Raw genomic sequence first — 57671 nt, 5'->3', positions numbered from 1 at the left:
CGGTGCCGGTGAAGGCTGGTTCGGCTACCTGGCCGGTCTGTGGCTTCAATCTACAGATTCTGGGAGAAAACGGGCAACCGCTCGGGCCGGATGAAGAAGGGTATGTGTGCCTTAAATTGCCGCTGCCGCCGGGCAGCCTGCCGACGCTCTGGAACGATACGCCGCGGTTCCGGCAATCCTACCTGAGCCGTTTTCCGGGGTATTACCTGACCGGTGACGGCGGTTATATCGACGACGACGGGTATGTGTACATCATGGGGCGCGTCGACGATGTGATCAATGTGGCCGGACACCGGCTGTCAACCGGCGAAATGGAAGAAATGGTCGGCAGTCATCCGGCTGTAGCAGAATGCGCGGTGATTGGTATTGCCGATGAACTGCGCGGGCAGCGGCCGGTTGGACTGGTGGTCCTGAAAGACGGGGTTGAGGTTGATGAGCCGCATCTGGAAGCAGAGCTGGTCGGCATCATCCGTGACCGGATCGGGGCGGTGGCCTATTTCCGGAACGCACTGGTGGTAAAACGGCTCCCGAAAACCCGTTCCGGAAAAATTTTGCGGAAAACCATCCGGCAGATAGCCGATGGCGAGCCTTATGCCGTACCATCTACAATTGATGATCCGGCTATTCTGGACGAAATCCGGGCCAGGCTGATGACGCAGAATATTGGCCATGCCTTCCGCTTCCAGGCGATATGATTGGACAATACTCTTACAGAATTGCCGAATACTATCATTTTGGTTATTCTATACTATTTTAGCAAAGTTTTAACGTAGAAACGTTCCATTTTTCAAAAGGAGGTTTCTACCTTTAACCCGACATTTGACAATTCCTTTAATTTTTTGACCTATGCGTATCCGAACCTTTGACGAATATCAGGCTGCATATAATCATAGCGTAGAAGACCCGGAAGGTTTCTGGGCAGAGATTGCTCAGGAATTCCAATGGCGGAAACCCTGGAAAAAAGTACTTCAGTGGAACTTCGAAAAAGCGGAAACCAAGTGGTTTCAGGGCGGTAAACTGAACATCACTGAAAACGCACTGGACCGTAACGTGCGGGAACGCCCGAACTATCCGGCGATCATCTGGGAGCCTAATGACCCGCATGAGCCAAGCGTTACGTTTACCTATAAAATGCTGCATGAATATGTCTGCCGCTTTGCTAATGTATTGAAACGCAATGGCGTGCAGAAAGGCGACCGCGTCTGTATCTACATGCCGATGGTACCTGAACTGGCCGTGGCCGTACTGGCCTGTGCCCGGATCGGTGCGATTCACTCAGTGGTATTCGGTGGTTTCTCGGCGCAGTCAATCGCTGACCGGATCAATGACTCGGCGTGTTCGGTCGTCATAACGTCGGACGGGGCGTCGCGCGGTAACAAGCAGATTCCGATGAAAGATACCGTGGATGATGCCCTGATCGGCTGCCCGACGGTGAAGAAAGTCATTGTGTTAACCCACACCCGTACGGCCGTGTCGATGCTGAAAGGCCGCGACGTATGGTGGGAGGCTGAAATGAAACAGGTGACTTCGGATTGCCCGGCCGAAGAAATGGACGCCGAAGATCCGCTCTTCATTCTCTATACTTCCGGATCAACCGGCAAGCCGAAAGGCGTCGTGCATACCTGCGGCGGCTATATGGTTTTTGCCGCCTATACTTTCCAGAATGTGTTTCAGTATGAGCCCGGCGACATCCATTTCTGTACCGCCGATATTGGCTGGATTACCGGTCACAGCTACATCGTCTATGGTCCGTTGCTGACGGGTGCTACTTCGCTGATGTTCGAAGGGGTACCGACCTATCCGGACGCCGGCCGTTTCTGGGATATTGTCGATAAGCATAAGGTTAATATTCTTTACACGGCACCAACGGCGATCCGGTCGCTGATGGGTTTCGGCCTGCAACCGCTCGAAGGCAAAGACCTGAGCAGTCTGCGCGTACTGGGTTCAGTCGGGGAGCCGATCAACGAAGAAGCATGGCACTGGTACGATGAGCATATCGGTAAAGGGAACTGCCCGATTGTCGATACGTGGTGGCAAACCGAAACCGGCGGTATCCTGATTTCCCCGCTGGCCGGCATCACCAAAACCAAACCAACGTACGCGACTCTGCCGCTGCCGGGCGTTCAGCCGATTCTGGTTGATGAAAACGGCAAGGAAATCGAAGGCAACGGCGTGAGCGGTAACCTGTGCATTAAATTCCCGTGGCCGGGCATTATCCGGACTACATGGGGCGACCACGAGCGCTGCCGGACCAACTATTTCGCAACCTATCCGGGCCTGTATTTCACCGGCGACGGTTGTCTGCGCGATGAAGACGGATATTACCGGATTACGGGCCGTGTCGATGACGTGCTGAACGTATCAGGCCACCGGATTGGTACTGCCGAGGTTGAAAACGCCATCAATATGCACACCGGCGTGGTAGAAAGTGCGGTGGTAGGCTACCCGCACGACATCAAAGGCCAGGGCATTTATGCCTATGTGATCACGGAGAGCGATCCGGACCACGAAGTAGACCTGATCCGCCGCGATATTCTGGCAACGGTAAGCCGGATTATCGGGCCGATTGCCAAGCCGGATAAAATTCAGTTTGTAAAAGGGCTGCCTAAAACCCGTTCAGGTAAAATCATGCGCCGTATTCTCCGCAAAATTGCCGAGGGCGACGTATCAAACCTGGGCGATACATCAACACTGCTTGATCCGTCGGTAGTCGATGACATCAAGACCGGTGCGTTAGTCGAAGTAAAAGCTTAATTAGTGTTTGTTTGATTCTCGCGGAACCCCGTCTGACGTTGCGTTGGGCGGGGTTTTTGTTTGTTGCCATGTAAACTCTTCGGGCGGCATGCCTGTTGAAGGATAAAACCAAAACGACGATTTATGAAAGCAGTTGTTCTGACAGACTGGGGAGGAGCGGAGAACTTTACAGTGCAGGAAGTTGCTAAACCCGCCATTAAGGCCGACGAAGTACTGATTCAGGTAAAAGCATTCGGTGTGAATCCCGCCGATTATAAGACACGGAGCGGCGTTGCGCCTTACGCAAAAGCCTATTCACATCCGATTATTCTGGGCTGGGACGCCGCCGGTGAAGTTGTGGAAACCGGTGAAAACGTTACCCGGTTCAGCGTTGGTGATGCGGTATATGGCATGATTAACTTTCCGTCGCCCGCACACGCCTATGCGGAATACATTGCTGCCCCCGAAGCGCATCTGGCCCTGAAGCCTGAGGGCCTTTCGTTCGAGGCAGCGGCGGCTGCACCGCTGGCCGCCCTGACCGCGTTTCAGGGGTTACTGGAACATGGCAGACTTCAGGCGGGGGAAACCGTACTGATTCAGGCGGCGTCGGGTGGCGTTGGTCACCTGGCCGTTCAGATTGCGAAAGCGTACGGTGCCCGCGTGATCGGGACCGCATCGGGCAAAAACGAAGCCTTTGTCAACTCGCTGGGCGCCGACGAATTCATTGACTATAAAACGACCAAAGTAGCCGACGCCGTCAGCAATGTTGATCTGGTATTTGACTGCTCGGGCGCCGATACCATTTTTGAGTCGGCAAAGGTGCTGAAGCCGGGCGGCCGGCTCATTTCAATTGCCTACGGAGCGATGGATAAAGTCCTGGCCGAACGCCCCGACATCCACGCCGAACGGATCCTGGTACATACGAGTGCTGCGGATATGGAAAGCATCAGTAACCTGATTGCCGATGGAAAACTGACCATTACCGTACAGGCAGTACTACCGGCAGACCACATGCCCGAAGCGCATCAGCAGCTGGAAAGCCGCCGTACTTCCGGTAAGATTGTGCTTCATTTTTAAGGGATTAAAAAAAATAAATAACCCGGAAAGGCTCTGATGAAACGTCAGAGCCTTTTTTTATGAACTGTAGTGCAGGATCGCAACGATATTCGGTAAATTGACGTATTAGACAAACAAATGTGGCGTCTTTAAGAACTATAGTGCCATAATGAGGTAGTAAGGCGAGTGTGTGTTAAGCAAGTATTTGGTTTGAGCGTCAACGTTTACTTAAAGTATTATGCGACTGCCGGTTTCACCAGTTATCCGCTGGGTTATTCTGATGTGTTTGGCAATACCTGCCCTGGCTACCCATCAGGTCGGCGGGCAGCTAGAAATGCAGGCGGTTGGGGATGTACCCGGACACTTTAAAGTTGTTGTTACGAATTATCTGGAAAACAATTCAAGCGGGAATGAAATTACAGGGGGGCGGGTTGGAATTTACCGGAAAAGAGATGATGTACAAATGCTGGTGTTTAATGTAAACATCATTGGTGGACGTACTCCTGTTGTTTATACTAATAGTTTATGTGCTAACCAACGATCAAAAGATATGATCGTTGCCGTTTATCAGGCAGAAATACAACTTGCTCCGAGTGAATATAATGATGAATTAGGTTATTATATGTCTTTTCAAACCCGGAACCGTAATAATGACATCAATAATATAATTGACCCAGGTAGAACTGGCTTTACATTCTATTTGGAGTTTCCGGCTTTGCAGCGTGCCGGGGGGTATTATAAAAATTCATCTCCTCACTTTCCGGCCATCAACGGAGAATATGTTTGTATCAACCAGCCATTCACATATGCATTTGGAGGGACTGATCCGGACGGGGATGAACTGCGTTATAGCATGATAACTCCGTTAAATCATAAAAGTACTAATGGTAATGGAAACAATAACGCGCTGTCGGCCGGTCCCTATCCGGATATAAATTGGGTATCCGGATATAGTGAAACAAATTCTATAACCGGGAATCCTACGTTAAATATAGACCCCCAAACCGGACAACTATCAGTTACCGCTGACAAGCTCGGGTTATACGTGTTCGCAGTTAAAGTAGAAGAATACCGCAACGGGGTTAAAATAGGGGAGGTCCGGCGTGATTTTCAGTTTCTGGTCATCGACTGCCCGCCCCCGGTGAAACTGGATCCGGTTGCGAATATTGTCAGCCAGCCAACGTCGATGACTTCGACAACCATCTGTCAGGGAGCAACCATTAGTTTACAGACGAACACCAATTCTATGTGGGTGTATCAATGGCGGCGGGATGGTACGAACCTGGCCAATGCCACCTCAACCACGCTGACTGTCAAAGATCCCGGCAAATATACCGTGCTGGCTTCACTGAGTACAACCTGTGGTATGTCGGTCGAATCCAACGCGATTCTGCTGACGGTGATTGATGTCAGTCCGGCGATTAAGGAAAGCGGACATTTGTGTGCAACCGATGGGTCGGTCAGTTTCTCCACGACCGCCATGGCCAATACCCGGTTTCAGTGGTATTACAATTATAGCCAGATGCCGGGGCAGACGCATGATTCGGTGCGGGTAAGCCAGCCGGGTGTGTATTTTGTGCAGGGAATTGATACAAAATACGGGTGTGTGGGGAACAGCCAATCGCTCACCATTACGCGGTCGGCGGCCGTATCGGCTACCATCAGCTCATTGGCGGGTCATAATAAGCTCTGTCCCAATGACTCACTGGCACTTGGGGCCGGCGGTGGTGTCAGCTACATCTGGCAGAAAGATAACGGCGTTTTACCAGGTGTCACAGGCACCAGCTATACCACAAAGGTGATCGGTGTATTCAGTCTGACCGCGATTGATACCTATGGATGTACCGGCGTATCTCCTTCATTTACGGTGGTTTCCGTGGCACCGGTTGTGGTAACCATGACGGCGGTGTCTGCGGTCTGCGGATCGGCTGCCGCTGCCTATTCGCTGAACGGGAGCCCGTCCGGCGGCGTGTTTTCGGGGAGTGGGGTAACCGGCAGCCAGTTCAGCCCGGCACTGGCTGGCGTGGGCGACCATGTGCTTACGTATAGCGTGCGGCCGGCGCCTGAATGTGCCCCGACGACGGCGACGCAGGTGGCCGTTGTATCGCCGGTGCCGACCATTCAGATGCCGGATACCATGACCACCTTCAAAGGCAATACCTTTACGCTGCAACCTGCCATGACCGGCAATCCGGACTGGTATAACTGGCAGCCGCCACTGTATTTGTCCGAAACCAGCGTCGCCGCCCCCACGGTTACGGATATTCAGAAAGATATTACCTATGCACTATGGGTGAAAAACCAGTATGGTTGCGAAGCCAAAGATTCCATTCTGATCATTGTAGTAGAACGGTTATGGGTACCGGATGCTTTCACGCCCAATCGTGATGGTGTCAATGATGTCTGGGTACTGCACGGGATTGAAGCCTTTCCGGATGCCGAAATCACGATATTTAACCGCTGGGGAGAGGTAATTTACTGGTCGCAGAAAGGCTATACAGAACCGTTTAACGGTATTTTCCAGGGCAACGAGCTGGCTACGGGCCCTTATCCGTACATTATCAAACCTGCGCCCCGGCATCCGGAACTACGCGGAACGGTTTCTATTCTCCGCTGACGGCCGGTTGCAAAACAGAGGGTTGTTCGCTAATTTGCCCGGATTGGCCGCATGGCCCGTCAACAACCTGCATTAGCTGATTACCCTCATGAAAAACAGCGCGCTCTCTGTTAGCCTGATACTTGCGCTTTTAACCGGCCCCGCAACCCTTCCGGGTGTTTCGCGGCCCCGTCCTAAACCAAAAGCCAGACCTGTGCGGCCAATCCTCGAAACCGGTGTGTCAAGTGCATTGGCCATGCATCGCAAAGAGACCATTACAGACCTCGGGTATACCTTAACGCTTGCCATTCCGGAAGCCAAAACTGCCCCGATTCCGGCCTCCGAAACGATTTCATTCGACTGGAAAAAAACGGATGTTCCGCTTCAGATCGATTTTAAGGAGCAGCGACAGGCCATTCAGCGGGTGGCCGTAAATGGTGTTGATATTCCGGTAGTCTTTGATAAAGAGCATATTATCGTTACGCCGGCACAACTGAAAGCCGGTAAGAATCAGATTGCCATTCAGTTTACAGCGGGTAATCTGTCACTGAACCGGAACGACGATTTTCTGTATACCCTGCTGGTGCCCGACCGTGCCAGAACTGTTTTTCCCTGTTTTGATCAGCCAAACCTGAAAGCCACCTTTCAGCTGACAATGACTGTACCGCAGGCCTGGAAGGCGATGACCAATGCCCCGCTGCTGGATTCGGCGGTAGCTGCCGGTAAAACAACCTACCGGTTTGCGCCGACGGCCCGCATCAGCCCGTATCTGTTTTCGTTTGTTGCCGGTAAGTTTAATGCGGTTGAGCAAAAACCAGCCGGTTGGCCGATGCGTTTTTTTCACCGCGAGACCGACACCACAAAAATCCGGCTGAGTATGGAGCCGGTATTCGGCATACATGCCGACGCGCTGACGTTTCTGGAAGACTATACGCAGCTTAAATACCCGTTTGACAAGTTTGATTTTGCGGCCATTCCTGATTTTCAGTATGGTGGCATGGAACACGTCGGTGCCATTCAGTACCGGTCATCGAGCCTGTTTCTGGACAACGGGGCTACCCGCGATCAGAAACTGAGCCGTGCAACCCTGATTGCGCACGAAACGGCCCATATGTGGTTCGGTGATCTGGTAACGATGCAGTGGTTTAACGATGTCTGGATGAAAGAGGTGTTTGCCAACTTCATCGCCGATAAAATTACGCAGGTCAGTATGCCGGGCGGCAATTATGATCTGGAGTTTCTGCTGGCCCATTTTCCAGCGGCCTATGATGTTGACCGGACCAAAGGAGCAAACCCGATAGAACAGCCGCTGGCCAATCTGCAGGAAGCCGGTACGCTCTACGGCGGGATTATCTACCACAAAGCCCCGATTATGATGCGGCAGCTGGAGCGATTGATGGGGAAGGATGCCCTGCGGGACGGTTTGCGGGAGTACCTCAAAAAATACGCCTTTGGCAATGCTACCTGGCCTGATCTGATTGCGATCCTGGATGCCCGGACACCGGTCGATCTACAGAAGTGGAACCGCGTCTGGGTCAACGAGACGGGCCGTCCGCAGTTCAGTTACCAGTTACTGTCGGCTGGCGGTAAGATTACCCGCCTGTCGGTCAGCCAGCGGGGCGAAGACGGACAGGCCCGTACCTGGCCACAGTTTTTTGAGGTAGCACTCGTGTATCCTGATCATGTTGAGGAGTTAACGGTCGATATGAAGCAGGCAGGATCCGTACTAACCGAGGCAACCGGCAAACCGACACCGTTGTTTGTCTTGTTTAACTCCTCGGGGCAGGGCTATGGGTTGTTTCCGGTCGATACCCGGATGCTGTCCGGCATGAGCAGGCTGACCAATCCGGTGATGCGGGCAAGTGCCTACATTAACCTCTACGAAAACATGCTCAGCGGCAAATGGGTTAGTCCGGCACAGATCGGCAAGCTCTATACCAGCTTGCTGGGCACGGAGAAAGAAGAACTGAACCTGCGGCTGCTGACTGGTCAGCTGTCGGATATTTTCTGGCGGTTTACAAAACCCGAAGACCGTACCGCTCTGGCGGCCGAACTGGAAACGACCATCTGGAATGTGATGCAGCAGCAGCCGGATGCGAATAAGAAAAAACTCCTGTTCCGCTGTTATCAGAGTATCGCCTCCGGTACCGAAGCTAAAGACCGGTTATATGCGATCTGGAAAGACCAGAAAGCACCGAACGGCGTCAAACTGACCGAAGACGATTACACTAGTCTGGCGCTTGCCCTGGCCGTACGGGATTATCCGGCCGAAGGTATTCTGACCCAACAGCTCAGCCGTATTCAAAACACGGATCGCCGCAAGCGGCTACAGTTTATGATGCCCGCCCTGTCGGCAAAGGCCGGGGAGCGGGATGCTTTTTTCGCCTCGCTGAAAGACCCTGCTAATCGCGAGCGGGAGGCGTGGGTAACGGGAGCACTGGGCTACCTGCACCACCCGCTACGGGCCGGTACATCCGCTGCATATGTGCAGGAAAGCCTGGAACTGCTGGAAGAAATTCAGCGGACAGGTGATATCTTTTTCCCGGAATCGTGGATGCGGGCAACGCTGGGCAGTTATCAGTCGCCGGCAGTGGCTAATACTGTGAAAACCTTTCTGGCAAAGCGTCCGCAGTACAATCCACGCCTGAAAGCGAAAGTATTACAGGCCGCTGACGGCGTATTCCGGTCAGCACACCTGCTTTATCCGAAGTCTTAGGCCCTTGATTCCGGGAAGGCCTGCCCAACCGTAGCGTGTATCCCGGCGCTGATATCGTCGAGCGGTAAGTCATTCGAATCGGTGCCGAAGGGGTCTTCGATCTCTTCGGCAATAACTTCCAGGCTGGCCAGTACGTAAAAGATAAAGATGACAAACGGAATAACCAGATAGTGCAGGCTGAACACATACCCCAGCGGCAGGGTTATGCAGTAAAAAATGATGAATTTCTTCAGGAAAGCGCTATACGAATAAGGGATCGGCGTTTTACGGATACGCTCACAGGCGCCGCATACATCCATCAGACTTTGCAGCTCAGGATTAAGAAACAGCAGGTGCTCCGGCAGCAGGATACCCCGCCGCTGGAGATCAACGGTCTGAGCCATAATGGCGCCGGCAATCTGATTCGGGATATGGTCATACTGACGAAGATCATATAGTTTAAATAAGCTGGTCTCCGTAAATTCAGCCGCCAGAAAATGGCTTCGTAAATGATTCTTCAGCGCAAAGGCAAAATTAGGAATCATGAACCGATAGAAATTCCGTTCATTGACATGTTTTTCCGGTATAAGTGTGTTGATTTTCAGCGCCAGATTTCTGCTGTTGTTGACGAGTGAGCCCCAAAGTCGGCGGCCTTCCCACCAGCGGTCATAGGCAGTATTGGTCCGGAACACGAGTAACATCGAGATCACAAAGCCAAGCAGCGAGTGCATCAGTGAGATATTCCGCAGATCGGAGGTATCCCTGAGCTCCCATATATCAATAATCAGGTAAGAGATGCCGAGTGAATAAATGCCCATCACGAACATATAGGGCATTAGTTTACGAACGGTATCCGCTTTCGGAAAATTGATGAAAAAGCGAAGCCATTCTTTTGAATCGTAGTTAACCATCAGCGTTGATCAGCGTTTAGAACCCAAAAATACAGCTGCGCTCAAAAAAGTTATCAAGATTAGATCAAAAGTCAATCTATAATAGCGAAAAGCATATAAAGAATAGTATATTTGAAGGCTATTGGTATATGATCACATAGCAGGAATATGTAATACCGATCCTAGTATAATATGCTTTATTTGTCTGATGATGAGGTGTTTGTGTGAGGTCGGGTGCTTATCGATTCAGTAAGCATGAAGTGCCAAAAAAAGCAGAAAGATGAATGAACTGAAACAGTCAACCGATTCAGCAAAGGCGCATGCTGCCTTAGGATCTGTTGATTCTTTAGCGTTATATAATCGCTTCGGGGCAATCGCTTATGGAATGATTCTGCAGATTGTGCCGCAGGAAGCCCTTGCCCAGCAGATTCTGGTAGATGTATTCTCGTCTGCGGAGCTGAAACACTGCTACACAAAAACGGGGAGTGCCCTTGCGTGTATCATAAAAATAACGCGGGAAAAGGCATTCGGCGCGAAGCAAATACTGGAAAAAGATGTGACGAATGGGTCAGGTAGCGTCTCAAAAAAAGAGGTGCTGACCCCTGAAGTATTATTTAATCTGTCGTATAAGCAAGGCGTACCGCTGGACACTATTGCCAGTCAGTATGGTATCGCCAAGCCTGACATTTTGAAGGCAATCCGGGAGTATGTAAAATCTTTTCGTAAACTGTAACTTATCTTAACAACGTGAATACCCGGGAATATATAAATAGTGGCATTCTGGAAGCCTATTTACTTGGAGTGATTTCGGAGGAAGAGGAGCGGGAAGTACAGGAGATGGCGTTTGCGTATCCGGAAATTAAGGAATCGCTGCTGCATCTGGAAGAAGAGATTGAGGTGCTTTGCCTGGAAAGTGCTGTCCCGCCACCTGCCCGGACATGGACAGAAATTCAGGCCCGGATTGGCCGGACTGAAATACAGAAGCACCAGCCCTACAAAGACCCGTTTTCAGAACAGGGAGCCAGAACACAGGAACCGCCAAAACCGGAGTATCTGGAGGTTGAGTTCAATGACACCCATTTACGGGTTCATAAATTATGGCGGCCCGCGTTTATCGCCGTCTTTATTCTGGGTAAAATCTTTCTGGCCTGTTTTCTGTACTATTACTTTAAATCAAACAGTCTTGAGCAGGAAGTTGAACGCCTGAAGGCTGAAACTAAAGAAGTCAGAGGGCGGTAAAGCGCTCACACGTTATAGATATTGACGCCTGCCTGCCGGTATAATGCCAGCAAGGCAGGCGTTATTTTTTGGTCAGTTATGATTGCATCAAACTGCGATAAAGGGGCAAACCGGAAGTACTTGTCTTTTTCCAGTTTACTGGAATCACACAGCAGTATAGCTCGCCGGGCATTGGCTGCCATTGCCACTGTCATTTCGGCTTCTGTTTCACTGTTGGCACTCAGCCCGTTGGCCAGCGAAATCCCGTCAACGCCCAGCAATGCCAGATCGGCCTTGTAGCGGTGAATGTGCTCCACTGCCATCAGTCCGTGGGCGGCCTGCCGCTTGCTGTCAATTTCTCCCCCGGCCATATTGACGGTTACGTCGCAGTCAAGTAGGGCATTTACAACCGGTAGCGAATTGGTAACAACCCGTATTGACAGGTGCCTGATCAGCGGGCAGAGCAGAAACGTTGTACTGCCGCAGTCCATAAAAATAGTATCCCCTTCGTTGATCTCCCGCAGAGCCAGCTGGCAGATGTACTCTTTCTGCGCCTGATTAACAGCGGCTTTGTTAATAAACGAAACCGGATCTTTTGCGAGCCCGGGCCGTACGGCACCCCCGTGTGTACGGACTAACAATCCTTTTTCAGCCAGTAGCGCTAAGTCCCGCCGTATCGTAATCTCTGACGTATGCAGCAGTCCGGCCAGCTCTTTAACGTCAGCACTGTCCTTTTGCTCAAGTGTTTGCAGAATTATCTGTTTGCGCATTTGAAAATTCATAGATATCCTTTTTATTTGTTCAAAAATAATCAAAAACGATCAAATACGAACAAAGTGAACAATCGAATCCGAATATCAGAAGAAAAAGTACTGTCAGATAACTGGTATGTCCTCAAAAAAATCACGTTTGACTATCAGCGTAAAAACGGAAGCTGGGAAACCCAGTCACGGGAGGCATATGACCGGGGCAACGGGGCAACGATTCTGTTGTACAATCGTGAACAGGAGACTGTAATTCTGACCCGGCAGTTTCGCTTACCGACCTATGTCAACGGTAATGCCACGGGTATGCTGATTGAAGCCTGTGCCGGTCTGCTTGATAATGATCAGCCGGATGTGGCGATTCGCCGCGAAGTGGAAGAAGAAACAGGGTATCGCCTGCATGCGGTAACGAAAGCGTTTGAGGCCTATATGAGCCCCGGCTCCGTAACGGAAAAGCTGTTTTTTTATGTCGCCGAGTACAGCAGCAACAGCCGTGTCGCCGATGGGGGTGGAGTGGAAGAAGAGGAAATTGATGTGCTGGAGCTGCCGTTCCGTGAAGCGGTCCGGATGGCAAGTGCCGGTGAGATTATGGATGGGAAGACCCTGCTGCTGATTCAGCATCTGCAGCTGAAAGGCATACTGCCGGTGAATTAAGAACCTTCCGGGAAGTTAAAAACTCCCCGGAAGGTCGGGATAATTAATTTTTCGATGAGCCAGCCTGCGCCGGTGCCGAGGTATTTTCCGTTGACGCAGTGGCCAGCGGCTTACCTTCTTTGTCTAATTCGACAATCTCATAGCCAAGGCGCGACAAGCCTGGTTTGATCAGCGCTTTGTCACCGACAACCGTAATGACCATGTTATTCACCGGCAGACGCTTCTGGGCAATGGCCTTGATTTCTTCCGGCGTGATTTTGTTCAGAATCTCACTTTGCTTCTGAACAAAATCATTCGGCAGGTTATAGTCGATGATCTGGCTCAGGAAGATGGCTTTCTGCAGCGAGGTTTCGTAGCGCAACGCATCCCGCTGACCGATTGAGCTCTTCGTAAATGCCAGTTCTTCGGCCGTGATACCGTCTTTCGCGTAGTTGGTAATCTCCTTCATGAACTCCACCACCGAGCTATCGGTTGCAGCAGCTTTAACACCGGCCGATGCCGTAAAGACTGCCGGCAGGCGGCTGCCCGAGAAGCCCGACCGCGCGCCATAGGTAAAGCCTTTGTCTTCGCGCAGGTTCATGTTGATACGGCTGTTAAACGCACCACCCAGAATGTAGTTGGCCAGGCCGGAACGGTAATAGTCGCCGGTTGCATCGTATGGCATATCGGTTACGTAGCCGATCCGGATTTCAGACTGTGCCGCTTTGCCTTTGTCGATCAGGAAAATACGGGTTTTGTCGGCCGCTTTAGCTGCGGGTACGGCTGGAATAGTAACCGGTTTTGCTTCCCATTTCGTCAGGAAGTTCAGTTTAGGGGTAATGTCTGCCTTTTCCAGATCACCTACTACAACCAGATTGGTTACCGATGGTGAGAAGTTCTTCGTATAAAATGCCTTCACATCATCGAGCGAGATGTTTTTAACGCTTTCAGACGTGCCGCTTACCGGAATGGCGCGGATGTGATCGGCCCCGAATAACAGGCGGTTATAGGCGCGGTTGGCAATGACAACCGGCTGTGTGCTCTGATTTTCAATGTTTTCGAGCAACTGCTTTTTCAGACGGGCAAAATCTTCGGGCGCAAATTTCGGCCGGAATAGCTTCTCTTCCAGAATGGCCAGGGTAGCATCCAGATTTTTCGTCAGCGATTCCACTGAAACGCTGATTTCGTCGGTGCTGGCGCTGATAGAAATGCTGCTGCCCAGCTTCTCCAGCTTGTTGCTGATATCTTCAGCGCTGAAATTCTGGGTCGCTTCATTCATCATAGACGCCGTCAGCTGCGCAACGCCTGCTTTCGACATATCGGTGGCGGATAATAAGTGACCGCCTTTGATCGAAAACAGCAGCGTTACCGTCGGAATTTCATTGTTCCGGACACCGATCATCTTGATGCCGTTTGCCAGGCTACCAGTCCAGAACGGAGGAACCTGCGTGGCCGGATTCGGGCCTGAAGCCGGTTTTTTAGCCCGGTCAAATGAATCCGTTGGCTTTTTATAGGTCAGACCGTCGTAACCGTAATTCGGTGCTTTATAACCGGCAGCTGAAACGGTGTAGTTGTCGGCATGCGTAACAATGTCCTTCTTGCCGTTCGGATAAACCGTCAGTACGACTGCATTTTTGCCTTTGATGTATTGGTTATACACCCGCATTACCTCTTCTTTCGTCAGGGCCTGAATCGTTTTCAGTTCCAGCGGCAGGTAGTTGGCTGTCGGCGCAAACGTCTGGTAAGCAGCCAGCTGCGATACTTTACCCGATACACTGGCCAGCCCTTCGATCAGGCGGGTTTCACGGGTGGCCTTAAACTGGGTGATATCGTCGTCGGTGACACCACGACGTTCGAACTCAGCCAGTGTACGCTGTAACATGGCTTCGGCGCTGTCCAGACGCATCGTCGGGAACGGCAGAACTGTGAATGTAAACTCACCGGCCAGTTCCGTTGTCGGATGGCTGGCATTTGACTGGGCTGCCTTCTGTGTTTTTACGAAGTTTTTGTATAACAAAGAGTTACGGCCGCCGCCCAGAATTTCGGCCAGGGCATCCAGCGCTACTTCGTCTTTATGATACGTCGGGACCGACGGGTACGTCACGCGCAGCATCGGGAACCGGATGTTGTCTTCGTAGGATACATAGCGGTTTTTGTCGAGTATTACCGCTGGTACGGTTGTTTTTGTAACGCCCGGGCCTTTCGGAATCGGACCGAAATATTTCTCCGCCAGTTTAACCACATCTTTGGCCGATACATCACCGCCAACGGTCAGGACGGCGTTATTCGGGCCATACCAGCGCAGGAAGAAGTTCTTAAGGTCATTTACATTGACACGGTTCAGGTCTTCCACATAACCGATTGTCAGCCACGAGTAAGGGTGCCCGTAAGGATACAGATTTTTAGCGGTTGTTTCACCCGCCAGACCATACGGACGGTTGTCGTAGTTCTGACCGCGTTCGTTTTTAACGGTAGCGCGCTGGATTTCAAATTTCTTCTGGGTAACGGCGTCAAGGAGGAAACCCATCCGGTCGGCTTCGAGCCATAATGCCCGCTCCAGCTGGTTGCTTGGCAGCGTTTCGTAATAGTTGGTCCGGTCGCGGTTGGTCGAGCCGTTGAGGGTACCTCCGGCTTCAGTAATGAGTTTGAAGTGCTCATCATCGGCTACGTGGTCAGAGCCCTGGAACATCATGTGCTCAAAAAAGTGCGCAAATCCGGACTTGCCGATTTCTTCGCGGGCCGAGCCGACGTGATACGTTACATCGACGTGAACCACCGGATCAGAATGATCTTCATGAACAATTACGGTAAGGCCGTTAGGCAACACGTACTTTTCATACGGAATGACCAACTCGTTGCCTTTGCGGGTTACTTTTTCAACAAGCTTAGTTTGTGAGAATGCGCCCTCAGACACCGTCAGACAGGCCAGCAGTGAAAGAGACAAGGTAAGTTTTTGCATGTAGACTTTAAGTGTCTTAAAATTTACTAAAAATATGTATTTTGACGGATTTATGTGTAAAAATGCTGAAAACTCGCGGAATAATACGGTAAAACAGCAATAAGATTGCACCCGGCAGATTTATTGCACTGTTCCGGCCACATCATTTGTTTCCGTAACTTTGCGGCTATGCGGTATTTTATGGAGCTAAGCTACCGGGGAACCAGTTATCATGGCTGGCAAATTCAACCCAACGGAGTGAGTGTTCAGGAGGTAATTGAAAACGTGCTGAAAGTCCGGCTCCGTGAGCCGATCAGTATTCTGGGCAGCGGCAGGACCGATACCGGTGTGCATGCCTCACAGCAGTATGCCCATTTTGATACGGAACAGCCTTTGCCGGCCCTGGGGCAGCTGCAGCATTCACTGAATGCGATGCTGCCGCACGATGTGGCCATCCATCGTATTTTTCCGGTTCGCCCCGACGACCATGCCCGGTTCACGGCCGTTTCGCGCTATTATGAGTATCAGATAATACGGCGGAAAAACCCCTTTAAAACAGGACTGGCGTACGTGTTTCATCCCCCGCTCGATGTGGCAGCGATGAATGATGCTGCCAGCCGCCTGATGCACTATGTCGATTTCGAGAGTTTCAGTAAGGTCAAAACGGATGTAAAAACCTTCAACTGCCGGATTGACTTTGCCTACTGGAGCGTTACGGAGGCCGATGGGATGCCAGATGGGAATCTGACGTTCCATATCAAAGCCGACCGGTTTTTGCGGGGTATGGTACGGGCTATTGTTGGTACATTGCTTGAGGTAGGGCAGGGTCGGATGACGCCGGATCAGTTCGAAGCGGTTATTCAGGCTAAAAACCGGAATAAGGCCGGTCGCGCTGCACCGCCGGAAGGGTTATTTCTGGCCGAAGTTGGCTATCCCGACGAGGTGTTTGCACTTGCTGACGCAACCGGAAAGGTTAATCCAAAAATTGAAAATTGATGAAAATCGGAACGATTATATTGGCCGCCGGCGGGTCAACGCGCATGGGCGGTCAGGCTAAACAGTTAATAGCGTACCAGGGCCAGACACTGGTACAGCGGATTACGGATGCCGCCATTGCACTGGAAGCAGGGCCGGTTGTGGCTGTGCTGGGCGCACACCGCGTCGAAATCGGTACGGAACTGGCTGGTAAGCCCATTACGCTCGTCGATAATCCGGCATGGCAGACGGGACTGGCTTCGTCACTGAAAACAGGGCTGGCTGCCTTGTATCTGACGCAAAAAGACATCGATGCCGTATTGATTCTGCTGACCGACCAGCCGCATGTATCCTATGGCTTGCTGAAGCATATGCTCTATGCCAAAGAAAAAACCGGAAAGGGTATTATTGCCTGCCTGTATGCCGATGAACTGGGCGTACCGGTACTGTTCGACCGGAAATACATTGAGGAACTGCTACAGTTGCAGGGAGACCGGGGGGCTAAATCCGTCGTGCTGAAACATACCAGTGATTGCGCCGCCATTCCGTTTGATCTCGGAAAGGTGGATCTGGATACGCAGGAAGACATCGCCCGGTTCAGAGAGGACAATCCGTAAACGAATCCGTATAATTTCGTGTTTACCAGATGAATACCTGTCGGTATCTCAACAGACATAACGGGAGACAATCATGAAAGAGTCATTCAACGATATAATCAAAGGCGATAAACCGGTTTTAGTAGACTTTTACGCCGACTGGTGCGGACCCTGTAAAATGCAGGCGCCGATCCTGAAACAATTTGCCGACCGAATGGGCGACAGTGTGCGCGTGGTTAAGGTTGATGTAGACCGCAGCAAGTCAGCGTCGATGACCTACCGTATTCAGGGCGTACCGACCCTGATTCTGTTTAAGGAGGGCAAAATTGTCTGGCGGCAGTCGGGTGTAGCGCAACTCGCCCAGCTCGAGAAAGTGGTTAAGCCTTTTCTGGGCTAATATCCCCTGAAAAGCATAAAAAAAGGCGGCCCGGTGTGGGTCGCCTTTTTGATTTATAACATGCGTTTGATGAGCTGTTCGACGGAAATCCCTTCGGCCTCAGCCTTAAAGTTCCGGACAATCCGGTGGCGGAGAATCGGCAGGGCAACTGCGCGGATATCTTCGATGTCGGGCGAGTATTTACCGTTAAGCAGGGCGTTGCATTTCGCGGCCAGAATCAGAGCCTGAGAAGCCCGCGGACCTGCACCCCATTCGAGGTACGTATTTGCATCTGACGAAGCCATTTCGGTATTCGGGCGGGTTTTGTGTACGAGCTTAACCGCGTACTCAACCACGTTATCCACGATCGGAACGCGGCGCACCAGTTGCTGGAACTCCTGAATTTCTTCGGCCGAAATAACCTTGCTGATCTGTGGCTTTTTGTCGGTTGTTGTCGTTTTAACGATTTCAAGTTCCGCCTGATACGACGGATAGTCGAGCCAGATGTTGAACATGAAACGGTCGAGCTGGGCTTCCGGCAGCGGATAGGTACCTTCCTGTTCGATCGGGTTCTGGGTAGCCAGCACGAAGAACGGGCGGCTCAAGGGATATTTCTGGCCGGCAACCGTTACCGAATATTCCTGCATGGCCTCCAGCAGCGCCGACTGGGTTTTAGGCGGCGTCCGGTTAATCTCATCGGCAAGGATGATGTTGGCAAAAACAGGGCCTTTAATGAATTTGAAGTTCCGCTGCTGATCGAGCGTTTCCGAGCCGAGAATGTCGGAAGGCATCAGGTCAGGCGTAAACTGAATCCGGTTAAAACTTAAATGTAAAGCGTCAGAAATCGTCTGAATCAATAAGGTTTTGGCCAATCCCGGCACCCCTACCAGCAGGCAGTGGCCCTGACAGAAAATAGCCGTCAGCAACAGCCGGACGGTATCTTCCTGACCAATAACAACTTTCCCGATTTCACTTTTCAGCTTTTTATACGAATCATTCAAGGCTTCTGCAGCCGCAACATCCGATGAATAAGGCACTGTTTTAGGGTTTGATTGGTGACGTAATGGTTGTATCTGGACGAATTAATGAATAATGTAAAATGAACAATGTATACTGGTTTTATACCTATTGCTTCGGTAGTCCGTCATTATACAGTATTCATTAACCATTATACATTAACAGTTAATCGTTTCCTCCGCTGGAGCTGCCATTGCCGGCGGCACTCGACTGAGATGTCCCGAAAACACGACAATCGTTGTATTCAGGATCGACGGTAATATACACATCGCTGACGGATTTTCTAAACCAATCGTCAATTGCGCGGTTCTTTTTATTCGTTAAAACGATGTTCTGGAGCTTTTCAAAGTCCAGTTTATAATCGGCCGTATGCGGGTTTGATTTGCTCTTGAAATAAAGAATCCGCATGGCGCTTTTACCGTCTTCGGTACGATACGGAATCGGAGCAGAAATCTTGCCAACTTTCAGCGTATCCAGTAAATGGAACAACGCATATTCCATCGACGCATCCATGGCCAGCCGTGCGCTGTTGGTTTCCGGATTACGGAGCAGACCGCCCGCATCCGCAGTACCTTTATCTTCCGAAAAGTCTTTGGCCGCTTTCGAAAACTTAACGCTGTCGATTTCAATCTCGTGCTTCAGGCTGTCCAGAAACCGGGTTGGCTCTGTAATATCGAGGCGGTTGTAGTCCGGACGCAGCAGGATGTGGCGGGCATGGTATTCGGCACCGCGGATTTCCAGCAGCTGGATCAGGTGGAAACCGAATTCTGATTCGACAACATCCGACATTTCGTTAGGCTTCAGTTTCAGCGCCGCTGCCTCAAACGGAGCCACCATGGCACCGCGTTTGGCAAAACCCAGATCACCGCCCTGCTGGCCTGATCCTACGTCTTCAGAATATTCTTTTGCCAGTGCGGCGAAATCACGGCCTTCCTCAACCAGTTTTTTGATATCCAGCAACCGCTTCCGCAGTACGTCTTTCTGTTCCCTGGTGGCTTTGGCAAACCGGACAATCTGACCGATTTCTACCTCCGCAGGCATATAAGGCAGACTGTCTTTCGGGATACCGTCGAAGAATTTCTTTACTTCGCGCGGCGTCACCTTTACGTCAGACGTAATTTTCTGCTGCATCTTCTGAACGATCAGCTGGTCTTTCACCTGCTGACGCAGTTCGCTTTTGAGCATTTCGAGGCTTTTACCGTAAGCTTCGACGATGTTTTTCTCCGAACCAAACTGCTGAATCATGTATGACATCCGCGTATCCAGCTGGCTGTCAACCTGCTTTTCATCAACGACTACCGAGTCAATATCGGCTTTGGCAAGCATCATTTTATTAATCACCAGACTTTCCAGCAACTGACATTTGGCCGGCGGGGTCTGGTTCTGGGCTACATACGAATGGTACGATTCTTCCAGATCCGACCGCAATACGTAGTAGTTATCGATTTTCGCAATGATCTTGTTTATACTAACGCTCTGTCCCTGAGCAAATACCGATTGGGAGAGCCAGCTGCTCGCTACCAGCAACAGACAAGCTATGAGTTGTTTTTTCATGCTAAAGGCTTTCATCACTGAGTAAAGAACGCCAATTTGAATGGATTGTGTTTCCTAAAAAATGTTAACCAGAAGGGTTTTAATGGATAATGAACAATGCATAATGAATAATGAATAGGGGGAACGCTCGTTCTCCATTACTTACCGGTCATTATTCATTGTACATTAACCATTACACATTACTCATTTATTTAACCAGTTTCCTGAGTTCGTCTTCGTTAATCTTTACCGGATACTTAGCCCGTAAGGTCTCAAGCCATTGTTTTTCCAGTAAGGCCTGATATTCATTAATGACCGTACCGCGGGCTTCATCCAGCGTTTTCAGGCGTGACGGTTCAATGCGGCTGATGATCACCTGCACCGTTTTACCATTTACCGTGCGCGTTGTGGTGTCAGGTTGCCAGGCAATCCCGTCCAGCAGCGGCTCGGCACCTTTTGCATAAATGCCCTCGGTAATGGTAATAGATGCCGGACCGGTTTGCCCCGGTTTTGTGTTAAGCACGCGTGCCACGTCTTCCTTTGCCGTTGTAAAATACTGGAACGTTACCCGCTGATGCTCAGCATCGGTTTTAGCCCCCGCGCGGAATCCTTTCTCGTCTTTTTCAACAATCCGGGTCAGCGGAATACCGTTGTACCGCAGGTAACTGATGACGGTCCGGAGCCGGTTGGCCGACACCGAATCAGCCTCCGACGGGCTGTGTGATCCGGTGATTTCTACAATATAATTCGGATTACGCGATAATGCAACCAGTACATCAAACAGACGCTCTTTCAGGCTGGCGGTCATGCCGGTCTGGTTTTTCTCGTACACCATTGGTCCCGACGACCGGCGCAGCTGGTAGGGCAGCTGCTTCATCATGTCACTGGCCTGATTGAGTACCTCGTTGTTGGCTGCCACAATAATGGTTGCCACCGCCCGCTCCGGATACCGGTACTTGTCCTTATTCCGTTCGTAAAGCTGGCGCTGGCCAAGTGTATCGGTCATCGACTTTTCCCAGACGTTATCTTCCATCATCTGTGAAAGCAGCACACCATCGCGGATTTCGGTCATAAGCGCCCGTAGTTCAGGGTATTTTTTCTCCAGATTAGCGTCTTCTGCCTCCATCAGTTTGTCGTCCTGAAAACGCTTGTAATACCGCTGCATGGCTACTGCCGGTACAGCACCCGGGCCGTTGACAATCTTGCGGGCCGGCTGTTGCTTTTGCTGTACATACGCAAAAAACGCGTTAACAGTTGCGGGCTTCTGGTTTGCGGTAAACAGGTTTTTCCCCTCCAGTGCCGGTTCCAGGGGTGTTGTTAGCTTCCATTTGCCGGCCAGCAGCGACGAATCGGCTTTGGCAAGGGCTGCCGTAACTACAGACCTGTTTTCGTCGATTTTATACTCCTTACGCAGGCGCTGCACGGTGATCTGGCGCAAGACTTCGGCCCGCGTGTCGGTTACGACTTTCTGCCGTAGCGCCGGAGCCAGTTCCTGGTATGATTCAAGCGGTTTCCGCTCAAGCAACTTAATGATATGCCAGCCATAGTTGGTCCGGATCGGTTTGGTATACTGGCCGGGCGTTGTCAGGCTGTAAGCGGCTTCTTCGAAAGCCGGTACCCAACGGCCTGGTTCCAGCCAGGTCAGCATGCCGCCGGTATTACGCGTAGACGCGTCGTCGGACAGTTCGCGGCAAACGGCGTCGAATGATTCCCCGTTTTGCAGGCGCTGGTAAATTTCAGTAGCTCTGTTGTAAGCACCCTCTTCGCCGGCCTTATCGACGTTCGGGCTGATGCGGACCAGAATATGGGCGACATGCACCTTCCCACGGCTGGCACGCCGTTCGGCCGGCCGGACAAGGTGGTAGCCAAACCGTGACCGGACTGGCTGGGAAACCCCACCCACGGTAGTCTGGTAGGCCGCCGTTTCCAGCGGGTACGTCAGCTGAAAGGCAATGTTATACCCCAGACTACCGCCTTTATCGGCGCTAAGCTGGTCTTTCGAGTATTGTTTAGCCAGCGCCGCAAAGTCTTCACCTGCCAGAATCCGCTTACGGATCGCAATGGCCTGATCGTATGCGGCCAGGGTATCGGCCGGAGCGGCATCTTCGGAAACCGGAATCAGAATGTGCGAGACATTAACCTCCTGCTGAATACGCTGATAGGCTTCGGCGGCCATGTTCTCAATCATAACCTTATCGGTCATGTAGGTCTGGGCCAGTTGCTTCCGGTAGGTATCAAGCTCCTCCCGAAAAGCCTCAGTCGTATCACGGCCCTGATCTTCAGCGGCCACCACTTTCAGTTTCAGGTTGGTATACAGCGTCAGGTAATCTTTCAGGTCGGTCCGCTGGTTTGAGTCGGCCATTGCCTGATTCTTGGTGAACGACTGGAAGAAATCATCGGTTGAGAAGTCTTTCTTTCCAAGCGTTATAATAACGGGTTTGGGTGGCGCTGCCTGCTGAACGACGGGGGGCGTGGTTTTACAGCCACTGACGAGTGCTGAAAGCAGCAGGCCGGTGCCGGTAAACTGAGCAGCCCATTGAAGAGAAGAACGGTATTTTGTAGTAAAAAAACGTTTTGACGTTGTCATGCACACAAGGAACCGGTTGTTAACCGATGGGTAATTGATATAAAATAACGAACAAATCGCCGGAATATTGGTCTGGACCCCCTAAGATGATTAACGGGCCATGTGCCGGCATTTGCCCGGGTTACCTGACTTTGATGGTTTTCAGTAACACGTCGTACTCAAGTTCATACTCGTACGAATCCCGCATGTTTTCTCCCTTAAAACGGGCCGGAACATGAATGAACCGTTTGGCATTATCTTTTTTCAGGTCGGCTTCCTTGATCTCCACATTGCTCTGACCAAGCAGGTCGTCGTTGTCCAGCTGATCCGCCAGCTGCATGCCGATACCGGCTGCCGTCAGACCGGCGGCTACATATTTCAGCGGGGTCAATACTTCCGTAGCCGTAATCAGAATGGCGGCGGGCATACTGACCACATTATGCACTTTCCGGATTTTAGTCAGCATCTGTTGGGCTTCCGACAGATCGTCAACTTCGATCAGCACCACCGAGGCCATGATACGGCCATTGCGCGGCATGGTCAGACTGACGGGAGCCGCCGGTTTTTCTCCGACCGTTTTTGCCACCGGCTGTAGCCTGATCTGCTGCCCCTGCCGGATCGACTCAACGCCCCAGCCACCACTCACAACGGCGGTCGGCTTGTTTTGTGCATCAAAAGCCGTCAGCGAATAGGCCAGCAAAATTTCATCGCCCCGGCTGAAGGTTTCTTCTGTATCAATGGCTTTCACCGAGCGGGGCTGCAGTTCGGCCACAAAGGCTTTCGGTACAGAACAGGCCGTCAGCAACGCGGCCATGCCTGCACCCAGCATATATGTTGAGGTTCGTCTTAACAGCATGTTGGACCGGATAACGCCGGTGGCATAGGGTTGTATGGCTTACACTTCTTCGACAACAGATTCTCCGGCTGATTCATCCCCGGATGTCCACTGCCAGCGTTCATGGAGGCGAAGGCGGCCGTCGGGTAATACCTCAGGTGTTGACCGGCAGCGTCCGGTCATCAGGTCGCCCTGCGTATTAACGTGCTGGTAGCGCATGTCCAGGCTGTTGTCCGGCAGCATGGTCGCAATCAGGAAGCCTTTCCGGATGGCACCGCCCCCGTATTCTGCCCAGACGAGCTCTCCGTCCTGCTGATAATGGAACCGCGTTTCATCGCCGACCTCTCCATTATCCGTATTCGCCACCGACCGGAAGATTTTGTTGTGAAACATAGATGAATGAGTGATTGAGTGAAAGAGCGAATGAGTGATTGAGATAAGGCGTAGCTCACTCAATCACTCATTCACTCTTTCGCAATTAGGCAGGTTCCTGCTGGCTGAGGCAGTGGAAGCTGCCGAGGCCCCAGACGATGTCGGTTGAGTCGATGCCGACGACCGGCCGGTCGGTGAAACACTGGCTCAGAATATCGAGGGCCTGCTGGTCTTTGTCGCAACGGAAGGTTGGGACAATAACCGCCGAGTTAGCAATGTAAAAATTAGCGTAGGAAGCCGGTAACCGCAGCCCGTCGCTGACAACAGGGTCAGGCATCGGCAGTTCGATGATGTTGAGCTGTTTGCCGTTCAGTAACCGCATCTGCTTTAGTTCGTGATGAATCTCCTGCAGAATCGGGTAGTTTTCATCCTGTTTATTAGTTTCGTAGGCCGCCACTACTGTGTCTTCGTTAACAAACCGGACGGTATCGTCGATGTGCCCGTCGGTATCATCGCCCACGATGCCGTCTTCGACCCAAAGAACCTGCTGTACGCCGTAGAATTTATGCAGGTAATCTTCGATCTGAGCCTGGTTGAGGTGAGGGTTCCGGTTTTCGTTCAGCAGGCAGGCGCGGCTGGTCAGCAATGTACCGGCACCGTTAAATTCAACCGAACCACCTTCCATGATGATGCCGGGCGTTACATACGGCAGATTGCGGTAGTGGGCAATGAGAACCGGCAACAGATCGTCGTTGTCAAACGGAGGGTATTTGCCGCCCCATGCGTTGTAGCCCCAGTTCACGACCATCCGCTCACCCGTGGCCGGATTTTTCAGGAAGGCCGGGCCGTGGTCGCGGCACCATGAGTCGTTGGTCGGGTTAGGCAGCAGGTAAATGTTGGTCAGGTCGACGCCGGCGAGCAACAGGCGCAATTTAGCGGCCTGAATTACCGTTTCGTTATGGGCATTGATGCATACCTCCTCGCCCTGCGCGATGGTACGGATAAATTCGATGTATGACGGAAACATCAGCTCCTGACGCTCTTTGGTCCAGGAGGCTTCTGTGTGCGGCCAGCTTAGCCAGGTGGCAACGTGTGGCTGCCATTCAGCGGGAAAAGAAAAGCCCGGCTGAGACGGATTGCTATTCGTTGACGACGCTTGTATATTCATGCCAGTTTTTTTGAACAGACTACAAAACTACGAAAATTATAGCCGCCGGGTGTTTCCCTTTGGTTATGAATGTCCTGACCCTGTTACCACCACGCATATGAACCGATTAATACAACGTGTACTACTCTGTGTACTCATCTGGTTATCAGTTGATCAGAGCTTTGCGCAGCTGGCCGGCAAGGACCCTGAAGAGAAGGGTGTCTGGGAGGTAGGCATGACTGTTGTTTTCGGACCTGCAAACCGCCCTCCTGTCGCTGGTACTATTGTTAAAAATCTGACTGAACTCATTGACAAACAACGGCAAGGTAAACCCGTATATGTCGTTTCACTGACAACACGCAATGCCGCAAAGAATGACTGGCATCTGCTTGCCGGGTGCACGGAAATACGGAAAGTTTCCGTTAATATGATGGTTGGCGACCAGATTGATTCCCTGTTTCTGGCGCTGGAAAGGTTACCGCATCTGGAGGAGCTGACGCTCAGTATAAACTCCTTTTCGATGAACCGGCCACGGCAGCAACTCATGCAGTTTCCTGCTCCGCTGGGCCGTTTAAGAGCCTTAAAAATGGTGTATTTGTATGGTGCTGCTTTTGATTATGATCAGGTTTTTCAGTTACTGGCAACAAATAATCAGCTGACAACGCTGCATCTGGAGCCGTTTTTGTCCGAAACAGTTCAGCTGCCGGCTTCGCTCAGTATGCTGACACACCTCGAATCGCTGACCATTAACGGAGCATCCACGCTGTTGCTGCCCGAAGAAGCCGCCGGTCTGAAGCAGTTGAAAAAACTATCTCTGTCGGGTGTTTTACCGTCTGCCTCCGGCATGATCGGGTTATTAGCCAATCTGAAAAGCCTTGAAACAATTGATATCGCCTTTGCCGAAAGCAATCAGATTCTGTCGCAGATGCGTGTCCAGAATGGCCGGTTGACGATGCCGCCGAATGATGCAGGGCAGCAACCCGCTAACGTTACGTTTTCGTCTCTATCCGGTCTCACCAACCTGCGATCGCTGAAGCTGACCGGCAACCGGACCCGCATTACATTTCCTGAAGATGGGTTTCGCGGACTGACCCGACTGGAGACGGTTACGCTGAAAGGACTGCGCATCCGCCAGCCGCTGACCGGTTTGTGCGAACTGGCAAATCTGAAGGAGCTACGCATTACCAAAAGCTTTCCCGGCGAACTGCCTGCCTGCCTGGGCCGGCTCTCAACACTGACAGTCCTGGACCTGGAATCAGATTCGCTGACAGCACTACCGGCGGGTATTTCCGGCCTGCGCAATCTGCGGGTATTAAACCTGCGCGAAAATCCGTTGCAGCAGCTTCCGGCGGCAATCGGTCAGCTTAACGAACTCAGGGAACTAGGGCTGAACGAAGCCGGACTGACGGCTTTACCGGCCTGGATCGGGCAACTGGTAAAACTCGAAGAACTGGACCTGCGCAATAACCAGCTGACGGCCCTGCCCGACGAGGTAACCCGACTGACCCGCCTGCGGAGCCTGAATGTGTTCGGTAACCAGCTGAAAGCCCTGCCCGCAAACCTGACAAAACTAACGCAGTTGCGTTCGCTGGTTGTACTGGGCAACCAGCTGACACAGTTACCGGCTGATCTGGGTAAACTGCGCCTGCTGCATACGCTGAATATCGACCAGAACGCGATCACATCCCTGCCCGAAAGTATGGGTAACCTTGATTCGCTGCAACGCCTCTTTATCGGTGAAAATCAGCTGACGGTGTTGCCCGAAGGACTGACCAGGCTCCGGAACCTGCGGGAGCTCTACATTGGTCAGAACAAGCTGGGTGCCTTACCGGCCTCGCTCGGGAACCTGACCAGACTCGAACGCTTTCACCTGTCCGATAACCCGATCCGCGACCTGCCGGCTTCTATCGGCGACTGGCGGGCGATCCGGCAGGTCTACATACAGCATGTGCCTGTGCGTTTTCTGCCCGTTACTATTGGTAACTGGCAGGCGCTGAATTCGCTGAATATCGAAGATAGCGATCTGATGGCATTGCCCCGTGAAATCGGTCAGTGTACACAGCTGGAGCGATTAATCATTAAGCGGGGAAATGTATTTGGCCTACCTGAATCGATGGGGCGTTTGTTACAGCTGAATGAGCTGATGGTAACGGGTAAAGCAGGCGATCAGCCGGGCAGCGGTGGTTTGGGTGAATTGCAGAAGCTGCCCGACAGCCTGAAATACTGCACCGCTTTACGGGCGATCCGGATCCAGAACCAGCGGGAATTCGACGCCAGAGACCTTTGGCATTTGTTGCCCGGCATGCCGCAACTGTCGGAGCTTGACCTGACCAATTGCGGCATTACCGAATTACCGGCTACCGGCTACGAACACCTGCGGGTTAACCGGCTGGTGTTGGCTAACAACCGGCTGACGCGGGTTCCGGCCGAACTGGGCAGTGTACCCGGGTTGCGATGGGTCGACCTGACCGATAATCCGGTGCCCCCGGGCATGAGCCAGCCTTTCTCGAACATTGACCAGCTGGTATTGCTGATCGCACAGCAGGAGGGGGGCGCTCAGGGGCCGAGTGTCGCGCTGACACGGGCTTACATCGGCGGGGGCGTGCAGAAGATGGAGTATATGAATTCGGCGGAGGCACTGACGTTATTCGATAAGGCACTGGCAGTTGCGCCGGATTCCCTGAAACCGATTGTTTATGGGTTTCGGGCAGACGTGCTTTTTGGCCTGAAAAAATATACTGAAGCATTGGCGGACTACCAGAACGCCATTAATCAGGCGTCCCGGGTACCGAAAGGATCAACGGATGGATTCAGCACCGTGACGGTCTACCTGCCGGACCATTATCTGGCCGGCTGGCTGGGGCGTAAAGGCATGGTTGAGGGAGAAATGGGGAATACCGAAGCGGCACTAACCGATCTGAAGGCATCGCTGAATCTGCTGCCTGAACAAGGAGCAGCGTATTCACGGGCCACTTTTCAGCTGGCCGAAGGGCGGTTGCTGGCACAGCAAAATCAACTGGAAAAGGCCAAAACCAGCTTTTCCAAAGCGCTTGACCTCTATGATACCGACTTACTGTTCGAGCAGATGTCATCCCGCAGCCAGCGTGCTACCGCCGGTAACGAGCTGATTGCTGCCGCCCTGGCCCTGCTCACCAATCAGCTTAGCCGGGCCGACGCTATCCTGACCCGTTATGAAAGCCGGATGAACCCTGAAAAAAGCAGTGGTATCGGCACGTATTTCCGGCTTTGTCAGGAGATTATGGCCGGTAAAAAAACGCAGGCGCAGGCTATTGAGTCGTTTACCAATCAACGGCGCTTACACACAGAGCCATTGTCGGAATGGATGTATACCTGGTACGATAAAACACTGTTGGCCTTACCACTGCCCAAAGAGCAGAAAGAGGCCCTGACGCAGCTGACCAGCTTGGCAAAGAGTATGGTCAGAAAAAGCGAGTAACGCTCAAAGCAGCCTGACCCGGCTATTGTGATAGGCCTGTAACTGCGGCGAATCGGTAGGCAGTTCAGTAATCAGGTAATCGATCTGGTCGAGGTCGGCAATTTTCATGCGCATGACGGTGTTCATTTTCTCCGAAATGGCCAGAATAGCTACCTGGTTTGAGGCTTTGATCATGGCTTTTTTCGCCTGAACCGTTTCCCAGTCCGAGTCGCTGAAGCCTTCGCGGGAATCGATGGCGTTCGTGCCCATGATGCAGAGGTCGGCGCGCAGTTCGGAAAGCCGGTGACTAACGTCGCCACCGACACTCATCTGGCTGTAGCGGGAGATTTGCCCGCCGATCATGATGATTTCCAGATTTGGCTTGTCGAGCAGTTCGACGGCGGTCAGCGGGTTAACGGTAATGAAGGTTGCCTTTAGTTCATTCGGAATCAGTTTAATCAGCTCCCGGATTGTTGTGCCGCCACCGATCAGTATCAGCATGCCTTCCCTGATCAGGGTAAGGGCTTTTTCGGCGATGATCCGTTTGTTCTGATGGGCATACGTCTCCTGTAACGCTGCTCCGTGGTGATAGGCTTTCGACATGGCCCCGCCCCGGATTTTGATGACCTTATCTTCTTCGGCCAGTTCGTTTATATCCCTTCGGATTGTGTCTTCAGATACATTCAGTGTGGATGCCAGATCGGCCAGATAAATACGTGTGTGCAGGTTTATCTGCTTTAAAATCAGTTCCTTTCGTTCATCCTTTAGCAGGATAACTGATGCCTCCGTGGGTTGCATATTACTTCGGATCATTAAAATTTGACGATATGCCAAATGCATCTGACAACAACGGTCAGGGCATTCAGGCTTTCGTAGCCGTGTTACCGGCAACAGGTTGGTTCAGTATTTTGTACAAGTTAAGTTCTTAATTAAACGTAACAGAGACAAAAATCTCCTGTAACTATTGATTAAACAATCAATAATTTGCAATATTTGCAATGGTATTTGCAAATATTGCGACGTTTTGATGGGCCTGCTACGGTTAACGGATGCTTCGTCAATCAAAAGTAGCGAATTAAAATAAGAGCAATGTAAGGGTATATGGCTAAATTTCAGGCCTATTTCAATAATTTATACTATTTAACTCAGTGCACTTCATCCGGTGCCCTAAAATGCTGAACGATATGCAAAGTGATCTGTTAACACCCGAAGCCGCATTCGCTAATCTCAATCTCTCATTACCGCCTGCACCACGGCCTTTGGGTGTATATAAACCCTACTTGATTGATGGTAAATACCTGTACATCTCGGGTCACGGTCCGGTTCAGGATGATAAAAGCCTGATTATCGGCCGGATTGGCGATGATATGGATATTGAGGCCGGTAAGCTGGCGGCCCGCCAGGTAGGGCTGACCATTTTGTCAACCATCAAGACCCACCTCGGCAGCCTTGACCGTGTCAAACGCGTAATTAAGGTGCTGGGTATGGTAAACTGCACGCCTGATTTCGAGCGCCATCCGTATGTGATCAACGGGTGCAGCGAATTATTTGCACAGGTTTGGGGCGAAGAAAACGGTATCGGGGTACGCTCGGCTGTTGGTATGGGCTCATTACCCGACAATATTCCGGTCGAAATTGAAGCATTGCTCGAATTAGTATAACCGGTGTATACCTATGTTTACCATTGATGCTCATCTTGATTTAAGCATGAATGCCATGGAGTGGAATCGTGATCTGCGGCAGTCTGTTGCGCAGATCCGGGCCCGCGAACAGGGCATGACCGATAAGCCGGACCGGGGCAAGGCGACAGTTTCGCTGCCGGCCCTGCGTGAAGGCAATATCGGTCTGGTAGTCGCCACACAGATTGCCCGCTACGTAGTACCGGATAATCCGCTGCCGGGCTGGCAGTCGCCCGAACAGGCATGGGCCCAGACGCAGGCGCAGCGTTACTGGTACGAAGCTATGGAAGAAGCCGGTGAGATGGTGCAGATCCGCGATCTGGCCGGTCTGGAGGCGCATCTGACGCGCTGGCAATCCGAAGAGGCATTAGGCGCGAAACCGGTCGCCGTGAAACCGGTTGGGTATATACTGAGCCTCGAAGGGGCCGATTCGCTGGTAACACTCGATCATGTACAACGGGCGTGGGAATACGGCCTCCGTGCCATCGGTCCTGCCCATTACGGTCCCGGCCGTTACGCACAGGGTACCGACGCCACCGGGTTTATGGGTGAACGCGGGCAGGCGCTGCTGCGTGAAATGGAACGCCTGAACATTATTCTGGACGCTACCCACCTGTGCGATGACAGCTTTTGGGAGGCTATGGATCACTTCCACGGTCCAGTGTGGGCGAGTCACAACAATTGCCGGGCGCTGGTCAATCATAACCGCCAGTTCAGTGACGAACAGCTGAAAGAGCTGATTGCGCGCGGGGCCGTGATCGGCGGCGCGCTGGATGCCTGGATGATGGTGCCGGGTTGGGTACGTGGTCAGTCCACACCGGAAGGCACGAATTGTAATCTGGAGGTAATGCTTGATCATCTGGACCATATCTGCCAGCTGGCCGGTAATGCACTGCACGTTGGTATCGGGTCTGACCTCGACGGTGCTTTCGGCAAGGAGCAGTGCCCGTATGATCTGGAAACCATCGCTGATTTGCAGACCATTCCCGATAAGCTGCAGAAACGCGGGTATTCGCAGACGGATATCGAAAACATCATGCACGGCAACTGGCTGCGTTTTCTCCGGAACGCCTGGGCTTAAGATGTACCCAAAAATGCCCCTGCTGCTGATGTTTTCAGGCATCAGCAGCAGGGGCATTTTTGGGCCTTACCGGCCAAATACAAAAAACTTATGCTGGCAGGAGTTACAGCAATAATACTTCAGCGGTAAAAACAGGTACCTGATAAATAACGGGCGTTTAATACGTTTTGGCGCTTCATGATGGCACCTCGGACAGGTTTTATTCTTACTGAACATCTTCATCCTCTTGCTGAGGATTAATAAAAGCAGCAGTAGTGCTCCGGCCCCAATAAATATGGAGGTTGGAGTCAATGAAAAATCCGGCATTAAGCGGTGGAAGGTTTACAGAAATTATACTTGCTTCACTTGAACAAAGTCATGAGGACTCTTATCAAAAAGACAAATTATTATATATTTTCTATAAACAGGTATATTCTTTATTGTACGGCGTATCTCTCTGAAAAACAGCGTACTTACTTTTTCAGGCCAGATGCGTTTTTTTACTATGCTGTATAATGCCTGTTATCCGTCTGAATCCGGTATGAATTCAGTCGGGTAACAGGCATTACGGACTTTCAGTATTACCGGGGTACAGGTGTGTGGGCGCTGACGGCAATCCGGTTCCACGCATTAATCGCAACGGCGGCCAGTACGAGCTGCGCAACATAATTCTCATCAAAAAAAGCGCTGACCCGCTGATAGGTTTCATCGGTGAGGCCACGCTGGTGAATCAGGGTAACTTCTTCTGTAAGGGCCAGTACGGCTTTTTCTTCGTCGGTAAATAAGTCTGTTTCGCGCCAGGCGTTGAGCAGGAAAATACGCTGCGGCGTCTCGCCGTATTTAATTGCATCTTTGGTATGCATGTCCAGGCAGAATGCACATCCGTTGAGCTGCGAGGCTCTGATTTTCAGTAACTCCTTGTGCGTTTTCGAGAGGCCCGATGTAGCCAGAAACCCTTCCAGCGCCATGAGCGCCTTTGTCGCCTGTGGTTGTGTTTCGAGAATATTGATGCGTTTTTGCATAGTCTTACCGGTTTTGGTTGAATGACTATGCAAAGGTCGGCAGCTGGCAGGAGGAAAAACTTAAACTGGTTTAAGTTCGGTTCCGGCTGCGGATCTCGCTCAGGTATTCCGGCGTAAAGCCCAGAAAAGAAGCCAGTAGATACTGCGGTACGCGCTGTACAAAGTCAGGGTGACTCTGAGCAAAATGCAGGTACATTTCTTCACGTGTCATGTCGTGCGTATACTGCTGCCGGTATTGCGCTGCGGCATGCGCCCGCTGGTGAATAATCCGGAAATACCGCTCCAGCGCCGGAAACTGCGCCAATAATTGTTCCTGCTTATGCACATCAATCGACAGCACCGCTGAATTTTCTACCGCCTGAATATAAAAAGCAGACGTCTTCTGATTGCTGAACGACGTATAATCGGCGAGCCACCAGTTTTCGAGAGCGAACTGAATGGTTTGCTCGCTGCCTTTTTCGTCGATAAAAAAGAGCCGTAGACAGCCTTTCACCACAAAATAGTGGTTCCGGCAAACCTGACCTGCCGCCATCAGGTTTTCCTTTTTCCGGAAGCTGAGCGGGGTAAAATAACCGCTGATGGCTCCGGCGTCATGCTCCGGCAGCGAAATATACCGGCTTATGTGATTAATCAGGGCTTCGGTCATATACCAGAATGCTGGAATGAGCCGTAAAGGTAAGGCAGATTTCGATACGGCTCATTCCGGTAACCGGGCCATCCCACTTTTCAGCCGCTCGCGGCAGACGTTTATACTACTCTTCTGCAAAGTACTGACCCGATACCAGGCATGCGGTAAAAGACTGATGCAGAAAACCTGTAAGGTAATATCACCAGCCTGTGTATATTTACGGCATTGCTCAATAACACCAGCTCTCCCGCATGAAAACACTATTCACAACTACGGTCTGCATGCTGTTTGCTTTATCTGCCATGGCTCAGGTAAGTAAACCTGCTTCCGTAAACGATTATGATCTTTTCAATAACTATCAGGTCTATATCTATGACAGGCCGAATGCTGATTCAGCATACTACTGTGCCCGCCGGTTAGGGGCAGATAAGCGGTACATAGCCTTATGGCGGAGCTTGTTGTACAATAGCATCGCGCAGGCATTTCAAAAAAGTTCGAGAACCGAGGAACGATATATCAAGTATCGTCAACTCACGGGGGAAGTCCTGAAACGGCTGGTTGCTGATACCACGAAGCAAATCCGCGAAACTGTAAGACCATTGCATTACTGGGTTCAGGCGCAGCAGCATGAAAACGATCCGCAGGTGCTGAAGCAGCTGACCGGCGATTTTATACGGGATGAATTATCGTCGGCCGACTTGTACGAAAACTACCGGGGCCGCTTCGGTATCCTGATTTATCAGCTTACGGCTGTGCATCCGGAGCTGAAGCCATTATCGGATACATTGCTGGAAACGCTGTATACAAACTTCAGCCGTAACCAGGTTACGCTTACCGAAACGTCTTCCAGAGACATGCAGGAGACACGGGCCTGGTTCCGGTATTTGTTTGCCTATACCAACTACCTGAAAGCGCAACAGACCACTGATGCAACGCTGAAAGGCAATTACCTGAAGAATGCCTTCGACTATAGTCCGGACCTCGCCGATAAAAACCGCTCGGCTGCCTATTTTTATGATATGGCCTTTTTCTGGGGAGAACGCCCTAAAAAAGACCTAAAAACAGTATACATTGACTATTTAACAGAAAGCGCTAATAATCAGGTTGATATGCTGCCAATGCTGTTGAGCATGGCCCTGGCTGAACCGCAATACAAAGCCAATCTGGAAGCGTATTATAATAAAACTGGTCCGGCCGGAAAACCCTTCAGCACCTACTGGCTTGACGCCATCAACACAAGCGGGAAGGAGGCACCGGTAATTTCACTCCCGATGCTGGATGGCAAACTGTATTCGAATGCAACGGAGCAACAGGCCGGCAAATGGGTACTGGTCGATTTCTGGGGTACCTGGTGTGGTCCTTGTCGTCAGGAACATCCGGTGATGCAGAAATTCACGGACACTATGCTGGCCGATAACAGAGACCGGCTTTCGTTTCTGACCATTGCCTGCCGGGACATAAAAGAAAAGGTAGTGGAGTACCTGAACGAGAAACGGTTTTCTTTCCCGGTTGCCATGTCTGATAATCAGATTGAACACACGTATGTTGTTCAGGGTTACCCGACTAAAGTGCTGATAACGCCCCAGGGTAAGTACGTTGTCATACCGTTTAATACCGACTGGGTATCCTTTGTGAAGCTGTATTGCGGGCTGAAGTAGAGACGCAATATTTTGCGTCTCGATCATGCATATCCTGCGTCTCGATCATGCATATCCTGCGTCTCGATCATGCATATCCTGCGTCTCAATTATGCATATCCTGCGTCTCAATTATGCATATCCTGCGTCTCGATCATGCATATCCTGCGTCTCAGTCATGCATATCCTGCGTCTCAGTCATGCATATCCTGCGTCTCAGTCATGCATATGCCTGCTCATGAAATGACCGCCTTTTGCTGTAACTGAGACGCAAGGTATTGCGTCTCTACGGAGGTATTAAAAAATCCGCTGCCAGGCAAAACGGATGACCAGCAGCAGTATCACAAAACCAATGGCAAGGTAGGCAAACGGGATGTAGGTGATGGCGTAGATGTGCGTGCGGTCGATAAACCACAGAATCCCCATAACGGCAAAAATCAGCGTCAGGAAGCCGGACAGCTTGCCGAAACCGGGTACGTAACTGAACGGTATTTTTTTGCGTATAAGCATCAGTGTACCAATCATCGACAGAACAGGCAGTAACTGAATGACCAGATTCATATCCCAGATGCTTTGACGTTCAAACAGAAACAGATAGATATTCAGCGTAACGGCAAACATGCCTGGTATGCAGGCCAGGTAAACCAGAACGGCATACGCGTACCGCCATTTCCAGATTTCTTCCGCTGTTTGCCCCGACCACAAATTCGCCAGAAAGGTAGTGGCCGGCACCAGTAAAAGCAGTAAAACGAGCAGGCCCGGATTTCCCGAAATACTCTGGAAGATGTCGCGTAAAGTCATGTGAAAAGGGGAGAGGAAAAGTAAAGAGCAGGCCGGAGACGTTTCCGGCCTGCTCTTCGGGCTGTTAGCTTATTTCAGTGTCAGCAGATAGCCGATGGTAAAGTTGGCATCCCAGTCAAACACAAACTGCTCACAGCCGGTGGCATCGGCAATGGCCTTGTAGATGTTGATACCGGCTTTTTGCTTGGCGTTCTCGCCTTTGTAATCGCCGGGGGCTTTCAGAACGGTATAGCGCTCCTTGCCGTTACGTACTTGTTTGGCCAGTTCAAACGGAATACCACCGATGATAAAGCACGTTTTACGCTTCGCCGACGGGACCTGCTTCGATTTGGCCGACACGTCGTCATAGACTTTCTGGTCGGTTTCGCCGTTCTGGAAATACTTGGAGCCGGCAGCTTCGAGGGCAGTTATGTCGCCACCTTCTTTCCACGAAATTTTCGTGTTACCGGAGCCGATGTCTACCACAAAAGCTTTGTCTTCAAAGTCGCCCGGCAGCACCGAACGAAGCGCCAGACGGCCTTCCTGCTCCGGTGTTACGGTATTGACGAAGTAGTTCAGCGACTTCAGTACTTTGATGATTTTCTGCGTGCCATCTGCCTTTACCGCTCCCGAACTGACCACAAAGTGGATGTCACGGCCGCCAACGCCGAAGTCGAGCATAGTAGCGATGTATTTTTTCAGGCCGTCGCGGATATCCTGGTCAGTGGCCATGTTTTCGATCACGAGGCTGTTGCCGAATTCTGCCTTTTCGAGCTTCCAGCGTTTCTGATCATCCACGCGGACAATGAACGAGTTAAAGCCGCTCGCCCCCAGTTCGACTACGCCTTTCAGTCTGCCGCCAACCGGTTCGGCAGCGGTATAATCAAAGGACTTGCGCGGTCCGCTGTCGCTGGCTTCCGACGAGCTTTCTGAGCTGTTATCGGATGCTGCGGAGTTGTCAGACGATGCGCTGGCAGTTTCATCGTTATTACCCGGCATCGACGGGGAATCCGACTGTTCGGTGGTTTGCTGGCGTGACTGCAGTTTTTTCAGCAAATCGACGCCCCCAATATATTTCAGACCAAAATAAAGGGCGGCTAAAATCAGGACCGTGATGAGCAGACGGCCGGCTACGGTTAATCGTTGCATGATTAGTGAGGGTCTCTCTGTCCCCGCAGAGAGGAGTTTAGTGAAAGGAGCCCCCCGGGGGAGGGGGCTGGTCAGGTTAGTCTAAAAGATTGCGGTAGCCGGCATCTTTGGGCAGGCTGGTTTCGCCCGGGCGCAGGGTTGGTGCCGGCGCCGGTCCGTCGAGCTGAATAAGCTTAAACTCGCCCTTGTTGTAGGCTTCGAGCATATTCTGGCCTTTGTCAGACAGTACACCGTTCTGAATATCAACGCCGTTGATGAAATCCATCGACAGGTCCATGGCGCGTTTCATTTCACCGAGCTTATTGCTCATATCGTCCTGAATGTATTCCATCGACTCGTCGAAGTAGAATTTCTTGTCAGGATCGCCTTTGAAGATGCTGATGGCTGTCCGCAGGGCGTTCGAGCTTTCTTTAACGATATTGTATTCGGTCTCCTTCAGTTTGACCTTGATTTCGGTCTCCTTGATGATGTATCCGGCACTGGTGTTTACCTTTTCCATAAACTCCAGAACGGTTTTCATATTCCGTTGCAGCGGCAGGAGCTTTTCATTCATTTCCTGCAACCCGGCGGCTTCGATACTGGCCAGTGAGGCCGCTTCTTTCATGCCGGGGCGGTCGGTCATCTGGTTAGCGCGGTTGGCTTCGGCAAATTTTTGCTTTATGCCTTCGTTGTTTTCGCTGATTTTCTTGTTGAGCTTCACCAGTTGGCCCGCCAGCTGATTGATCTGCCCCTGCATCTTTTCGCGCTTATCTTTCAGATCCTGCACATAGATCTTCATGATGGCAATCGGGTTCAGCTGAATGATGGTACCCGTCAGGGACCGCATCATTGATTTGAACAGAAAGAATACGCCGGTCCGGATGTCTTTGCTCGTAACGAGAAAAATGACAAGGCCCAGAACGGCCAGTAAGCCGCCGAGATACAGGGTATTTTCGGTAACCTTGATCAGAAATTCAAGGATATCGTTGATCCGGTAGAGGACAACGCCGCCGATGGCCAGCAGGAACAGCATACCGGCTACACCTTCGGGACGGTTCCAGAACGAGCGTTTCTTATCGTCGTCTGCGCCGCCTAACTGCGAAAAATCAGGAGTTGATGCCATAGTATTGAGTGATTGGGCGAATGAGCGGTTTAGTGATTGATTTCGATATGAGTTACAAAAAATCACCCAATCACTAAATCACTAAATCACAAATTATTTAAGGTACGTTTGAATCTTGTGAATATCGTCTTTGATCTGCTCGGTGAAGCTGCCGTATGTGGCTTCGAAGTTGCTGCGATTCTGCGTTAATTTCAAGCTCTGCTCGTCAATCTCATCATTGATTTTGCTCAGCCTTTCGGTGTTCTGCGCCATCTGCCGCTGCAAATCAGCAATTTGTTTGGCCAGGGCCTCATTGGTGGCCTGTAGCTGCTTCTGTTCGTTCTGTAAACCGCCGACCCGTTCGGCCAGAGCAGCTTCTACGCTCTTCAGAAAGGCATCGCGGTCCTGGCCGAGCGCGGTCAGGTACTGGTTGGCCGTGTTGGTCAATACCGACACGTCGGCCTTACCACCCAACGTCTTGAAGCTGGCCCAGGCTGCCTGAAAACGTTTGTCTTCGTCTAATCCCAGTTCAGCCAGATTACGGAGCATCTCGCGGAATTCAAAGTAATCAGGTCCCTGAATGTTCGCCTTTTCGAGGACGGAAGCAAAGTGCGTAACAAACTTCGTATCAATCGAACCGGCTGGCTGAGGGGCCGGAACGGGGCGTTGCGCAGGGCTGGCAGGTGCAGAGGCCGGAGACTGAGGGGAGGCCGGAGCGGGCGTGCCGGATGCGGGTGCGTTGGGCGCAGGCTCATCCTTGATGAAAAAACTCAGAATTTTGCGCCCCAAACTGTTGTCTGGTTCAGGCATTGTCGTTAAGTCGTTTAAGTGACACGACAATATTACTCGCCGGGTGCTTACCCTGTTCAGGAAATCATACAAACGGTCAGCGGACTTGACAATGGGACCAAAACAAGGAGCAGATTACGGCTAAAAAAAAATAGCCCCGTCTCTGGCAAGGCTACTTTTCCGATTATTTTTCCAAACAATAATAATCGTTCCCCTGCGAAAAAAGCTATATGCGTTTAAGAGGAAGAACAGTACAAAATTACCGGTTTGGCGGGGGACGGCTTTCACGCAGTTTGGGGGATTTATCCCCCGAAATCAGGTTGTATCTTTGTAAAACGCGGGATTTTAATCACCCTCTGATGCGAAACTATTACCTCTGTTTATGGCTGTGTCTAGGTTGGCTGCTGCCTGTCATGGGGCAGCCTGACCGTAAAATGGTTCAGCACAAGCCAGCCCTGAACAATCCGGTTCAGAATGGCCCGGTCCGTGTTTTCCTGGATCAGCTCAGCGTCGATGATGGCCTGTCGCAGAGTGAGGTCCGGAGTATCCTGAAAGACAGCCGCGGCTATATGTGGCTGGGAACGGGCAACGGCCTGAACCGCTACGACGGGTATCAGCTTACGGGCTATAAAAATGATCCGTTCAACGAACATTCCCTGCCGAACGATGAAATAACGGCCCTGACCGAAGGTCCGTACGGGCACCTTTGGGTCGGAACGGCCGATGGTCTGGGCCGGCTCGACCCGATGACCGGCCGTGTAGAGCGGATTTCTGAACTGGCCGGGCAGAAGATTATGGCACTGGCCTGCGACGGTAACCGGTCGGTCTGGGTCGCTACCCCTAAAGAACTGATTCGGGTAATCTGGCAGCAGTCGGCTCCCTGTGAGGTCAGGCGTTTCCGGGTGGGTAGTCAGCGGGAGGATCGTAGTGCCATGCTGCGTTGCCTTCGCTACGATGCCAAACGACAGTTGCTCTGGATCGGTACTTCCTCGGGGCTGGCCCGGTTGCCGCTGTCCCGTCCGCCCGCCGCGAACTGGATTCCGTTGTCGGCTACGGAGCAATACGGGACATTGCCTCATCCGCTGGTGTTATCGGTAGTCTGCGATTCGCATGACCGGCTATGGGCAGCTACACCGCAAGGGCTGGCCTGTCTGGATATCCGCACGGGTAAATCGCTGCCGGTTCCTGAGGTTGATGCGCGGCTTGCCGGTAAATTGATCAATGCGATGCTGATCGACCGTACCGGTACGCTTTGGGTAGCACACGGGCAGGAAGGGCTCATGCGTTTCGATATCAGTCAGCCAGGGAATCCGGTATTTCTGGGTGCGATCCGGCAGGATATGCTGTCGGTAAAGGGGCTGAAATCGGGGCATGTTGTGCAGGTTTATGAGAGTCCTGACCCCGCAGAAGACATTGTCTGGATCGGTACCTATGATGCGGGTGTACACCTTTACAGCCGCACTAAAAACAGCTTCCGGCTCTGGAATCTGATTTCTGATCCGCAGCAGCCATCCACAGCCGCCGCGGTCTTTTCAATCTGCACGGATTACAACGGCGACCGCTGGTTCGGAACCTACTCGGGCTTGCTGCGTATCCGGACCAACGGGCAGCAGGATCGGTTTCTGAGTAACCCCGGCGATCCGTTCAGCCTCAGCAACGATTTTATTCATTGCCTGCTGCTCGACAGCCACAAAACACTCTGGGTCGGAACGGCCATGGGGTTGCAGCGCTTCGACCGCGTACACAACCGGTTTCAGCCGGTCTTTATGCCGACGCTGGAACGGGAGATGCCTTTCTTTCAGGCGGTTTTCAGCTTGCTGGAAGATCACAAGGGACGCATTTGGGTGGGTGGCACCCGTAGCCTGCGCTGTATCGACCCGAAAACCAACCAGCTCCTGGCAGCGTATTCGGATCAGATGGATGTCGGACAGGCGATGCAGCTGCGTACGGTTTCGGCCATTAGCGAAGATAAAGCCGGAAACCTGTGGGTCGGTACCTGGTCAGGACTTTACTATTTTAACCCGGCTACCGGTCAGTTTACGCAGTACACGTATGCACCGCAACGGCCGGACGGGTTGCTGAGTAACCAGATACTGGGCCTGCTGATCGACCGGAAACAGCAGCTTTGGGTCTGTAGCAGCAAAGGGCTGAGCCGGTTGGTAGCGGGTAAAAACGGCAAGACGTTTAAACACTACCAGCGCAAAGACGGGCTGCCCAACAGCATGGTATACGGTCTTCTGGAGGACAATGCCGGGAAGCTATGGATGAGTACCAACTATGGTCTGGCGTTGCTGGATCCGGTTACGGATCAATTTCAGACCTATGACGCCGAGGATGGCTTACTGACGAATGAGTTCAACATGGGCGCTTTCCACAAAAGCCCCTCCGGCGAGTTGTTCTTCGGCGGCATCGGTAATGCCGTGAGTTTCGATCCGGCGCAGATGGTGGCCAGCCGGCAACAATCGCCGGTCCGCCTGACATCGTTCCGTGTGTTTGACCGTGTGCTGAATGTTGACAGCCTGATGCTGGATTCGGAGCAGGTAATTCTGCAACCGGGCGATGCCTTTTTTACGGTCGGGTTTACTTCTCTGGATTTTACCCATCCGCAGAAAAATCAGTATGCCTATCAGCTCGAAGGGTTGCAGGACGAATGGGTGTCGAGCGGCAACCGCCGGTATGTTAGTTTTATTGATCTGGCACCGGGGGACTATATTCTGAAAATAAAAGGAGCGCGTCCTAACGGTACCTGGAACGAAGCCGGTATGCTGCGGCTGCCGATCCGGATTCTGCCGCCGTTCTGGCGGACATGGTGGTTTTATTTTCTGATTTTTACGGCCCTGAGTTTTCTCTTCTGGACGATTTACAGTCTGCGGCTGCGGCAGCGGATTGAACATGCGCTGGTGATTGAGCGCATCAAGCTGGCCGAAAATGAACGCGTACGCCGGCTGGCTGCTCAGGATCTGCATGATGAGTTCGGCAATACCATAACGCGCATTTCGATGCTTACCGAACTGATCCGGGCCCAGCTCAACGGCCAGGCCAGAGAAATCGACCCGCTGCTGACAAAAATCAGTGACAACAGCAGCCGCCTTTACCAGGGGACAAAGGATTTTATCTGGGCAATTAATCCCGAGCACGATAACCTGTATGAGGTCTTTATCCGGATTAAGGACTTTGGCGACGATATTTTCGACAAGACCGGCATTGTATTTCAAGCGGCTGAGGTGTCGGAAACGCTGCGGCAGGTGCAGTTGCCGATGGGGGCGAGCCGCCACCTGATTTTTCTCTTTAAGGAAGCCATGAGCAATACCCTTAAACATGCCTCGGCCACTTCGGTTTGTCTTTGGGTGGAGGCCGGTAAAGCGGAGGTAAAGATGTACTGGCAGGACAACGGTACCGGTATGACCCCGACGCCGGGCTACATGGGGAACGGTTTGCTGAATATGCAGAGCCGCGCGCGCAGACTGGGTGGGCAGGTGCATTTCAGGAGTACGGCGCAGGAGGGAACCACTGTTTTATTTTCCATGTCAATCCCCCGGAATGAGGGATAAGCGAAAAATAAAAAACAGGGCGCCGATGCAACAAACGTGCTGCTTAATCGTCTTTAGGCCATATAAAATCCCCCCTATGCCGTTGCCGGTTACCTGAACGAATTCATCCTGCGCTCATCCTGCCTACGCCCCATTGGTGTAAAAAAGATGAGTAACGAGGGTAAGTAAGGGTAATTTCGGCCTAAATTCTTCGTGGAGAAAGCGAGATGATGACGATTACTCAACCCCAGCCACTGCGATCGCAGCAAACCATCCGGATATGTCTGATAGAAGACGATAACCTGATACGTGACGGGTTTGCACTGCTTATTAACAGTACCTATGGCTTCCGCGTCGTGAATGCCTATCAACGATGTGAAGATGCGCTCCGGAATCTGGATACCGATGCGCCGGATGTGGTCCTGATGGACATTAATCTGCCCGGCATGAGCGGTATCGAAGGTATTGCCCGGATCAAAAAAGTACGTCCGCGAACCAATATCATTGTGGTTACTGCCTATGACGACGACGAGGTGGTTTTCAAGGCTTTATGTGCCGGTGCCGGTGGTTATTTGACCAAAAACATGCAGCCCGCCCGCCTGCTGGATGCCATCAGGGACATTCAGGAAGGAGGCGCCCCGATGAGTACCAACATCGCGCGTATGGTCGTGGCGTCATTCCAGAAGAACCGTAATTCACCCCTGACAACCCGCGAAACAGAAGTGCTTGAATTGCTGGCAAAGGGTAAAAGTTATACCAATATTGCCGAACAGCTCTTTGTTGACAAGGAAACAATCCGTACGCATATTAAGAACATTTACTGGAAACTGGAAGTCCATTCAAAAGCCGAAGCCATCGAAAAAGCCATCCGGGAAAAGTTGATCTGAGGAAATAAAATCACCCTGATTGCGGGAAAATTTACGGGAAAGCGCCCTCTACCTTTACGGCGAAAAACTGCGTTGAACGTTAAACAACAAATCTCATGTTCCTTTTCCTGCATGCTTTATCCCTGGCCACGCTGCTGTCGGCGGCCACTCCTGAAGACGACAAAGCCAAAGCGGCCGCGGCGGCTCCGTCAAACGTTGCGATCACAAAATCGATGAGTATGGCCATCTACCCGTCGGTTGATCATTCGAAAGTAAACCTGCACGTAGAGAACCATGCCGGCCGGAAACTGTCGGTGAACTTCCTGAACCAGCGCGGCGAGCCGTTAGCGTCGGAATACATTCCGGGCCGCAAACAAAACTACCATGCAAAATTTAATGTCGAGGCCCTGAATCGCGGCACTTACCAGATTACGGTTTCTGACGGTAAAGAAACGCTGACAAAGACTTTTCAGATTAATGATACGCCGGCAGTAAATCCGTCACGGGTGATGCTGGTGGAGTAAAGGACCCTGACCCTTCCCCTGAATTCAGGGGAAGGGGATAAAAAAAGTGGTGGCACGACTATAATTCGTGCCACCACTTTTTTATCAGATTATATATCCCGCTTGCCTAAACGACAGCGAGCATCGATGTTGCTTTTGCTTCGAGCATGCTTTCACCCATCAGGTAAGTGTCTACCGCGCGGGCAGCTTCACGACCCTCTGAAATGGCCCACACCACCAGCGACTGACCACGACGCATATCACCGGCGGCGAATACGTTTGGTACGCTGGTCTGGTAGTTGCTCGCTTTCACGTTGCCGCGCTCATCCAGTTCAACACCCAGATCTGCCAGCAGCCCGTCTTTTTGCGGGAACAGGAAGCCCGCCGCCAGCAGCGCCAGTTCGCATGGAATTTCGCGCTCCGAACCCGGTACCTCGGCCATCTGCATCCGGCCACCGGCGTTCGACCATTCCAGATCAACGATTTTCAGCGCTTTCAGATTACCGTTTTCGTCGCCGACAAACTCTTTCGTGTTGATTGACCAGTGCCGGTCGCAGCCTTCTTCGTGCGAAGTCGACGTACGGAGCATCATTGGCCAGTTCGGCCATGGTGTGCTTTCCGCGCGGTCTTTCGGCGGCATCGGCATCAGTTCGATCTGCGTAACCGAAACGGCGCCGTGGCGGTTTGAGGTACCGACACAGTCAGAACCGGTATCACCCCCACCAATCACCACTACGTTTTTGCCGGTAGCCAGCAGCTCGCCGTTTTCGTAGGTGGCACCGCGGTGATCAACTTCGACCGGACGACCGGCAACCCGCTTGTTTTGCTGGCTCAGGAACTCCATTGCGAAGTGAACGCCTTTCAGCTCACGGCCTTTGATCGGCAGGTCACGCGGAACGGTAGAGCCACCGCTCAGTACTACCGCGTCGAAGCTGTCGAGCAGATCGGCCGCTTTAACATCCTTACCAACGTTTACACCGGTTTTGAACGTAATCCCTTCGGCTTCCATCACCGCCAGACGACGGTCGATTACCGATTTTTCCAGTTTGAAATCAGGAATACCGTATCGTAACAGCCCACCAATCTGATCCGCACGCTCAAATACCGTCACCGTGTGACCGGCTTTGTTGAGCTGTGCCGCAGCGGCCATACCGGCAGGGCCTCCACCGATCACGGCAACGGTTTTACCCGTGCGCTGTGCCGGTGTTTTCGGCTGTACATAGCCTTTGGCGAAGGCCGCCTCAACAATCGATTTCTCGATAAATTCGATGGCAACCGGTGGCTTGTTGATACCCAGTACACACGAAGCTTCGCAGGGGGCAGGGCAGATACGGCCCGTAAATTCCGGGAAGTTGTTCGTCGAGCTCAACAGCTCATACGCATACGCCCAGTTTTCCTCGTAAACGGCATCGTTGAATTCCGGAATGATATTACCCAGTGGACAGCCGCTGTGGCAGAACGGAGTGCCACAGTCCATACAGCGGGCAGCCTGCCGCTGCGAGTCAGACTCGGAAAACGGCATCTCAATTTCTTTATAGTCGTGAACCCGCTCCTGTACGTCACGCTTTTTAGGCAGTTCGCGGGCAAATTCTAAAAATCCTGTCGGTTTTCCCATTTTAGTCCTCGGTTTGAGAAAATTAACCTTGCGTTACGTCTACGACAATGTCCTGATAAACAACGTTTTTGTCACGGATCTGCTCAGAAAGGGAGATGCCGCGGCTTGCCAGCGCCTGTTTAAAGTCAGTTGGCAATACTTTCACGAACTGGCCAATGCTGTTGTCCCAATCCTGCATCAGGGCCAGGGCCACATTACTGGTTGTATACTGGAAGTGTTTTTCCACGTATTCGCGCAGAATCGCCTGATCTTCTTCATTCAGCGTATCGAGGCTAACCATTTCGCGGTTTACCTTCGAGGCAAACGTGCCGTCTTTATCCCAGACATAGGATACCCCGCCCGACATACCGGCGGCAAAGTTGCGGCCTGTCTGTCCGAGGATGATGGCCAGACCACCAGTCATGTATTCCAGACCGTGATCACCTACACCTTCGACAACCACTTTAGCCCCGGAGTTACGTACGCAGAAGCGCTCACCGGCCATACCACGAATGAAGGCTTCACCCGATGTTGCTCCGTAGAACGATACGTTGCCGACGATGCTGTTTTCTTCCGGTTTGAACGTCGCTGAGCGATCCGGATAAACAATCAGTTTCGCGCCGCAAAGACCCTTACCGAAGTAGTCGTTCGCATCGCCTTCCAGTTCAAGCTTAATACCGCTTGTGCTGAAGGCGCCAAGGCTCTGACCAGCCGTTCCGCGCAGTTTGAAGTGCAGCGTGCTGTCCGGTAAGCCCGCACCGCCGTAGACCTTTGAGATCTCGTTGGAGAGCATGGTGCCCACCGAACGGTTCAGGTTGTTTACGGTATATTCGCCGTAGACCGACTCGCCTTTTTCGAGGGCAGGCTGAGATATCTTAATCAGTTCACGGTCAAGAACGTGGTCAATGCCGTGGTCCTGCTCTTCCTGCTTGTACAGCGACACATCAAGGCTGACCGGCTCTTTGTAGAGCAGCGCGTTCAGGTTGACGTTTTTGTATTTCCAGTGTTTGATGGTATCACGTGGCTCCAGTACCTGTACCTGGCCAATCATCTCATCTACGGTGCGGAAACCAAGTTCAGCCATGATTTCCCGCAGTTCGGTTGCCATGAACTTGAACATGTTCACCACGTGCTCCGGCTTGCCGGTAAACATGGCGCGCAGTTCTTTATTCTGGGTAGCTACCCCGACAGGGCAGGTGTTCAGGTGGCATTTCCGCATCATGATACAGCCCGCAGCAACCAGCGCTGCCGTAGCCACACCGAATTCTTCGGCTCCTAACAAGGCGGCAATCGCCAGGTCCCGGCCAGTACGAATCTGTCCGTCGGCCTGTACCGTTACACGGCCGCGCAGTTTGTTCCGCACCAGTGTCTGGTGGGTTTCGGCCAGACCAAGCTCCCATGGCAGACCCGCGTGGCGGATCGACGACAGTGGCGAGGCACCCGTACCGCCATCATAACCTGAAATCAGGATGTGGTCGGCGTGGGCTTTGGCAACACCCGTGGCAATCGTACCGACACCGGCTTCTGATACCAGCTTCACGCTGATCCGGGCGGCACGGTTGGCATTTTTAAGGTCAAAGATCAGCTGGGCTAAGTCTTCGATGGAATAGATGTCGTGGTGAGGTGGCGGCGAAATCAGACCAACACCCGGTGTCGAGTGACGGGTCCGGCCAATCCAGTCGTCTACCTTGTGACCTGGCAGCTGACCACCTTCACCCGGCTTGGCACCCTGCGCCATCTTGATTTGAAGCTCCTGCGCGTTGGTCAGGTAATGGCTCGTTACCCCGAAACGGCCCGATGCCACCTGCTTAATCGCTGAGTTCAGGCTGTCGCCGTTAGCCAGCGGCGTAAACCGCAGTTCGTCTTCACCACCCTCACCTGAGTTGCTTTTCCCGCCGATGCGGTTCATGGCAATGGCCAGGGTTGTGTGGGCTTCCCACGAGATTGAGCCAAAGGACATGGCTCCCGTCGCGAAACGCTTGTAAATGTTTTCGATTGGCTCAACTTCGTCAATCGGAATCGGCATGCCTTTTTTGAACTTCAGCAGGCCCCGCAGCGTAATGGCTTTTTCGGTCTGGTCGTTGATCAGTTTCGAATACCGCTTGAACAGCTGGTAATCGTCGCGCTTGGTCGATTCCTGTAACAGGTGGATCGAATCCGGGTTGAAAATGTGTTTCTCCCCGCGCTGCTTCCACTGATAAACACCACCCACTTCCAGGCGCTGCACCGACAGAGACGGCGTTTCCGGGAAGGCAGTCCGGTGGCGGACCAGAATTTCTTTCGCGATTTCTTCCAGCCCCATACCGCCGATCCGCGATACAGTACCGGTAAAGTAGCGGTTAACTACGTCCTCATTCAGACCAAGGCATTCGAAGATCATCGCGCCCTGGTACGATTGCAGCGTAGAGATACCCATCTTCGAGAAGATCTTGAGCAGCTCGCCGTTAACAGCCTTAATGTAGTTCTGGAATAACTTGTCTTCCGGATAATCAACACCCAGCTGGTTTTTCTCCCGCATCTGAGCGATGGTTTCAAAGGCCATGTACGGGTTCACGCCCGACGCGCCGTACCCGATCAGGGTGGCTACGTGGTGCGTTTCCCAGACATCACCGGCTTCGACCAGCAGCCCGATGTTGCCGCGCAGACCGCGACGGATCAGGTGGTGGTGAACGGCGGCCGTTGCCAGCAGTGACCCTACCGGAGCATGGTCTGAGTCGATGGCACGGTCAGACAGGATAATGATTTCAAAACCGTCTTCGATGGCATCTTCGGCGTACCGGCAGATGCGCTCCAGTGCACGCTCCAGCCCTTGACCACCCGCATCCGCACGGAAATACGTGTTGATGGTTTTGGCCTGGAAGTGGTGACGGTCAATAAACCGCAGTTTGTCAAATTCTTTAGTGGTCAGCACCGGCTGGTCAAGTTCGACCTGCTTGCAGTGCTCCGGCGATTCGTCGAGGAGGTTGTAGGTCGCACCCACGAACGAAATCAGCGACATGATGGCCCGCTCCCGGATCGAGTCAATCGGCGGGTTGGTGACCTGCGCGAACAACTGCTTGAAGTAGTGGCTCATGTGCTGGCTCTGATCCGACAACACCGCCAGCGGCGTATCGGTACCCATGGAGCCCAGCGCTTCCTTGCCGGTTTCGACCATCGGCGCCAGAATCATCCGGAGATCTTCTGACGTAAAACCGAATGCTTTCTGACGCGTCAGCAGGGCTTTTTCGTCATAGCGGCTGTATTTACGGGCCGGGGCTTCCAGCTCAGAAATCTTGATTTTGTACTGGTCAATCCACTGCTGGTACGGCTGCCGTGAGCAGATATCGGCTTTCAGTTCCTCATCGGCAATGATGCGGCCGGCTTCCATATCGACCACAAACATTTTACCCGGCTGCAAACGGCCTTTCGACACGATTTTGGCAGGGTCAATGTCGATCACACCGGCTTCGGAGGCCATAATGACCACATCGTCGTTAGTTACCCAGTAGCGCGACGGACGCAGACCGTTCCGGTCAAGCGTGGCACCGACGATTTTGCCGTCGGTAAACGAAATCGAGGCCGGACCATCCCATGGCTCGATCAGGGCCGCATGGTATTCGTAGAACGCACGGCGGTTATCGTCCATGTGTTCGTTGCCGTCCCATGCTTCCGGAATCAGCATCATCATCACGTGGGGCAGTGAGCGGCCGCTCATCACCAGCAGTTCGATGGCATTATCCAGGTTGGCGGAATCCGACTGACGGTGGTCGCAGATCGGCAGCAGCATATCCATTTCCTCGTCGGTAAATTTCGACGATTTCAACATGCGCTCGGCGGCCTTCATCCAGTTAACGTTGCCTTTTACGGTATTGATTTCCCCGTTGTGGGCAATGTAACGGAACGGCTGCGCCAGCTTCCACGACGGGAAGGTGTTGGTCGAGAAACGGGAGTGTACAACGCCCAGGGCCGATACCACTTCTTCGCGCGACAGGTCGGTGAAGTACGGGTTCAGCTGGCCGGTTGTCAGCTGGCCTTTATAGGTAATGACCCGGCACGATAACGAAGCAAAATAGAAGTCGTTGTTAACGCCTTTTACCGATTCGTTAATGATGCGGGTACTGTAATTGCGGAGAACGTAGAGTTTGCGTTCGAAGTCTTCGTCGTTGGTAACCGTGTCCGGGCGTTTGATAAACACCTGTTCCATCTGTGGTTCGCCGACGCGTGACCCGTTGCCCAGATCGCTGTTGTCGATCGGAACAACGCGGTAGCCAAGCAGCTCCATACCGAGCCGTTTAATTTTCCGGTTCAGAATGGCGCGGCACTCTTCGCGCAGTTTCGACTCTTTAGGGAAGTACACCATACCCACGCCGTATTCCTGAGCGGCAGGCAGGTGAATGAACAACTTACGGCACTCATCCACAAAGAATTCGTGGGGAATCTGGATAAGTAAGCCCGCACCGTCACCTGTGTTAGGTTCAGAACCACAGGCACCACGGTGTTCCATGCGGTGGAGCATGTGCAGGGCATCCGCAACGATCTGGTGCGATTTCCGGCCTTTGATGTCAGCAACAAAGCCGATCCCGCAGTTATCGTGTTCGTAATCAGGGCGGTAGAGGCCCAATTCATTTGTTTGCCCTGTTAGGGGGTGCCGGACATCGGTGAGCCGGCATTCCGACTGGTCAATTTGATCAGACATGGGACGTAACTGCTACAGGTTATGTCCTCGCGTTGGTGGGTTGTACTCTTCGGCCACCATTGCTGCGACGATTATTTACAAATTAGAAAATCCAGGTGGTTCAAGCCGGTGCTAAAAGATTGAATACTTTAGCCGGATCTACAGTAGTTTTTGACGAAGTGGTGCAAGATAATACAAAAAAATTTGGTAATAAAGCGTTTTAACCGAACGAAGTTTTAGAAATACCAAATTGTGACTTTGATTATAAATGATCTTAGTTAATGAATATTTTACAAAGAAATTGCCTATCTGTTGGCAAGACTAATTTACAAAACCTTTTTGACAGATTGGTTGACATGGAGATTTTTGTCCGAAAAAGTGCCGGATTTCAGCCTTTTCCGGCAGTTCGGCGCCCGGCAATGAGCTATTCCGGAACGCTGATTATAGCATCTTACCTGTAAATGACACCCATAAACAGGAACCTGTCGGGTCTGGCTTACACGGCAAAGCCACACGGAGTACAACGGATTTCCTCCTGTTGTGCTCCGTGTGGCTTTAGAACCGATCAATCCGGAAGTTGTACCGGGCTACGGACAGCTTTTCGAGACGGTAACGGTCATGGTGGCCGGTGCTACACCGCCGCAGGCATTCAGATTAACAGCCTGCAGCGTGTAGACGCCGGGCGTTTTAATAACGTTACCCTGAACCTGATAGGTGCCGGGCAGGCGGTACACTGTACTGAAGACATAGCCGTTGGGTCCGGTAAAGACAAAGGAACTGCCGGTTGCCTGTCCGGTGATGTTAACGGGACAGCCTGATTCATCGACCTTCAACTGGCTGATGGCTGTTGTCTGAAGCGGATCACAGGCGGGTTTGTACTCCAACGCGCCCATATCGACGCGGTCACCATAAATCCGTGGATTACCGGCCAGGTCAGTAGCCGGCAGGTTGGTCGCCGAATAGGGCGCACCGGCCACAGTCTGACTCTGCGGATTACCGGCATCAATAGCCGGTGAACCCTCCCTGAGAGCGATGCTGGTTTCAGAAACAAAGGGGGAGGTGCTTGTTGTGAGGCAATTGGTTTGGGTGACCTGTCCGCCACTGACCGATTCGGCGTCGAAGAGGGTGTAGCTGGCGGTGATAGTAGACGAATATTCACTTTTAAACGCATCACCATTACTATTTCCGAAAAAGACCGAATGAGCGATGGAAGGCGTACTTTGCTGATTAAAAATTGCCCCGCCACCATTGGCGGCTGAGTTGTTCAGGAACGAGCAGTGCAGCAAGGTCGGCGACGAGTTGTTGAGGTTGGTGATAGCACCGCCCTGGTCATCTGCTGAATTGTTGATAAACCCGCAATTAGTTATAGCCGGTGAACTCCCGGCATTGTTTACCATCGCGCCGCCAATACGGGAGGTCGTATTATTGATAAAAAGACAGTTCAGGAGTGAGGGTGAACTTTCCTGATTATAGACTGCACCGCCACCGCTACCATCGTTCCCGGCCCTATTGTTGATGAACGAGCAGTTGGTAATGATCGGTGCTACGCCATAGTTGATGATTGCGCCGCCACTGGCATTAGCAGTATTATTCTGAAATACACAGGTAGTTAATGTGGGCGAACTCTCGTTTTCGTTATAAATTGCCCCACCTTCGTTATTCGCAAAGTTGTCTGTAAACGAACAGTTTATGAGCTTAGGAGAGCTGCCGTTGTAGTTGATCATGGCTCCGGCGAACTCAGCTTTATTTTGTGTGAAAAGGCAGTTTCTTAGTGTCGGACTCGCATTATCATTATACATCCCACCACCACGATTGTAATTCGGAATCGCATCGCCACCGGTAATCACAAAGCCATCGATTACGGCTGATGCGTTCAGGCTCAGGCTTTCCGGATTATGGATAACATGCAGGCTATGGGCACCTTCGCCGAGGTCACCGGATAGGGTAGTGCTGGATGGTCCTGTCAGGTTTCGGTCGCCGGGACTGGTCTGGCCGATGGTAAATCCGCCGTAAATGGTCACGTTGTTAGCCATGGAGAAACTGGTAACAGTGGCCGATCCGGGTGTATAGAGTCCGTTGGCGACCCGGACTTCACCACCGCCTGTGCTATGCACATGGTCAATAGCACCCTGTAAATTACTGGTACTGGTAGCCCAGCTGGTGGCGGCCACGGGATTACTGCCGCCGGCAGGGGTTACGTAACAGATGATGGTAGTTGCCGGTGGACGGGTGGTGGTAGCGGCGGTTGCGGTGACAAGGGTCAGGGATGATAACAGGCAGGCGATCAGCCAGCGCAGGGGTTGAGTACGAACAGCGATTCTCATAAACATTGATTTTTACAGGTTAATCAAAGGCAATTTTTAGTCATAAACGGGCAACAAAAAAACGTGTCTGATCAGGATACTACATTCTCCTTATCAACACACGCCTGTAGGCAGGCAAAAGCCCTGCCGGCCGCAATAGTAGCCAATCTGTCTGACATGGCAAAGGTCTGTTACTGATTTATTGCTCATATGCGATGCTGTTACTTTGTAACTATGCTTATGCTCAGGCATAACATCTGCCCGGGAATAAAAAAAGCCCCTGCATCGTCAGCGGACGGTACAGGGGCTTAAGGTGTATATAGCGGCTTTACGGGCAGCTTCTGGAAACGGTAACGGTCAGGCTGACGGGCGTGCTGCTGCCGCAAACAGTGGTATTGACCGCCCGCAGGGTGTAGATACCGGGTACCTTGACCTGTGTGGCCGTTGCCTGCCGGGCGGCGCTCTGGCGGTACACTGTACTGAAAACATAGCCGTTAGCGCCGGTGAAGACAAAGGAACTGGCCGTTCCGTGTGCGATGAGTTTCACGGGGCATCCCGACTCATCGGCCATCAGGCTGCTGAGCGTAGCGGGTGGCGGCGTTTGGTTGGTGACCACTACATTACCCTGTGCGACGGCGCTGCACGAGCCGGCCAGACAGGTAGCCGACACCACGGAGAGTTCATTGCCGGCGGTAATGTCGGGGCTTCCGGTAGACCAGCTGATTGTTCCGCCGTTGCAACCGGAAGCCATGAGGGAGCCGGTCTGGGTAGGGCATAGGGTGATTGACGAAATGCTGAAGGAAGCCAGATCGGTGACCGATAGGGAGAACGCCGTGGAGGTGATGCTGTTGCAGGCACCGGTAACCACGACCGAGTAGCTGCCCGCCTGTGCAGCGGTGACATCGGTAAGGGTAAGGGCAGCGTTGGTCTGTCCCTGGAGGATATTTCCGTTTCGGAACCACTGGTAGTTAAGGCTTTGCTGTCCGGCGGCCGGGGTACCGGTGGCGCTGACGGCAATGGAAACGGTGGCATCGGTACAAACGGCCGAGGCGGTAGCGGGCTGTTGCGTAAATCCGGTCAGGGTGTTAACTGTCAGGCTGAACGCCGAAGACGTAACGCTGGAGCAGTCGTCAGTGGCCACGGCGGCATAGCTACCGTTGTCGTTGGGGGTGAGGCTGCTCAGAGAGAGCACAGACGTATTCTGCGGAGTTGACAGCGGCTGTCCGTTTTTAAGCCACTGGTAGGCAACGGTGCCGGTACTGCTGGTGGAGGCGCTTACAGTGAGCGAGAGGGCACTGCCCACACAGAGAGCGGAGCCGGACGCAGGCTGTCGGGTAAACTGCGGTGGTGTACACGGGATGCCTTCCAGAGCGCCCATATCGACGCGGCCACCCTGGATTCGTGGGTTGCCGGCGAGATCGGTTGCCGGCAGGTTAGTCGCCGAATAGGGCGGACTGGCCACGGTCTGGCTCTGCGGGTTACCGGCGTTAATGGCGATAGAACCGGCTATGAGGGAGACGCTGTTTGGCGAGGCAAAGGGTGAGGTGTTGGTTGTCAGGCAGTTGGTTTGGGATATCTCTAAACCATTCTCCAACGATGACGCTTCAAAAAGGGTATAGCTGGCATCAAATTTGTTGCCGGGGTTCGTAGCGCTGAAAGTAGCTGTCCCTCCATTGCCGAAAAGAACACAATTAACCAATGCGATGTCTGATCCCTCGGTTATGATTACCCCACCCGCCCTAATAGAAGCCGTATTGCCTGAGAATGAACAATTAACAAAAGCTGCGTAGCGGAGCCGGTTATAAACGGCGCCGCCTCCGGCGGATCCTGCTGAATTATTAAGGAATGCACAATTAAAGAGGAACATCCCATCGCTCCAGATGGCACCGCCAGAGAGGGCCGAGTTGTTAAGAAAGGTGCAGTTAATCAAGGTTAGCGAGCTACCGGCGTTAGATATGGCACCGCCAGTGCCGGCGGAGTTTCCGGTAAAAACGCAGTTCCGTATGGTTGGTGAGCCATTAAAATTATACATACCCCCTCCTTCTCCATTGGTTGATTTTCCACCGGTGATGACAAATCCATCGAGCATGGCGGATGCCGTAAGGCTCAGGCTCTCCAGGTTATTGATCACATGAATACTGTTAACGCCCCCGCCCAGATCGCCGGTCAGGGTGGTGCCGGAAGGCCCTGTCAGATTGCGGTCGCTGATGCTGGTCTGGCCGATGGTGAAGCCCCCGTAAATGGCCACGTTATTGGCCAGAGAGAAGCTGCTGGCTGTAGTAGTACCAGGTTTGTAGAGCCCGTTGGCGACCCATACCTGGCCGCCACCGTTATTTTTGACATAGTCGATGGCGCCCTGTAAGTTGCTGGTGCTGGTAGCCCAACTGGTGGCCGTTGCTGCATTACTACCGCCGGTAGTAGAAACATAACAGGTAATGGCAGCTCCCACGGGGCGGGTAGTGGTGGCATATGCGGCTGAAACGGTCAATGCCAGCAGCAGGCAGGTGGTAAGCCAGCGCAGGATCCGGACAGATGAAGTAAGCGTACGTACATACATAAACCCATCGCGCGGGCAGGTAGATGTAAAGGTATAGAGAGCCGGAAAATTGCCGGAAACGGATCCGTAGTCCGTCCGCGTAGCGGGAGTTCTCATAAACGTTTTGAATGAAGGGATTAAGTTGAGCGCTAAGGGGCACCCGGTCGTAACCAACCGGAAGCATAGCTTATTTATGGCCCGAAAGTAGGTGAGATGCTCCGGAAAAAAACTACCCATTTGGGTAGTTTTCGGCTACAGAAACCGTATTTAAGCCTGCTTCACAGGAAAATTTGCCGGAACAGTGTTTGCCAGACGACATTCTGATAAAAAAGATCGGTTTGCAAAGCCGCTGGTCTGGAAGGAACGGTGAGACTGCGTTCATTTTTCATAGCTTTGACGGCAGCGGGGGCGATATGACTACCAGTTTAAGCGACAGGCGGACGGTAGATAAAACCCGGCAAACTGGATATTGCGCTGGTCAATCTGGGCAACCGGCCGCTGAGCGTATATCAGGTAATTCTCAGTCAGCTGCCGGCCATAGTAAAAAGTCAGCTTCAGGATGATGTATCCCGTAAGGACCCACCTGTTGGCCTGGATCAATGATCAGTACGGTAACCGGATGAATATCTGCCACCGGCTGGAGTTTTATGCCAACAATGAGTGCCTGGCAGCACTGGAGGGCAGATGGCCGGATTTTCATTATATGGTCCGCGGGGCGTCGTTTCTGGTGCTGCCGGCCCGGAAACTGCTGAAAGCGGAAAACTACCGGGTAACCTACGATCAGCTGGGGAATAGTCCGCAAGGGTACAATCCGGAAGGGGTCTCTGATCCGGTACGGATTGAGCTGAGTACCTACAGCTGGGTGGGTCTGCTGCAATATCTGTCAGCCCATCCGGAGTGGTATACGGACGGAAGCCACAGGGATCTGTTACCGGTGGAAACGCTGACAACTGAACGGCTGGCGGCCGTAATGAAAACGGCGGCCGGCTGCGAATACGCAACGTAATTTCTAACAATAAAAAAAGCCCCGGGTATCGCTTCCAACAACTACCCGGGGCAAACTCAAAAATCAATGACAAACGTACGGAAAACAACGCAACCGGCAAAAGCCGATCAGGTCGCTGTGTACCTGCTGGCCGCGAAAACACGCTTTCTGGCCCGGCAAACTAACAATCCGGAGCTGATCCGGGAGGCCGAAAACATCATGCAGCACATTCAGAAACGCATCTGTCAACATCAACGCAACTAAACATGGACGATATTAAACTGGATTTCAGCTACGAGGCCACTGTCCGGATCGAGGCAACGGCAACCAAAGGTGGTACCACCAGTGCCAGACGGGTCGAAGTAGTATACAATCACAATCTGCTGCGGGATAACTGGCATGACGGTGAAGGCCGGTTCACCGAAAACGGGATCAATGCGCTGATTTTCGGCTTCTGCAACGGCCTGACAGCGACGATTCACAATGCCGGTCAGATCAACGGTATGGATACGGCGGTACTTTTCCGCAAGGCTATTTCGATTATGGAAAGTCAGTTTGTTTCACAGGTTAAGGTTTCAACGATTCAGAAAGATGAACGCAGCAATCATTGATCCCACCGTACCGGCCGAGCTGGAGGCTGTGCTGATGCCAGATGGAAAACTAATACCGGTCCCCGCAGCGGATCTGTCCCGCTTTACTCAGGAGCAGCTGTCGGCCTTCTGTCATAAGCACGCGGTGTATCAGCTGCCGACAACCGAGCTGATCCGTTTTCTGGAAGACGAGATCGGCGACCGCACGGCCATTGAGATCGGAGCCGGTAACGGGGCGGTCGGCCGTGCGCTGGGCATCACCATGACCGATTCCTGTTTACAGCAAAGCAATCTGCCCGGCGTCAGAGAACTGTACGATCTGAACGGCATACCCCGCATACAGTATCCGGATGACGTGCTGAAGATGACCGGAAACCATGCGGTGATGCAGATGAAGCCTCAGGTTGTTGTCGGTTGCTGGATAACTGAGCGGTACAACCCCGGTACAAATAAGGGAAATGTGTACGGCGTCGATGAGCTTCAGCTGGCCCGGCACACACAGACGTATATTCATGTGGGCAACAGCCTTACACACGGCGATAAGGGCCTGCTGGGAAAATACTACTACGAAGAAGTGAAAGCCGGCTGGCTCTATTCGCGCAGCATGCAGAAAGAGCACAACGTGATTTACATCTTTAATTTTCTGAAGGATGGGAAATAACGATTTCCGCGTGCTGGTACTCCAGTACTGGCACGCCAGACAGAAATACCAGCAGCACAAGCATCCGGAGAATAAGCGGATCATGGACAAGTTTGAGTCCATGATCGACAAGGAACTGGCCGCCGATCTGGCAAAGCTGAGTCAATCACCCCCAAGTCAAACCTCTATATTCTGATGACAATCCAGACGTACACGGATATATTAATTACAGACTTTGCCACTGAACTGGTCAGTGAAGCGGAGCACCAGAAGCACGCTGGTCCTGACCTTGAGAAATCCAGTCTGTTCATCGACGTGCTTTTTCTGATGGGAGAGGTTGCCGCTCTGGAACGGGCAGCACGGCCGCATGGCGAAGTGTATCCTGTCGCGCGCCGGCTGGCGGGGTATCTTATCCGCTATCTTGAGATGATGAGCCTGACTGTTAATCTTCACAAAACACCGGCTGAAATCGTCGGCAATTTTCTGAAGACCACAATGCTCAGGTCCGGTGAAATCGGGGATTCGCTGAAGCTGCTGACCAGCGAGGCGGGATATATGATGGTCGAAGAAGATAATGACCGCTTCCGGTCACTGAATTGTATTACCTGGCATGCAATTCAGGCCTGTTTCAGTGAGTTTATTCACATTTATCCGGAAGCAGAATGATCTCACAACCTTTTATGTTCGCCCGCCGCTCAGGTCATCCGATGGCCATCGAGCACCCGGTTATTCTGATCGTCGTAATCCTGATCTGTCTGATGCTGATCCTATGGATCCTGTCATCTACCCGGATCGTTGTTTATCACGGGCTGAATAAGTGCGACCGGGCGGTATTTATCATCAGAGGCAGATTTTACGGTGTACTGATCAGCTACCGGGCGAATTCGGCCGGGCTGACTGATACGGTGGTCTGCTACAAGACAAGAGCCTACGACACGCCGGCTGAAGCTGCCCGCGCGATTGAACGGGTATTTCCGAAACTGCCTTAAGTGGGAAGTCATTATATGTATTAAATAATTGTAGTGGGCTCTTGTATCAAACCACTACAATTATTGTGATTTGCTCTTTGGTTTCACTTTTGAATTTTTACACTGTAAATGATAGCAAAGGAGAGAGGTTTATATATTTACTAATCACCTTATAGTTATATAGTGGTTAGTATTGATTTTTTGCTTCGATATTGTTTTGGAGGGCTGAGGTGGTCCGGTTTAGCGGCACACTGAACTTGCAAGTTTAGTATAATACTCCTGCTCAAACTGTTCAGGGCTT

45 protein-coding genes (1 of these 45 running past the window's edge) are annotated in these 57671 nt (G+C 52.1%); 25 read left to right on the top strand and 20 right to left on the bottom strand.

Annotated elements, in window-relative coordinates; all coding sequences use genetic code 11:
• The 5 genes from AC23NW_RS30710 to AC23NW_RS30690 all read left to right on the top strand — a co-directional run.
• Positions 1–695 carry the 3' portion of a propionyl-CoA synthetase gene (locus tag AC23NW_RS30710; protein WP_487454341.1) on the top strand. The gene continues 1234 nt to the left of window position 1, outside the view, so only the last 695 of its 1929 coding nucleotides appear in the window; the start codon falls outside the window, past its left edge; it ends in the stop codon at positions 693–695.
• A 151-nt stretch (positions 696–846) separates the two neighbouring features.
• On the top strand, positions 847–2754 hold the full coding sequence (gene acs / locus AC23NW_RS30705) for an acetate--CoA ligase (RefSeq protein ID WP_293833143.1): 1908 nt from the start codon (positions 847–849) through the stop codon (positions 2752–2754).
• A gap of 123 nt (positions 2755–2877) precedes the next feature.
• The gene (locus AC23NW_RS30700; protein ID WP_487454339.1) at positions 2878–3810 is read left to right on the top strand and encodes an NADP-dependent oxidoreductase; all 933 of its coding nucleotides are present in this window, start codon (positions 2878–2880) and stop codon (positions 3808–3810) included.
• A 1024-nt stretch (positions 3811–4834) separates the two neighbouring features.
• Complete coding sequence (locus AC23NW_RS30695; RefSeq protein ID WP_487454337.1) at positions 4835–6406, top strand: T9SS type B sorting domain-containing protein; 1572 nt, start codon at positions 4835–4837, stop codon at positions 6404–6406.
• Positions 6407–6494: 88 nt separating this feature from the next.
• A complete protein-coding gene (locus AC23NW_RS30690) occupies positions 6495–9101 on the top strand; it encodes a M1 family metallopeptidase (protein ID WP_487454335.1) in 2607 nt (868 codons plus the stop codon).
• On the opposite strand, the gene AC23NW_RS30685 is transcribed toward AC23NW_RS30690, so the two are convergent.
• Positions 9098–9991: a bestrophin family protein gene (locus tag AC23NW_RS30685; RefSeq protein WP_487454334.1), complete on the bottom strand. Its 894-nt coding sequence runs from the start codon at positions 9989–9991 to the stop codon at positions 9098–9100. The genes AC23NW_RS30690 and AC23NW_RS30685 overlap by 4 nt on opposite strands.
• A 259-nt stretch (positions 9992–10250) precedes the next feature.
• Here AC23NW_RS30685 and AC23NW_RS30680 point away from each other — a divergent pair, with 259 nt between their 5' ends.
• Together AC23NW_RS30680 and AC23NW_RS30675 are read left to right on the top strand one after the other, a co-directional pair.
• A complete protein-coding gene (locus AC23NW_RS30680; protein WP_293833151.1) occupies positions 10251–10703 on the top strand; it encodes a hypothetical protein in 453 nt (150 codons plus the stop codon).
• Positions 10704–10717: 14 nt separating this feature from the next.
• Positions 10718–11209 (top strand): hypothetical protein, encoded by a 492-nt coding sequence (locus AC23NW_RS30675; RefSeq protein ID WP_487454333.1) that lies wholly within the window; start codon positions 10718–10720, stop codon positions 11207–11209.
• A gap of 5 nt (positions 11210–11214) precedes the next feature.
• Here the strand turns inward: AC23NW_RS30675 and AC23NW_RS30670 are convergent, their stop codons facing one another.
• Positions 11215–11958, bottom strand: a complete 744-nt coding sequence (locus tag AC23NW_RS30670; RefSeq protein WP_487454332.1) for a DeoR/GlpR family DNA-binding transcription regulator — start codon at positions 11956–11958, stop codon at positions 11215–11217.
• A 66-nt stretch (positions 11959–12024) separates the two neighbouring features.
• Between AC23NW_RS30670 and nudK the strand changes: the two genes are divergently transcribed.
• Positions 12025–12606, top strand: coding sequence for a GDP-mannose pyrophosphatase NudK (gene nudK, locus AC23NW_RS30665; protein ID WP_487454330.1), 582 nt, complete (start codon positions 12025–12027; stop codon positions 12604–12606).
• Between the two features lie 43 nt (positions 12607–12649).
• On the opposite strand, the gene AC23NW_RS30660 is transcribed toward nudK, so the two are convergent.
• Positions 12650–15544, bottom strand: coding sequence for a M16 family metallopeptidase (locus tag AC23NW_RS30660; protein WP_487454328.1), 2895 nt, complete (start codon positions 15542–15544; stop codon positions 12650–12652).
• A gap of 168 nt (positions 15545–15712) precedes the next feature.
• On the opposite strand from AC23NW_RS30660, the gene truA reads away from it, so the two are divergent.
• The 3 genes from truA to trxA all read left to right on the top strand — a co-directional run bounded on the left by truA (position 15713) and on the right by trxA (position 17491).
• Complete coding sequence (truA, locus tag AC23NW_RS30655; protein WP_487454326.1) at positions 15713–16519, top strand: tRNA pseudouridine(38-40) synthase TruA; 807 nt, start codon at positions 15713–15715, stop codon at positions 16517–16519.
• A complete protein-coding gene (locus tag AC23NW_RS30650) occupies positions 16519–17115 on the top strand; it encodes a nucleotidyltransferase family protein (protein ID WP_487454324.1) in 597 nt (198 codons plus the stop codon). The genes truA and AC23NW_RS30650 overlap by 1 nt, the downstream gene beginning before the upstream one ends.
• A 73-nt stretch (positions 17116–17188) precedes the next feature.
• Positions 17189–17491, top strand: coding sequence for a thioredoxin (trxA, locus tag AC23NW_RS30645; protein ID WP_487454323.1), 303 nt, complete (start codon positions 17189–17191; stop codon positions 17489–17491).
• A gap of 53 nt (positions 17492–17544) precedes the next feature.
• Here the strand turns inward: trxA and AC23NW_RS30640 are convergent, their stop codons facing one another.
• The 6 genes from AC23NW_RS30640 to AC23NW_RS30615 all read right to left on the bottom strand — a co-directional run bounded on the left by AC23NW_RS30640 (position 17545) and on the right by AC23NW_RS30615 (position 24961).
• The gene (locus AC23NW_RS30640) at positions 17545–18507 is read right to left on the bottom strand and encodes an AAA family ATPase (RefSeq protein WP_293837622.1); all 963 of its coding nucleotides are present in this window, start codon (positions 18505–18507) and stop codon (positions 17545–17547) included.
• A gap of 145 nt (positions 18508–18652) precedes the next feature.
• Positions 18653–20041, bottom strand: coding sequence for a peptidylprolyl isomerase (locus tag AC23NW_RS30635; protein ID WP_293837623.1), 1389 nt, complete (start codon positions 20039–20041; stop codon positions 18653–18655).
• Positions 20042–20228: 187 nt separating this feature from the next.
• Positions 20229–22607, bottom strand: a complete 2379-nt coding sequence (locus AC23NW_RS30630) for a peptidylprolyl isomerase (RefSeq protein WP_487454320.1) — start codon at positions 22605–22607, stop codon at positions 20229–20231.
• A 121-nt stretch (positions 22608–22728) separates the two neighbouring features.
• Positions 22729–23442: a hypothetical protein gene (locus AC23NW_RS30625; RefSeq protein WP_487454319.1), complete on the bottom strand. Its 714-nt coding sequence runs from the start codon at positions 23440–23442 to the stop codon at positions 22729–22731.
• Between the two features lie 39 nt (positions 23443–23481).
• Positions 23482–23814, bottom strand: a complete 333-nt coding sequence (locus tag AC23NW_RS30620) for an avidin-fold protein (protein WP_487454317.1) — start codon at positions 23812–23814, stop codon at positions 23482–23484.
• An 85-nt stretch (positions 23815–23899) separates the two neighbouring features.
• Positions 23900–24961, bottom strand: a complete 1062-nt coding sequence (locus AC23NW_RS30615; RefSeq protein WP_487454315.1) for an agmatine deiminase family protein — start codon at positions 24959–24961, stop codon at positions 23900–23902.
• Between the two features lie 97 nt (positions 24962–25058).
• On the opposite strand from AC23NW_RS30615, the gene AC23NW_RS30610 reads away from it, so the two are divergent.
• Positions 25059–28397 (top strand): leucine-rich repeat domain-containing protein, encoded by a 3339-nt coding sequence (locus AC23NW_RS30610; RefSeq protein ID WP_487454314.1) that lies wholly within the window; start codon positions 25059–25061, stop codon positions 28395–28397.
• 3 nt (positions 28398–28400) lie between these two features.
• Here the strand turns inward: AC23NW_RS30610 and AC23NW_RS30605 are convergent, their stop codons facing one another.
• Positions 28401–29174: a DeoR/GlpR family DNA-binding transcription regulator gene (locus AC23NW_RS30605; protein ID WP_487454312.1), complete on the bottom strand. Its 774-nt coding sequence runs from the start codon at positions 29172–29174 to the stop codon at positions 28401–28403.
• Between the two features lie 386 nt (positions 29175–29560).
• Between AC23NW_RS30605 and AC23NW_RS30600 the strand changes: the two genes are divergently transcribed.
• Both AC23NW_RS30600 and AC23NW_RS30595 read left to right on the top strand, forming a co-directional pair.
• Positions 29561–30037: a RidA family protein gene (locus AC23NW_RS30600; protein ID WP_293837634.1), complete on the top strand. Its 477-nt coding sequence runs from the start codon at positions 29561–29563 to the stop codon at positions 30035–30037.
• A 13-nt stretch (positions 30038–30050) separates the two neighbouring features.
• Entirely contained in the window at positions 30051–31136 is a 1086-nt protein-coding gene (locus tag AC23NW_RS30595; protein ID WP_487454311.1) for a dipeptidase, read from the top strand.
• 560 nt (positions 31137–31696) lie between these two features.
• Here AC23NW_RS30595 and AC23NW_RS30590 read toward each other — a convergent pair.
• Positions 31697–32137: a carboxymuconolactone decarboxylase family protein gene (locus tag AC23NW_RS30590; protein WP_487454310.1), complete on the bottom strand. Its 441-nt coding sequence runs from the start codon at positions 32135–32137 to the stop codon at positions 31697–31699.
• 70 nt (positions 32138–32207) lie between these two features.
• The gene (locus AC23NW_RS30585; protein ID WP_487454309.1) at positions 32208–32783 is read right to left on the bottom strand and encodes a Crp/Fnr family transcriptional regulator; all 576 of its coding nucleotides are present in this window, start codon (positions 32781–32783) and stop codon (positions 32208–32210) included.
• 233 nt (positions 32784–33016) lie between these two features.
• On the opposite strand from AC23NW_RS30585, the gene AC23NW_RS30580 reads away from it, so the two are divergent.
• The gene (locus AC23NW_RS30580) at positions 33017–34423 is read left to right on the top strand and encodes a TlpA family protein disulfide reductase (protein WP_487454307.1); all 1407 of its coding nucleotides are present in this window, start codon (positions 33017–33019) and stop codon (positions 34421–34423) included.
• Positions 34424–34699: 276 nt separating this feature from the next.
• On the opposite strand, the gene AC23NW_RS30575 is transcribed toward AC23NW_RS30580, so the two are convergent.
• The 4 genes from AC23NW_RS30575 to AC23NW_RS30560 form a co-directional block, all read right to left on the bottom strand.
• The gene (locus tag AC23NW_RS30575) at positions 34700–35203 is read right to left on the bottom strand and encodes a hypothetical protein (protein WP_487454305.1); all 504 of its coding nucleotides are present in this window, start codon (positions 35201–35203) and stop codon (positions 34700–34702) included.
• A gap of 69 nt (positions 35204–35272) precedes the next feature.
• Positions 35273–36331, bottom strand: coding sequence for a hypothetical protein (locus tag AC23NW_RS30570; protein WP_487454303.1), 1059 nt, complete (start codon positions 36329–36331; stop codon positions 35273–35275).
• Between the two features lie 76 nt (positions 36332–36407).
• Positions 36408–37433 (bottom strand): hypothetical protein, encoded by a 1026-nt coding sequence (locus AC23NW_RS30565; RefSeq protein ID WP_487454301.1) that lies wholly within the window; start codon positions 37431–37433, stop codon positions 36408–36410.
• 93 nt (positions 37434–37526) lie between these two features.
• The gene (locus AC23NW_RS30560; RefSeq protein ID WP_487454299.1) at positions 37527–38222 is read right to left on the bottom strand and encodes a BAR domain-containing protein; all 696 of its coding nucleotides are present in this window, start codon (positions 38220–38222) and stop codon (positions 37527–37529) included.
• Positions 38223–38560: 338 nt separating this feature from the next.
• On the opposite strand from AC23NW_RS30560, the gene AC23NW_RS30555 reads away from it, so the two are divergent.
• From AC23NW_RS30555 to AC23NW_RS30545, 3 genes are all read left to right on the top strand, one after another.
• Entirely contained in the window at positions 38561–41752 is a 3192-nt protein-coding gene (locus tag AC23NW_RS30555; protein ID WP_487454297.1) for a sensor histidine kinase, read from the top strand.
• Between the two features lie 206 nt (positions 41753–41958).
• Positions 41959–42618, top strand: coding sequence for a response regulator transcription factor (locus tag AC23NW_RS30550; RefSeq protein ID WP_293837654.1), 660 nt, complete (start codon positions 41959–41961; stop codon positions 42616–42618).
• A 95-nt stretch (positions 42619–42713) separates the two neighbouring features.
• Entirely contained in the window at positions 42714–43121 is a 408-nt protein-coding gene (locus tag AC23NW_RS30545) for a T9SS type A sorting domain-containing protein (protein WP_487454295.1), read from the top strand.
• Between the two features lie 106 nt (positions 43122–43227).
• On the opposite strand, the gene AC23NW_RS30540 is transcribed toward AC23NW_RS30545, so the two are convergent.
• The 4 genes from AC23NW_RS30540 to AC23NW_RS30525 form a co-directional block, all read right to left on the bottom strand.
• Positions 43228–44715 carry a glutamate synthase subunit beta gene (locus tag AC23NW_RS30540; protein WP_487454293.1) on the bottom strand — a complete coding sequence of 496 codons (1488 nt, stop codon included), beginning with the start codon at positions 44713–44715 and terminating at the stop codon, positions 43228–43230.
• 22 nt (positions 44716–44737) lie between these two features.
• A complete protein-coding gene (gene gltB, locus AC23NW_RS30535; protein WP_487454291.1) occupies positions 44738–49369 on the bottom strand; it encodes a glutamate synthase large subunit in 4632 nt (1543 codons plus the stop codon).
• Between the two features lie 566 nt (positions 49370–49935).
• Positions 49936–51672 (bottom strand): choice-of-anchor Q domain-containing protein, encoded by a 1737-nt coding sequence (locus tag AC23NW_RS30530; RefSeq protein ID WP_487454289.1) that lies wholly within the window; start codon positions 51670–51672, stop codon positions 49936–49938.
• Positions 51673–51979: 307 nt separating this feature from the next.
• Positions 51980–54304, bottom strand: coding sequence for an immunoglobulin domain-containing protein (locus tag AC23NW_RS30525; protein WP_487454287.1), 2325 nt, complete (start codon positions 54302–54304; stop codon positions 51980–51982).
• Positions 54305–54746: 442 nt separating this feature from the next.
• Between AC23NW_RS30525 and AC23NW_RS30520 the strand changes: the two genes are divergently transcribed.
• The 7 genes from AC23NW_RS30520 to AC23NW_RS30490 all read left to right on the top strand — a co-directional run bounded on the left by AC23NW_RS30520 (position 54747) and on the right by AC23NW_RS30490 (position 57391).
• Positions 54747–55193, top strand: a complete 447-nt coding sequence (locus tag AC23NW_RS30520; protein ID WP_487454285.1) for a hypothetical protein — start codon at positions 54747–54749, stop codon at positions 55191–55193.
• Positions 55194–55259: 66 nt separating this feature from the next.
• Positions 55260–55436: a hypothetical protein gene (locus AC23NW_RS30515; protein ID WP_487454283.1), complete on the top strand. Its 177-nt coding sequence runs from the start codon at positions 55260–55262 to the stop codon at positions 55434–55436.
• Between the two features lie 2 nt (positions 55437–55438).
• Positions 55439–55783 carry a hypothetical protein gene (locus AC23NW_RS30510; protein WP_487454281.1) on the top strand — a complete coding sequence of 115 codons (345 nt, stop codon included), beginning with the start codon at positions 55439–55441 and terminating at the stop codon, positions 55781–55783.
• Positions 55764–56423: a hypothetical protein gene (locus tag AC23NW_RS30505; RefSeq protein WP_487454279.1), complete on the top strand. Its 660-nt coding sequence runs from the start codon at positions 55764–55766 to the stop codon at positions 56421–56423. The genes AC23NW_RS30510 and AC23NW_RS30505 overlap by 20 nt, the downstream gene beginning before the upstream one ends.
• Positions 56413–56598: a hypothetical protein gene (locus AC23NW_RS30500; protein ID WP_487454277.1), complete on the top strand. Its 186-nt coding sequence runs from the start codon at positions 56413–56415 to the stop codon at positions 56596–56598. Before AC23NW_RS30505 ends, AC23NW_RS30500 begins: the two co-directional genes overlap by 11 nt.
• Positions 56598–57068, top strand: coding sequence for a hypothetical protein (locus tag AC23NW_RS30495; protein ID WP_487454276.1), 471 nt, complete (start codon positions 56598–56600; stop codon positions 57066–57068). The genes AC23NW_RS30500 and AC23NW_RS30495 overlap by 1 nt, the downstream gene beginning before the upstream one ends.
• Complete coding sequence (locus AC23NW_RS30490) at positions 57065–57391, top strand: hypothetical protein (protein ID WP_487454275.1); 327 nt, start codon at positions 57065–57067, stop codon at positions 57389–57391. The genes AC23NW_RS30495 and AC23NW_RS30490 overlap by 4 nt, the downstream gene beginning before the upstream one ends.
• The last annotated feature ends 280 nt before the right edge of the window (positions 57392–57671 follow it).

This window comes from Arsenicibacter sp. R0_47, assembly GCF_057652235.1.
The sequence above is the reverse complement of the archived record's forward strand: the minus strand, read 5'-3'. Positions and strand labels throughout refer to the sequence as shown.

What these genes read in the sequence shown, in the direction of transcription:
- AC23NW_RS30630 (WP_487454320.1), bottom strand. Translation starts at nt 22,607, where the DNA reads ATGACAACGTCAAAACGTTTTTTTACTACAAAATACCGTTCTTCTCTT.
- AC23NW_RS30650 (WP_487454324.1), top strand. Translation starts at nt 16,519, where the DNA reads ATGAAAATCGGAACGATTATATTGGCCGCCGGCGGGTCAACGCGCATG.
- acs (WP_293833143.1), top strand. Translation starts at nt 847, where the DNA reads ATGCGTATCCGAACCTTTGACGAATATCAGGCTGCATATAATCATAGC.
- AC23NW_RS30575 (WP_487454305.1), bottom strand. Translation starts at nt 35,203, where the DNA reads ATGACTTTACGCGACATCTTCCAGAGTATTTCGGGAAATCCGGGCCTG.
- AC23NW_RS30550 (WP_293837654.1), top strand. Translation starts at nt 41,959, where the DNA reads ATGATGACGATTACTCAACCCCAGCCACTGCGATCGCAGCAAACCATC.
- AC23NW_RS30605 (WP_487454312.1), bottom strand. Translation starts at nt 29,174, where the DNA reads ATGCAACCCACGGAGGCATCAGTTATCCTGCTAAAGGATGAACGAAAG.
- AC23NW_RS30565 (WP_487454301.1), bottom strand. Translation starts at nt 37,433, where the DNA reads ATGGCATCAACTCCTGATTTTTCGCAGTTAGGCGGCGCAGACGACGAT.
- AC23NW_RS30635 (WP_293837623.1), bottom strand. Translation starts at nt 20,041, where the DNA reads ATGAAAAAACAACTCATAGCTTGTCTGTTGCTGGTAGCGAGCAGCTGG.
- AC23NW_RS30530 (WP_487454289.1), bottom strand. Translation starts at nt 51,672, where the DNA reads ATGAGAATCGCTGTTCGTACTCAACCCCTGCGCTGGCTGATCGCCTGC.
- AC23NW_RS30505 (WP_487454279.1), top strand. Translation starts at nt 55,764, where the DNA reads ATGAACGCAGCAATCATTGATCCCACCGTACCGGCCGAGCTGGAGGCT.
- AC23NW_RS30600 (WP_293837634.1), top strand. Translation starts at nt 29,561, where the DNA reads ATGCAAAGTGATCTGTTAACACCCGAAGCCGCATTCGCTAATCTCAAT.
- AC23NW_RS30580 (WP_487454307.1), top strand. Translation starts at nt 33,017, where the DNA reads ATGAAAACACTATTCACAACTACGGTCTGCATGCTGTTTGCTTTATCT.
- AC23NW_RS30560 (WP_487454299.1), bottom strand. Translation starts at nt 38,222, where the DNA reads ATGCCTGAACCAGACAACAGTTTGGGGCGCAAAATTCTGAGTTTTTTC.
- AC23NW_RS30615 (WP_487454315.1), bottom strand. Translation starts at nt 24,961, where the DNA reads ATGAATATACAAGCGTCGTCAACGAATAGCAATCCGTCTCAGCCGGGC.
- AC23NW_RS30680 (WP_293833151.1), top strand. Translation starts at nt 10,251, where the DNA reads ATGAATGAACTGAAACAGTCAACCGATTCAGCAAAGGCGCATGCTGCC.
- AC23NW_RS30555 (WP_487454297.1), top strand. Translation starts at nt 38,561, where the DNA reads ATGCGAAACTATTACCTCTGTTTATGGCTGTGTCTAGGTTGGCTGCTG.
- AC23NW_RS30610 (WP_487454314.1), top strand. Translation starts at nt 25,059, where the DNA reads ATGAACCGATTAATACAACGTGTACTACTCTGTGTACTCATCTGGTTA.
- AC23NW_RS30660 (WP_487454328.1), bottom strand. Translation starts at nt 15,544, where the DNA reads ATGCAAAAACTTACCTTGTCTCTTTCACTGCTGGCCTGTCTGACGGTG.
- AC23NW_RS30620 (WP_487454317.1), bottom strand. Translation starts at nt 23,814, where the DNA reads ATGTTTCACAACAAAATCTTCCGGTCGGTGGCGAATACGGATAATGGA.
- AC23NW_RS30500 (WP_487454277.1), top strand. Translation starts at nt 56,413, where the DNA reads ATGGGAAATAACGATTTCCGCGTGCTGGTACTCCAGTACTGGCACGCC.
- AC23NW_RS30670 (WP_487454332.1), bottom strand. Translation starts at nt 11,958, where the DNA reads ATGCGCAAACAGATAATTCTGCAAACACTTGAGCAAAAGGACAGTGCT.
- AC23NW_RS30690 (WP_487454335.1), top strand. Translation starts at nt 6,495, where the DNA reads ATGAAAAACAGCGCGCTCTCTGTTAGCCTGATACTTGCGCTTTTAACC.
- AC23NW_RS30525 (WP_487454287.1), bottom strand. Translation starts at nt 54,304, where the DNA reads ATGAGAACTCCCGCTACGCGGACGGACTACGGATCCGTTTCCGGCAAT.
- AC23NW_RS30595 (WP_487454311.1), top strand. Translation starts at nt 30,051, where the DNA reads ATGTTTACCATTGATGCTCATCTTGATTTAAGCATGAATGCCATGGAG.
- AC23NW_RS30570 (WP_487454303.1), bottom strand. Translation starts at nt 36,331, where the DNA reads ATGCAACGATTAACCGTAGCCGGCCGTCTGCTCATCACGGTCCTGATT.
- AC23NW_RS30540 (WP_487454293.1), bottom strand. Translation starts at nt 44,715, where the DNA reads ATGGGAAAACCGACAGGATTTTTAGAATTTGCCCGCGAACTGCCTAAA.
- AC23NW_RS30515 (WP_487454283.1), top strand. Translation starts at nt 55,260, where the DNA reads ATGACAAACGTACGGAAAACAACGCAACCGGCAAAAGCCGATCAGGTC.
- AC23NW_RS30490 (WP_487454275.1), top strand. Translation starts at nt 57,065, where the DNA reads ATGATCTCACAACCTTTTATGTTCGCCCGCCGCTCAGGTCATCCGATG.
- AC23NW_RS30625 (WP_487454319.1), bottom strand. Translation starts at nt 23,442, where the DNA reads ATGCTGTTAAGACGAACCTCAACATATATGCTGGGTGCAGGCATGGCC.
- AC23NW_RS30510 (WP_487454281.1), top strand. Translation starts at nt 55,439, where the DNA reads ATGGACGATATTAAACTGGATTTCAGCTACGAGGCCACTGTCCGGATC.
- gltB (WP_487454291.1), bottom strand. Translation starts at nt 49,369, where the DNA reads ATGTCTGATCAAATTGACCAGTCGGAATGCCGGCTCACCGATGTCCGG.
- AC23NW_RS30700 (WP_487454339.1), top strand. Translation starts at nt 2,878, where the DNA reads ATGAAAGCAGTTGTTCTGACAGACTGGGGAGGAGCGGAGAACTTTACA.
- AC23NW_RS30590 (WP_487454310.1), bottom strand. Translation starts at nt 32,137, where the DNA reads ATGCAAAAACGCATCAATATTCTCGAAACACAACCACAGGCGACAAAG.
- AC23NW_RS30495 (WP_487454276.1), top strand. Translation starts at nt 56,598, where the DNA reads ATGACAATCCAGACGTACACGGATATATTAATTACAGACTTTGCCACT.
- AC23NW_RS30520 (WP_487454285.1), top strand. Translation starts at nt 54,747, where the DNA reads ATGATGTATCCCGTAAGGACCCACCTGTTGGCCTGGATCAATGATCAG.
- trxA (WP_487454323.1), top strand. Translation starts at nt 17,189, where the DNA reads ATGAAAGAGTCATTCAACGATATAATCAAAGGCGATAAACCGGTTTTA.
- AC23NW_RS30685 (WP_487454334.1), bottom strand. Translation starts at nt 9,991, where the DNA reads ATGGTTAACTACGATTCAAAAGAATGGCTTCGCTTTTTCATCAATTTT.
- AC23NW_RS30585 (WP_487454309.1), bottom strand. Translation starts at nt 32,783, where the DNA reads ATGACCGAAGCCCTGATTAATCACATAAGCCGGTATATTTCGCTGCCG.
- truA (WP_487454326.1), top strand. Translation starts at nt 15,713, where the DNA reads ATGCGGTATTTTATGGAGCTAAGCTACCGGGGAACCAGTTATCATGGC.
- AC23NW_RS30545 (WP_487454295.1), top strand. Translation starts at nt 42,714, where the DNA reads ATGTTCCTTTTCCTGCATGCTTTATCCCTGGCCACGCTGCTGTCGGCG.